This window comes from Ochrobactrum sp. Q0168 (genome assembly GCF_016427605.1).
Classification (GTDB): Bacteria; Pseudomonadota; Alphaproteobacteria; order Rhizobiales; family Rhizobiaceae; genus Brucella.
The window spans coordinates 1-57671 of record NZ_JAELXQ010000007.1; the positions used below are offsets into that span (position 1 = coordinate 1).

Sequence of the window (57671 nt, forward strand, 5' to 3'; positions counted from 1 at the left end):
GGCTGGGTTCAATCTCCTGACGGGAAACATTGTCAGCGGTGAGGACACCGATGATTTTCTGACAGCCCAACAAGCGTTGATCGACCGGTTTCGTCAGGAATGGTTGCATGAACGCGCGCCGCGTGTCGCGCTTGGCCGGGTGATCCTGCCCACCGATAGTGCAAGTCCTGATGCGCGCCGCCGTTATACCGAATTTGCTGCCGAGCGCGATAAGCGAACGGGTTTCGCCCATGGTCCGCGCCGTACGTTGTTCCTGCCCGACATTGTGGGTACGACAGAAGAAATTTTGGAAACACTCGCAGCCGATCCTGTCCTGCCGCTGGTGTCTGAATTTCGGCTGGAGCTGCCATACGAATTTCACGCGGAGGACTATGCGCAGATCCTCACAGACTTTGCGCGACTTCTTCATGCTTCGGGCGCGAGGAAGCCAGAGCTCAGCGTCGTTCGGGCGGGTTAGCCACCCATTTCTACATTTAGATCGAAATACGCTCATGGCGAAGTCCAGAGTGGCATGTTTCTAATTTTCTATAAATTTAGTAGAATATAGAATGTGCATTCTCGGCCTATCGGTCGATTGCTGCTAGCATGAAGACAATGACTGTCGTCGGTGAGCCGCTTTCTAACCACGTGGTGCTGGGCTTCCGGCGCGTCGTGCTTAGAGCGCATCTCCAAAAGCGTGAAGCGGTTGACGCAAGATGCGGGTTAAAACAAAGAATGAGAGCGCCATACGATCAGGCGATCTAAGCCTTTCCGTTACAAGTATAATTCTGTCGATAATCATTTACACCCCTCATTATATGTTCAACGAAAAGATAATCAAATTTATTAAAGCAATATCTATAAAGCAAGTTTGCAAATAGAAATAAAAAAGAAATAATTTTTAATTCTATATATTATTTTAAATAGCAGTTTCTGACATTATTACGATTATATAAATAAGTTCAATCATCTTTATTTACAAGCAGGGTGATCGTATGACTTCCGAGAATAAGAAATCTTATCTATCACGGCGTGCTTTTCTGGAGGCATCCGCTCTTGGTCTTGGTGTGGCAGCCGTTGGCGGTTCCGGCGGTTTTGTACGCAAGGCATTTGCACAGAGCACATCGTCGTCTCCTAGAGTGATCAAGCTCGCCTGGGGGCAGACGGCTGTGTGCCAGTCGCCCATTTCTGTCGCATTGAAAAAGGGGCTGTTCGAGAAATATGGCCTGACTGTCGAGCCGGTCAATTTCTCCGGCCCAACCGATCAGCTGCTTCAGGCAATTGCCACAGGCAAGGCGGATGGCGGCATCGGTATGGCTCTGCGGTGGTTGAAGCCACTGGAGCAGGGGTTCGACGTATCGCTGACGGTCGGCACGCATGGCGGTTGTATGCGCCTGCTCGCTGCGCCGGATTCCGGTATCAATTCGGTCGCGGATCTGAAGGGCAAGAAGGTTGCCGTCAGCGATCAGGCAAGCCCGATCCGCAATTTCTTTGCTATTCAGGCTGCAAAACAGGGCATCAATCCAGATACGGAAATCGCGTGGCTGCAATATCCGGCCGATCTCTTTGCGGAAGCCTTGAAGAAGGGTGAAGTGCAGGCCGTGGCTGGCGATGATCCTCACGCCTTCCTCCAGCGCGAGCGTGATGGTCTCAAGGAAGTCGCGACCAATCTTGACGGTCAATACGTCAATTCCGCCTGCTGTGTGTTGGGCCTGCGCGGTAGTCTGGTCCGTGATGAGCCCGAAGTTGCTGGCGCGCTCTCGCGTGCAATCGTGGAAGCACAATCATGGACCGCGGCGCATCCCGATGAAAGCGCTGAAATCTTCGCACCGTTTGTTCCGGGCAATGTCTCGGCAACTGATGTGGCGCGTATCCTGCGCAGTCACACGCATGATCACCATTCCACCGGTGACGCCTTGCGCAAGGATGTCGCTTTGTTCGCGGACGAACTCAAGATCATCAATGTCATCCGGCCCAATACCAACACGGATGCGTTTGCCGAAAAGATCGTAGCCAATGTCATCTCCTGACACAGTCTATATCTCATCAAAGGGCGAAGCGGGGAAGACGTTACCTTCCGCGCTTCGCCGCTCGCTGTGGCCACTTGTGGCGGTGATCGCCTGGGCCATCGTCAGCGCGATTTCGATCTTCCTACCCAATGTTGTGGTAGGATTTGCCGAGCCGCTTTACGTTCGTGAAACCAATGGCCTGTTCATTGGCTGGTCGATCTTTTTGGCAATCGGCGCAGCACTGGTCGCGGTCTATCCTGCCTTTGGCAAACGGCTGATTTACTGGTCGCCGTGGCTAACGGCTCTGGCTGTTTTTTTTGGCATATGGGAATTGTTGACGGCAAAGTTTGCGTTGCTTCCAGTGCCGTTTTTCCAGCCGCCTTCATCTCTGCTCGAAGTCTATCTGGATGACTGGCCGCGTCTGCTGGACAGTCTTTATAACTCGTTCAAGCTGCTGGCTTCCGGCTTTGTGCTTGGCGCAATTGCTGGTTTTGTCACCGGTGTTTCCATCGGCTGGGTGCGAGCAATCGGTTATTGGGTCCATCCGGTGTTGCGGTTTCTGGGCCCCATTCCATCGACCGCACTATTGCCGATGGCTTTCTATTTCTTTCCGTCAGGCTTTTCCGCTGCCGTCTTTCTCATTGCACTGGCAACATGGTTCCCGCTTACGGTGCTGACATGGTCGGGCGTGGCAAGTGTCGACAAGGCATATTACGACGTCGCACGCACTTTGGGCGCCAGTCAGTTGTTTCTGATCTTACGCGTGGCTATCCCCGCAGCATTGCCGCATGTTTTTGTCGGTCTTTTCATGGGGTTGGGGGCATCGTTTTCGGTACTGGTCGCCGCGGAAATGATGGGTGTCAAATCCGGCCTCGGTTGGTATCTGCAATGGGCACAAGGCTGGGCCGCCTATAATAATCTCTATGGTGCGCTCATCATTATGGCGATTGTGTTTTCCGGGTTGATTACCCTGCTCTTTACCGTGCGCGATCATGTTCTGACCTGGCAGAAGGGGGATGTGAAATGGTGAATGCTGCCCTCAAACAAACGCCTGCCGCCTCCGTTGATGAAAGCCGTGGCTTTCATATTCAGGTTGAGAATGTAAGCCATCGCTTTGGTCTTGAAGGCAAGTTATTGCCGGTTCTCAACCACATTGAACTTGATGTGAAACCCGGTGAATTTGTAGCCATTCTGGGGCCATCTGGTTGTGGCAAGAGCACGCTCTTGCGGCTCGCTGCCGGGTTGGAGCCGCCAAGCGAAGGGCGAATTCTGGCTGATGGCGAGGAAATCCTTGGACCCAATCCGTCCCGCGTGGTGGTCTTTCAAGACCCCACACTTTATCCGTGGCGCACGGTGCGGGATAATGTTGCTTTGGGTCTTCAGACGCGTGGCGTGCTGAAAACTCAGGGACACCGCATCGATGAAGCGATTGAGCTGGTTGGACTGTCGGCTTTTGCCAATGCCTATCCGCGCCAGCTTTCGGGCGGCATGGCGCAGCGTGCGGCCTTGGCGCGTGCACTCGTCAATGATCCGAAATTGCTCATTCTGGACGAGCCATTGGGGAAACTCGACTCCTTGACGCGGCTTGCCATGCAGGCGGAGCTTCTGGATCTGTGGCAGCGCGACGGCTTCACCACATTGCTCGTCACACATGATGTCGAGGAAGCGATTTTCCTTGCTCAACGGGTCATCATCTTCGGCAACCGTCCGGCAAGCATCGAAGCCGAGCTGAAAGTCGATCTCAGTTATCCGCGTCATCGCGGCGATCCGCGACTGACGGAACTGCGCAGGCAGGCGCTTGCGCATCTTGGACTTGATGCAGACTGGTAAAATCAGGAAAGAAAATGCTCAAAAAGGCAATTTGTACAACGGCGATTTTATTGGGATCGATGACCCAACTTTACGCACATGCTCATCTCGCACAATCCGAGCCAGCTGAAGACGCCGTGCTCAATAAAACGCCTCGGGTTGTTTCCATCGAATATACCGAGGCGCTGGAACTCGGTCTTAGCAAACTTGTTCTCAAGGATGAGAAGGGGACGCCAATCAAGACCAGTAAGCCTGAGCATATTGACGGCAACACCAAGACGCTTTCGGTCACACCGCCGACCTTGAAACCCGGTACTTATACGGTTGAGTGGGGCGCTGCGTCGGTCGATACGCATCGCACCGAGGGCGCGTTCAAATTCAAAATTGCTAATTAAGGTTGCCGGGCGCAATGACTGGAATTGATATCGTCATTGCGCTTGTGCGATGCCTCAATTTCGCTGGCCTCGCAGCGCTCGCTGGCGCTCTGTTTTTTCGCATATCGCTTGTTCCGAGCACGATAAGTGAAGGCAAATTGACGGCTTTTGTGGGATTCTGGTGGCGACTTTGTGGCTATTCGGTGGCAATTAGTGCCGCTGGTCTTGTCCTATGGGTGCCGCTACAGCTCTCATTGCTGTCAGGTGCGACCAGCTTTTCCGACGCATACGCTTTTCTCCCAAAGGGACTTTTTGGAACTGCCTTTGGCATTGCTTCGTGCCTGCGCGCCTTGGCAATCGTGCTTGCCGCTTTGCTTCTGCCTTATGCAGTAAAGTCTCAAGCCATATGCATCCTGTTGTTTTTGATCGCTGTTTTGGCGCTTGGTCTCCAAATCCGCATGGGACATGCCGCAGCATCTGATGATACCTGGCTGCCATTGGCCGTTTCAGCGCATGTTATTGCCGGGGCGCTATGGTTCGGTTCGCTCCCGCCGCTTTATCTTCTTTTACGTGTTTCGCGTGGTTCGGGACTTCACGCTGCGCGTCGTTTCTCCCTGTTTGGCATTGTTTTCGTTACAGTTCTTGTTGTTGGCGCTACAATTGCCGGATGGTTTTTGGTCGGCGGTTTGCCTGGTCTGGCTGGTACGACTTACGGCAGGATCATGATCGTAAAAACCGTGCTTCTGGCTGCCATGCTGACACTTGCAGCACTTAATCGTTTCTGGTTGAGCCGCGATGGCACCAGCGGGCAGGGGCTCCGTTATGCACTGATTCTTGAGGTTACGGTCGGCTTTGCGGTGCTTCTCGCCGCATCTCTTCTAGCGACACAACCACCAGGCGTGCATGAGGATGTCATCTGGCCGTTTGCCTATCGTTTGCGCGACAATATCCTGGGCGATGCATTTCTGGTCGATGCCGCATGGCGCAGCCTCAAACCACTTCTGCTGGTGTTTCTGATCGGTATTGGCTGTCTGTTTCTGCCCAGATGGCGATGGCAAGCTATCGTTTTCGTTGCGATTTTTGGCTTTGCATTATTCCAGCCACTACGTATCGGATTGTTCGTTCAGGATGCCAATGAGGCAAGCTTTTTGCGTTCGCCTACATCCTACACAACGATTGCAATTTCCCGCGGGGCTGCGGCTTTCGATGCATATTGTTCCTCCTGTCATGGCAATGATGGGCGCGGGCGCGGTGAAAAGGCAACTGGCGATCCGGTATGGCCGCCCGATCTGACGGCACCCATGTTTGCTGATCGCAGCGACGGCGAAATGTTCTGGACGATTATGCATGGCAGGGAGCTGGAAAACGGTCGGCAATCCATGCCCGGTTTTGAAGCGGTGCTGGATGCGAAAACTGCGTGGTCCCTTGTGGACTATATCCGCACGATTGCTTCTGCCCGGACAATCAATCTGCCTGCGCCTGATGGTGCGGTTTATCCGACTTCCAGCCCGTGGGTTGCTGTCTATTGCAATGAAAAGCGTCATGAAGTCGGTCGGCAATCCGATAGTTTCTGGCTGCTTGAACTTCAGAACGAACATCTCAAAGCCTTTGCTGTCGATCGCAACGGCTCCGCAACACAATGCGATGTTTCCGACCAGACTGCGGCTGTGGCCATGCAGCTTCTGACGCCGACTTCCGATGGGGCAAGCTTTCTCGTAGATCAGAATGGCTGGATACGGTTTCGATGGTCAGGGTATGAAAAGATGGAGCCTTCGGTCCTTAAGACCGCTATCGGGAAAGCCCAAGCGAATCCGGTCAATCTATCGAATAGGGGGCATCATTCATCATGATCCGAACAGCGTCGACACGTGAATATAGATGCCAACTGGTCGCATTCAATGGATTGCCAAACTATGCACCAGGTGAACTAAGCGAATAATTTCCTTAATAAAATTCAGCGGCTGCTGAAAATTACACGTTGAATATTGATGCCGGTTGGCAAAAGGGAGCAGATTATGGGTAAAATACGCAATGGCTTTTCAGAGCTTGTCGGCAATACGCCTCTGGTTTCTTTCTCACGCCTGCAGAAGAGCAATGACGTTTCTGCGCGGCTTCTCGCAAAGATCGAATATCTCAATCCCGCTGGAAGTATCAAAGACCGTACGGCGTGGGGGATTATTCGCGATGCAGAGCGCGCCGGTAAAATCAAGCCGGGTGATCTCTTGGTGGATCTGACGAGCGGAAATACCGGCATCGGTATCGCGGCCGTTGCTGCTGCGAACGGCTATCGGACCAAGTTTTATCTGCGTGATACGATCAGCGAAGACAAGATCAACATTCTGCGACAATTCGGGTCTGAAATCGTACTAATCGACAATGACGAATTGCTCGAACCAGGCGCGCTGCAAAAGGTGCTTGATCGTATTCGCGGCGAAAATCCGGGTGCTTATTACACGGGCCAGCGGTCAAATCCCGCCAATCCGGCAATCCATTTTGAAACGACAGGTCCGGAAATCTGGCGCGACACGGATGGTGAAGTCGATATTCTGGTCAGCACCGTGGGCACTGGCGGGACCATTTCAGGCGCGGGAAAATACCTCAAGCAAAAGAAGCCATCCCTTCGTGTCATTCTGGTGGAGCCCACGGCTGACTCTGTACCGTCCGTCGAAAATCCGAGAGCCGAAACCATCGAAGGCGTTCATAAAGTCACCGATATCGATGAGACCATTCTGCCTGAGAACTACGACAAGGCTATCGTCGATGAAATTGTCGCCGTGACAACGCAGCAGGCTCGTCGTGCTGCACTGTCAGTGGCACGGGAAGAGGGCTTTCTGGTGGGGACATCTTCCGGGGCGGCGATTGCTGCGGCCCTTCAAATTGCAGAGCGTCAGGAAAACGCTGGAAAGACCATCGTTGCCGTGCTGCCGGATAGCGGAGAACGCTATTTGTCGTTATTTCAAGAATTGGTCATAGCGGAGTAGCGGGGTCAGGTCGTTCATAGCTATGCCGCCGTCCGAGATGGAATAAACGCACATATTGCGCGTTCGCGGCCAGTTCGAGCGTTGCTTATCATCTGTTTCTGACTTGCCCCTTCTACCCTGAGACGGATGGAACAACGCGAGCCTTAAAGGTCGGGGCGGATTTTCCTGTCATCTTATTCATCAGGGGCTGAATTTTTACAGAGTCGCGGTCAATTAGCTTGGAGTGCCTCGTTTGGGACCCTTGAGATCGACTAGAATGATGTTTAACCCCGTTATTCATAAACGCTATTGATAGGAGATGTGATTATGATGCAAGCTCAGTCAAACTATCAGCATTCTTCCTCATCAGCTCATTGCGAAAATGCAAAGGAACAAGGGACAATCGCGTCATTACTGGCCGCTGTTGAAATGGCTAAACAGACAGCAAATGAAAGCCTGCGCCGCGCTCAGTCCGCACCTCTGCCGCATATTGCCGATAATACAACGTTCATCGCATTGTTCGAGCGCCATCTGTCTGATCGCGAAACCCTCTTTTCCAGAATCCGCCAGCTCGACGATGCAAAGGCATTATTCAAGGCTTGAGCAGACTGCCAATTCACTCCATGATTGATGTGGTTGAGCGAAGATTGGTAAACAGGCAGAAGCGTAGTGGCTGACTTTGTATCCAGAATGACGCTGACAGAGGAGTTGGTTTCACTGAGTATTCGGCCAGAAGTGGATCGCGGCCCGGAACCGAACAGGACTCCAATGTCCGATGAGGATGTGCAAGCACTTTCTGAAAAGCTCTATCTTGAAAGCGGCTCCGATCCATTATGGGTGTTTGCTTATGGTTCGCTCATATGGAAGCCAGATTTTGATGCTGTAGATTGGCGTTACGGTGGCGTGAAGGGATGGCACCGCTCATTCTGCCTAAGACTTACCCGTTGGCGTGGTACTCGAAGCCAGCCCGGCCTTATGTTGGCGCTGCGACGCGGCGGAAGTTGCAATGGTATCGTGTTTCGCTTGTCTGAAGTTGAAAGGCTTGCACAGATTCAACGCTTGATCCGCCGCGAAATCAGCTCGATAAGCGACGCTTCCACTATCCGCTGGGTATCTGCCGATACACCGGACGGGCCTGTGCGTGCTTTAACTTTCTGGGCTGGCCCCCGTGGAGACCGCGTTTTGAATGGTCTGCCGCTGGAATCGGTAGCAAGCACTCTCGCAAGAGCCTGCGGACATATTGGCTCCTGCGCGGAATATCTTTATTTGACCGTCAAACATCTGGAAGAAAAAGGCATTCACGACCGCAATCTGTGGAAGCTTCAGGAGCTCGTGGCAGCTGAAATTGCGGCGCTCTACGAGGTCAACGCCAATATATTCGCATAGATGGTCCCCTCCGAGGCGAGCGTTGAATTCAACGTGAGAACAGCTGAGATAATTGATATGGATGGACGAGCGCCGAAGCCTTCGGCTTGCCGCCGGCTATCCTGGAGAGCTAATGCCAGCGCTGCAACACGGGCCGTTCCCGGCTCCCACTGCGATACGCGACTTGAGGGCAGACCTCATTAACCGTACTTGGATCGAGATATTTTTACCTTAGGTCTGATTTTTAGATCCGGTTGATCCGCCGGTATCTGCGCCTGACTACAATTAGCGTAACACATGCCGTGCGCGAAGCGTCCAAAACATTCCTTATACCCCCAGCTGTCAATCCCGCTCCTGCGCCGACAGCTACAACAACGCCCTCGCCGAAACGATCAACGATCCAGATAGGGCCGAGGTCATCCATCGGCGTGGGCCTCGGAGGAACTCCGAAGTGGTGGAATTCGCTACCCTCCAGCGGGTCGATTGGTTCAACAACCCCGCCTGCCGGAGCCAATCGGAAACATTCCGACAGCCGAAGTGGAGGAGAAGTATAACGCTAGGCTGGACGAACCAGCCATGGCCGAATAACTTAAACGAAATGGCCTCCGGTAAACCCCGTGCGGTTCAGATTCTTACGCAGAAACGATTAGAAGTTCATAGAGATAGGAGCTTCAAAGTGACGTTGAACTTTGAGCCATTCAGGTGGGCTCTCCGATATTGCGGATGGCCATTGGTGTTCTTTTCCGGGCTGGTTGGTGCCAAGTTCGCCTTCGACAGCGATTACCCTATGGCATTGTTCACCATTGTCTACGCCATTGCTGTCGCCACGCTGTTTATCATGGAACGCATCATTCCATATGAGGATCGCTGGCTCGAGGCAGATGGCGAAGCCTTCAACGACATCGCCCATACGTTGTTGACCAAGGGGCTCGTTCAAGTCGCAGCACTTTCCGCGGCGCTGTTCCCCATGATAGCCGCGAGCTTCCTGCAGCCGTTGGCCGGACTTCAGTTCAGTTTTTGGCCATCGACATTGCCTTTCGTACTCCAGGTGACGCTGGCGGTTATCATTGCAGAGTTCGGCCTGTATTGGTCGCATCGCATTGCGCACGAACGTTTATTCTTCTGGCGTTTCCACGCATTGCATCATTCTGTGACCCGGCTTTGGGTGGTCAATACCGGACGGTTTCATGTCATGGACTCCCTGTTCAAGATAGCGCTGAGCCAAGCTCCGCTTTATTTCTTGGGTGCACCGCTGCATATTTTCTGGTGGCTGGGCGCCGTCACTGCCTTTGCAGGCATTCTTACCCATTGCAATGTCGACATGCGAACGGGGATATTTGACTATGTGTTTAGTACGCCCCGGCTCCATCGCTGGCATCATTCAAAGGATATTCGTGAAGGAAATACAAATTACGGCGAGAACATCGTCTTGTTCGACCTGATTTTCCGGACCTATCTCAATCCGGATCGATCCTCATCTACAGACATCGGCATCAAGGGGCAGGTCGCAAAGGGTTTTCTTGCACAATTGGCCCAACCTTTCTCGAAGGACGGTGTTCGTCAAATCCTTGGCTTGCCTTCCAAAAACTGATGGCGTCGCATTACCAAGCCGGGTGGGGAAGCATCACTTCGATCAGCCCCGCCAGGTCAGGAAGCGCTTCTCGATCTGCCCGATGATGAAATTGACGATCAGCCCCATCGCCGACAGGATCGTCACCCCTGCAAACAGCTTTTCAAGATCGTAGAGCGATCCCGCTTCAAGAATATAGGAACCGACGCCGAACTGGGCGCCGAGCATTTCAGCCGCGACCAGAAGAATAATGGCGATGGAGATTGACACCCGCAATCCCGACAGGATCGCCGGAAAGGCACCAGGCAGGATGATCTTGCGCACGATGGACCACCATCCGAGACCGAAGCTCTGACCCATGCGCACAAGCGAACGATCCACATTATCGACCGCGCCATAAGTGGCGACGACGGTGGGTGTAAAGGTGCCGAAGGCAATGAGCATATATTTCGACATTTCGTCGATGCCAAACCAGATTACGAAGAGTGGCAGAAGCGCAATCTTAGGGATCGGGAAGAGGGCTGCGATGAGCGGCACCAGACCGGCGCGTACATAGCTGAACAAGCCGATCATTACGCCGAGACTGACACCGACCGCGATACCAAGGCTGGCGCCGATAACAAGCCGCCGCAGCGATGGCAGTAGATGCTGCCACAACAAGCCGGTCTGCCACAGCTGGACGAAGGTTTCGAGCACAGCAGACGGGCGCGGCAATGTCAGGTTGGAAATGAAGCCGCTGCGGGTTCCGATTTCCGCGAGAGCCAGCAGCGCTACGAACAGGATCAAGGCCATATGGCGCACCGGCTGGGGTGCGAAGCCACCACCCCGGAAGGGCACCGGGCGAACATCCTGGCCGGGCTGCTTCATCTCTGAGATATCAACCATTGATCAACTCCTGGTCCGCCGCCTGCGCTTCCGCCCGCATCAGCTCCCAAAGCTGTTTCTGCTTATCTTCAAGAACGGGATCGCCAAGATGACGCTCGGAAAGGGGGATATTGATATCGACAATTTCCCTGATACGGCCCGGCCTTCGCGAAAGCACTACCACCCGATGACCGAGCCGCACTGCCTCGTTGAGATTGTGCGTAACATAGACGGATGTGAATGGCTGGCGTGTCCACAGCGCAATCAGATCGTCCATCAGCAGTTCCCTTGTCTGGCTATCGAGCGCTGACAGAGGTTCGTCCATCAGCATGACAGCGGGACGCACCGACAAGGCGCGCGCAATCGCCACACGCTGACGCATACCGCCCGACAATTGCTTCGGTAGAGCCTGCCGGAAATCTAAAAGCCGGGTGCGTTCCAGTACATTGGTGACGATCCGGTTCATCTCTGTCTGGCCGAGGCCATGGCCCTCCAGCACAAGCTTGATGTTTCCCTCCACGGTGCGCCACGGCAGCAGCGCAAAATGCTGGAAAACATAGGTGAGAGGATTGAGCGAGTCTTTCGGCGGAGAACCGATCTGCAGCACCTCGCCTGAAGATGGCCGTTCAAGGCCGCCCAGAAAACGCAGGAGCGTGGATTTTCCGCAACCCGAAGGACCGATCAGGCAGACAATCTGCCCTTGTGGGATGGTGAGCGAGATATCTTTCAGAACTTCGACCGTACCATAAGCATGGCAGACGTTCTTAAGCTGCAAATCCATTTCAACTCCAGTCGGAAGTCCATCTTCCGACAATGACAACTCGGTTTGAGATGATTGTCCAAAGGGTTAGATACCCGGAAAACCGCCCCGGATACTGAATGTTCGAACTTGGTCAGTTCCAGCCAGTGTTAGATCGTCTTGACGTAGGATGTGTCGAACAGCTTTTCCTGCGTGACAGCTTCCTTGACCATGCCTTCAGATCGAAACCAATCGAGCTGTTCGACGCAACTGCCGAGTGACAGAGCCAACCCCTTGTTGATGCGCATCGCGCCATCAATCAGGTTTTGCTTGGCCGTCTCGAATGGGCTGTCGCTTTCGACATATTTGTGCACGATCTTTGCAATGTCGTCGCGCGCCGTGTCGTCTGCGGTATTTTCCACAAAGGCTGCATTATAATCATCGATTGCCCTGGAATAGGCTTTGACAAAAGCTTCCGTCATGGCGCGCTCGTCACGCGCATTCTTGGTAGACGTAAATGCCGTTGTGACCTGATAATCCGGCGCGTAATCGGAAACGAGGCCGATTTGCTTTGCAGCGCCTTCGCGGATGAGCTTTTTGGCGATATTGGGCTGGATCGCCCAGGAATCGATCTGACCGGTCGACAGAGCGCCAACAACAGCGCCGAGTTTCTGCAATGGGCGGAGCTGGATTTCAGAAAGCGGGATATTGTTGGCCTTGGCGATCTTGTGCGCCATGAAATGAAATGACGATCCCGCCATGGTGATGCCGAAGCTGTGTCCTGCCAGCTTAGACGGATCAGTCAGCCCACCTTCATAGGCCTTGTTGGAGGCCAGAATGACATTGCCGACAATGCCTTTTTCTTCTGCGAGCGCGCCGCCGATCACCTTGATCGCGCCTTTGTCGGCCAAACTGATCAGACCGCCGCTCATTGCGGTCACACCGAAATCGGCATCGCCTGATGCGATGGCGACAGCCATAGGCTGAGCGGCTTCGAAGAACTTCAACTCGATATCGAGACCAGCCTCTTTGAAATAGCCACGCTCATGCGCGATATAGCTTGGCGCATGGCTTGCCAGATGGAGCACAGCCAGGTTTCGCGTCGCAGCGCGGGCAGGGGAGCCGAAAGCCGTACTGATGCCAATTGCACCAAGTCCCATCAATGTTTGACGGCGTGTCAGCGTGAAATCCATTCTGGCTCTCCTCCGATGCGGGTGTCGGCCCGGCGCAATAGATTTCCTCTGATGCCTGGCAAACAAAATTTCATTACGTCTCTGCCATGGAAAAATATGGAAGATTGCTTCCGCATAAAGCCATGGGGCGGGATTTTCAATAAGATTAACGACTAATTTCCTTCTCAACATTCGATGTACCGGCATCGATTTTACAGAGAAAGGGGGCTAGTCGTGCCAGTATGGGACCGGCTGCTGTTTCGGGCAGCAGATGACCGCCCGCTAGTCCTTCCCCCTCAATATCGCTTGCCCAATCCGCCCAGATACTGAGTGGTTCACGCCCGCCGCCATAGCGTCGGCCCTCTTCCCAGAAGATCAGAACCGGCACATGAATCCGCCGTCCTGTCGCCCGATCCGCAAGATCGTCGGTTTCGTCTAAGCCAGCGCCGGCACGGTAATCCTCGCATATCCAATGCCTGACTTCGGCGCTGTCAAAGGCTTCCCGATAGTCTGCAAGTGCAAGCGGATGCAATTTGTCGAGACCAAGCGCCATCTTCTGCAAGGTCGTATCGATCATGAAGCGTGGATTGCCGGACAAGAGCATTTCCGGCAGCGGCTCTGGCTGGGCCAGCATGAACCAGTGCCAGGCGCCCATACCGAAGGCCTTGCTGGCGCCTTCCCACATTTCCGGTGTCGGTACGACCGTAACGGAGACGAGCCCAAGCACCTTGTCTGGATGATCCAGCGCCATACGATAAGCGACCCGGCCACCGCGATCGTGCCCGATCACCACAAACCGGTCGTGGCCAAGCGCTTGCATCAGCTCCACGAGACTTGCGGCCATACGTCGCTTGGATCCTGCGCCAGCGCGATTGGAAGTGATGCGACTGCGTCCATAGCCTGGTAAATCGGGCACAATGACAGCACAGGATTGCGCGAGTTCCGGCGCGATCCGATGCCAGGCTGCCATGGTTTCTGGATAACCATGCAACAGCAGAACAGGCATGCCTTTACCGCCCGCCATGACGGCGAACCGAACATCGTTCGTTTCCACATAGTGCATTTCGAAACCAGGAAAGAGTTGCTCGATTGCTGCTTTCATCACTACCGTCTTGAACTTGTCTGAAGCGAATTCAGCCGAACATATAGACGCTTTATCAAGTTTCGGACAATCGGCCCTGTCGTGATTACACAATGGAAACCAACGTCTGGAAGGTTATCTGCAGGCGCGACCCTGCGTCGCGATTCAGGCCGCAGGGGCGAAATGAGGTACGTAAATCAAAAAATGCTTGCTATTCATTTTTCTTCACGTATCAATTGTTCCTGAGGATAGGGCGGTATGGCTTTTGCATATTGTCCCGATGGGGTGATCTTGGCGCAAAACGCCTGTGGGAGGATCAGCCATTCAAGAATAAGCAGCTCCAAAGTGGGCTGTTTTGTCGTGCCGAACTCCGGGGGCGGAATACGTTCGGGGGCGCGGTTTGGTATCAACCGGTTAGCAGCCGGTGTTGTTTGGAGGAGATTAGCATGAAACGTCGTAATTTTCTGACCGGCGCGCTGGTTGCCGCAGCTTTGGGCATCGGCGCCATGGCGGCCACGCCGGTCTATGCTTCACCGGAAAATCCGGTCATCGGCTTTTCTATTGACGATCTTCGCGTTGAGCGCTGGGCGCGTGATCGCGACTATTTCATTGAGGCGGCGGAAAAGCTGGGCGCCAAGGTCAATGTGCAGTCGGCTGACGGTAACGAAGAAAAGCAGGTCAAGCAGGTTGAAAACCTGATTGCACAGGGCGTTGACGCCATTGTCATCGTGCCGATGAACTCAAAGGTTTTTGATGCGGTCGTCGCCGATGCCAAGGCATCCGGTATCAAGGTTTTGTCCTATGACCGCCTGATCCTCAATGCCGATATCGATGCCTACATCTCGTTCGACAATGAGCGCGTCGGCTTCATGCAGGCGGAAGCAGTCCTGAAGGCCAAGCCGGAAGGCAATTATTATCTCCTCGGCGGCTCGCCAACGGACAACAACGCCAAGCTTCTCCGTGCCGGCCAGGAAAAGGCTCTCAAGGAGGCCGTCGATTCCGGCAAAGTGAAGATCATTGGTTCGCAGTGGGTTAAGGAATGGAGCCCGACTGAAGCGCTCTCCATCATGGAAAACGCTCTGACGGCCGCGCAGAACAAGATTGATGCGGTTGTTGCTTCAAACGACGGCACCGCCGGTGGCGCCATCCAGGCGCTTGCCGCGCAGGGGCTGGCCGGGAAGACTGCTGTTTCCGGACAGGACAGCGACCTTGCTGCCGTCAAGCGCCTGATCGACGGGACGCAGACCGTAACCGTCTATAAGCCGCTGAAACTCATTGCTTCGGAAGCTGCCAAGCTTACCGTGCAGATGGTGAAGGGTAAAAAGCCTGAGTTCAATTCCAAGCTCGATAATGGCGGCAAGCAGGTCGATACGCTTCTACTGACGCCGACTGCCGTGACCAAGGATAATATCGACATTTACGTCCAGGACGGCTTCTATACCAAGGAGCAGATCTCCGGGAAGTAAGTTCTCCTGATGGGCTCACCGGGACTAGTCCCGGCGAATAGCCCGAGAGAATAGTGGGGCCGGAAGTCTGAAAATCACAGTTCAGCTTCTGGCCTCGCCAACGTGTCGATGCTGGCTATGACAGCGTTGTCTGAATCAATTCCGCCATGAAAGATGGCGTGGCCGTTTTCGGACGGCTTATTCTGCTGCAATGTTGCAAGGTCGAATGCGATGTCCGAATATCTTCTAGAGATGCGCAATATCGGTAAGGACTTCAACGGCGTGAAAGCGCTCGACGGTATTTACCTGAAGGTGCGCGCGGGCGAGTGTGTCGGCCTTTGCGGTGAGAACGGCGCGGGTAAATCGACGCTGATGAAAGTGCTTTCAGGCGTTTACCCTTATGGAACCTGGACAGGCGAGATTTTCTGGGAAGGTCAGGAGCTGAAAGCCGCAGGTATTCGCGATACGGAAGCAGCGGGTATCGTTATCATCCATCAGGAACTGATGATGGTGCCGCATCTGTCGGTTGCCGAGAACATCTTTCTGGGGTCAGAGCCCACGAGCGGGGGCTTTATCGATTATGACCAGATGAATGCGCGCGCGACGGAACTTCTGGCGCGTCTCAAGATTCACGACATCAATGTCGCGCTTCCGGTCTATCATTATCCAGGCGGCAAGCAGCAACTGATCGAGATCGCAAAGGCGATCAACAAGAACGCGAAACTGCTCATTCTCGACGAGCCGACATCGGCATTGACCGCATCCGAAACGCGCGTTCTTCTCGATCTGATCAAGGACTTCAAGGCGCAAGGCATGGCCTGCGTCTACATTTCCCACAAGCTGGATGAAGTGGCCGAAATTTCCGACACGGTGACGGTCATCCGCGACGGGACACATATCGCCACCAGGCCGATGGCGGAACTCACCACGCCAGCCATCATCACCATGATGGTGGGGCGCGAGATGAAAAACCTGTTTCCGCGCGAGCCGCACGATATTGGCGACGTTGTTTTCGAGGCGCGGAATGTCAGTTGCTGGGATGTGACAAACCCGAATCGCAAGGTCGTTGACAGTGTTTCGTTTGCACTTCGGCGCGGAGAAATTCTTGGCATCGCCGGGCTGGTGGGTGCGGGGCGGACGGAACTGGTGTCCAGCCTGTTCGGCGTCTGGCCCGGAGCGCATGAGGGGCAGGTCTTTCTTGAAGGCAGGGAGCTGAAAATCCGCACGCCCCGCGATGCGGTTCGACAGGGTATCTGCATGGTGCCAGAAGACCGAAAGAAGGATGGCATCCTGCCCATTATGCCGGTGGGCTATAATATGACGGTCTCGGTGCTGGATCGGTTTTCCTTGCGTGGATTGCTGGACAAGGAAGCGGAACTGGCCACGATCCAGCGCGAAATCCTGCGTCTGAAAGTAAAAACCGCTGATCCGATGCTGGAAATTGCTTCCTTGTCCGGGGGTAACCAGCAAAAGGCCGTATTGTCAAAAATGATGCTGCCAGATCCCAAAGTACTCATTCTCGACGAACCGACGAGGGGCGTCGATGTTGGCGCGAAATATGAAATCTACAAACTGATCTTCGCGCTCGCGAAACAGGGGGTTGCAGTGCTTATGGTCTCTTCCGAAATGCCGGAGGTTCTCGGCATTAGCGATCGTGTTCTGGTGATCGGCGAGGGTAGACTGCGCGGCGATTTCCTTAATGAAAATCTAACTCAGGAGCAGGTGCTTGCTGCCGCAATAGGCAAGCCCATTAGCAATGCTGCCTGATCTTCTAGTAACGGTGTGTTTTCACGCTTTTCTGAACGCAAATCGTTTCACCCCTTTTCTGGAAATACTCAAGTTTGACCGGTGCATGATATGACATTGACGGGCAAAAGCCTTCGAAAATTTCTGGCGGAATACAAGATCGTAGCCCTTTTGATCGTGGTTGCGCTCATCTGGGCGTTGTTTGCGGTCCTAACCTACGATCCCGAGATGGGGCGTTCGCAGTTTCTGACAGCGCGCAACTTTTCCAATCTCCTGCGCCAGATGGCCATCACGGGAATGCTCGCATCCGCGATGGTGTTCGTCATCGTTGCCGGTGAAATTGATCTTTCGGTTGGCGCGTTATTAGGGCTTTTGGGCGGCATCGCCGCCGTTCTCGACGTGATTTACGGCTGGCCGCTATGGGCGACGATCAGCACGGTTCTTGTATTAGGTGTGGCGCTTGGCGCTTTCAACGGATGGCTGACCGCCTATCTTGGCATACCCTCCTTCATCGTCACACTGGGCGGGCAGCTCGTCTTTCGCGGCATTGTGCTCGGGATCATGGGCGGTGTCACAATCGCGCCGATTTCGCCAGAATTCAAATATATCGGGCAGGGTTACCTGCCGGGATGGCTTGGCAATCTCTGCGCCGTTGCGCTGTTCGGCGTGCTTATTCTTATGACGTTGCGCACGCGGGCCAGCAAGCGCAAGCATAACCTCCAGACACTTTCGTCTGGTATGGAAATTGCGCGGCTTCTCGGCATTGGTATCCTGATATTAGGCTTCATCCTGATCCTCAACAGCTATCAGGGCGTGCCGGTTCCGGTCCTGATCCTGCTGGTGATCCTTGGCGTCTTCACCGTTATCGCAAAACAAACTGTGTTCGGCCGCCACATCTATGCGGTTGGCTCCAATACCGAAGCAACCCGCTTTTCAGGCGTCAACGTCAATTTCGTCAAGATGGCGGTATTCGCCTTGATGGGATTGATGGCGGCGGTGGCGGGGCTGACGACAACCTCGCGCCTCGCCGCAGGCACACCATCGGCGGGCTTGGGCGGCGAGCTTGACGCCATTGCATCATGCTTCATCGGTGGCACCTCCATGCGCGGGGGTGTGGGTTCTGTACTCGGTGCGTTGGTCGGCGCGCTCATCATGTCGAGTCTCGACAACGGCATGTCCATGCTCGGCGTCGATACCTTCTGGCAGCAGATCATCAAGGGCAGCATTCTTGTTCTGGCTGTCTATCTCGATATCGTATCTTCCGGTACGCGGCGCGGATGAATATCCTTCGATATATTCGTTGTTTGGACCCAGTACGTGATTGTTGGGTTTGAAGATTTCGATTTTTCTTTCGCTGGGATGCGGGCGTGCCTCAAAAGGCGGTTTGAAGCGCAATGCTTTGAGTTGCCCTCATTGGAGTTGGTTGATGAAATCTTCTATTCTGTCGCAAGCTCGCGCAACCTGTTCGAGGGAAGCCGCATAGGAAATACGGAAATTCGGACCGAAGCCGAATGCGCCGCCATGTACAACAGCGACTTTGGAATGTGACAGGAGTTCCAGTGCAAAATCCTGGTCGCTTTCAATGAGTTTTCCTGACGGCGCTCGTTTTCCGATGAGCTCTTCGCACGACGGATAAGCATAGAATGCGCCCTGCGGCATTGTGCACTCGATGCCGGACATCTGTTTCAACCGTTCAATCAAAAAATTTCGGCGGTCTTGGAACGCGGCGCGACTTTCTGCAATGTAATCTTGCGGGCCTTCGAGCGCGGCAACCGCAGCCCATTGGGCAACGGAACAGGCCCCGGATGTGGTTTGTGTTTGCAGCTTTACCATCGCGTCAATCAGTTGACGGGGTCCTCCACCATAACCGATGCGCCACCCCGTCATAGCATAGGATTTGGACACGCCGTTCATGGTCAGAGTGCGGTCACGCAAAGCGGGTTCGACTTGCACAAAAGTTACAAATTCCACATCGTCATAGCGCAGATGCTCATACATATCATCCGTGAGGATCATGACCTGCGGATGCCGCAAGAGGACATCGCATAGCGCTGCCATTTCGGGACGACTATAGACCACACCTGTGGGATTGCATGGATTGTTGAAAATGATCCAGCGCGTTTTGTCGGTGATAGCCGCATCAAGCGCTTCCGGCGTCAGTTTATAGTCCGTGTTGGCACCTGTCGGCACGAGAACCGGCTTGGCGCCGCAAAACTCAGTCAGCTGGGCATAGGAAACCCAGCCTGGCACCGGGATGATGACCTCATCACCGGGATTGAGTGTTGCCATGAGTGCGTTTGCGATTACCTGTTTGCCGCCGGTGCAGACAATCGTTTCCTCAGGCCAATAATCGAGCTGGTTCTCGCGTTTGAATTTGGCGGCGATGGCCTGACGCAGTTCCGGAATGCCCGCGACCGGAGGGTAGCGGGTTTCGCCGCGCTGCATGGCGGCAAAGGCCGCTTCCCGAATGTGGAGCGGGGTATCAAAGTCCGGTTGTCCCGCAGAAAGAGCGATAACATCCTCGCCGCGCGCCTTCATGTCCCGCGCGAGCTGGGTCATGGCGATTGTTGCGGATGTGCCCACGCGCTGAAGAGCAGCTGATTGCTGGAAAGTCATGTTCAGTTCCGTTCATTTGATGGGCTGTAGGTCAACGGGCTTCGATTTTCAGGCGGTTTTCAAGCCAGGCTCCGGCCATCGCCACTAGACATAGAAGCAGGATCAGAATGATCGCCACGGTCGTATAGGCTTCGAGTGGCCGGAACTCCTGATCTGCCACCAGCTTGCCCGCATAAAGAAGTTCGGCGTAGGAGATGGAGGAGGCAACGGTCGTCAGTTTGATTAACTCGATGACCTGGGTTGTCAGCGGCGGCAGCACGCGGCGCACGGCCTGTGGGACGATCACTTGGTTCAAGGTGCTTGCATAGCCAAGACCGATGGCTTTTGCGGCCTCCCATTGTCCCTTTTCGACGCCTTGCAAGCCTGCCCGGAAGATTTCCGTAAAATAGGCGCCACCATAGAGGCTGAGCGCGATATAGGCGGCGAGAAACGGCTTTGCCTGCATACCTGTGAGGATTGGAAGCGCATAGAATAGCCAGAACAGCTGGACGATAAACGGGATGTTGCGAAAGAAGTTCACGAATATCGTGGCTGGGGCCCGTGCAATGCGCGATGACGATGTGCGCATGAGACACATCAGCAGACCGATCCCCATCGCGGTCAAGACTGACACGATGGATAGTAGCAGCGTGCCGCCCAGCCCTTCATAGAGAATATGGCGATACGTGATGATCGAGGAAAAGTCCCAAGTGTAGTTCATCGTGCATTACCTTCCTGCTGCGAGCCGCTTTTCGAGCAGTTTCGACAAGCTGGTGATGCCGAAAATGAGAATGAAGAAAAGAAGGGCGATTGCTGTGAAGGTCTCCAGCGGACGATAGGTCTGGGTCGCAATTTCGTTCGCCATATAGACGGTTTCTCCATAGGCAATGACACCGGCAAGCGTCGTGCCTTTTACGAGTTCGGCAAAGCGGATCAGAAAAACCGGGATCATCTGCCGGACCGCCTGGGGCAGAATAACGAAGCGTAGCGTGTCAACCTTGCCAAGGCCGATTGCACTTGCAGCCTCCCACTGTCCCTTGCGCACGGCCTGCATTCCCCCCCGAAATACCTCGGCCATATAGGCCGAAGATTGCAGCCCGATGGCGAGAACCGCTGCTTCAAAGGCGGTCATCTCCACGTTCATTAGAACTGGGAAGGCGAAATAGAACCAGACGATCAACACCAGCGCGGGGGCCGCGCGAAAGAAGTTGACATAGGCAAGTCCCGCCAGCCGCAATGTGCGACGATGTGATAGCCGCATCAAGGCCAGTACAAGGCCGAAAGGCAGTGCAATGGCAAGACAGGTCGCCGTCAGCAATGCGGTATTGGCAAAGCCGTCGAGAAACATGCCCCAGTTGCGCAAGACAGCGGAGAAGTCCCAAGTGTAATTCATGGCGGAATCCGTTTGTATTTTGTGGTCGAGACCGACCTCGGCTTGACTGCCTTTCGCTATGGAGAGAGGGAGGCAATCAGGCCCGATATGAGACGCGATGAGTTCGCGTCTCATGTATTTGTGCGGGATCGTAACGGCTATTTGGCTCGGTGGATTCCGCTCGATTATCGTATGAGGTCTTCCTTGCGGGTCGATGCCGCCGTCTTGGGATCTAGTCCACGGAAGGCGAGGAAGTCCTGGTATAGCTGCTGGGTGCGGCCTGTATCGTAGGAGAATGTTACCGCAACCTGCAGGAAATCGCGCCAGCGCTTGTCGGTTTCCTGACGGACGCCTGCACTGGAAGGCCGCGCTTCAACAGGGGTTGGAACAAGGGTTTTGCCGCTTTTCAGACGCAGACGGGTGACGTCGGCCATCGGCCCAGTCGATGCCGAACCATCAACGCGTCCGGACTGAAACGCCGCAATCGATTCATTCGATTGTTGGAACGTGGCCAGCGTTGCATTGGGCGCATTCTTTTTAATGACATCCACAAAGGTGGTGCCGGAAGGCGCTGCAAGGCGATATTTGGGGTCGTTCAGTTCGGCCCAGGTGGACGGCGCGAAATCATTCTTGACCAGCAGCGCGACCGGATACCACATCACAGGGCCTGCAAAGTCGATAGACAGGGCGCGTTGGGGTGTCGGATCGAGTTGGAACATGAAGTCATACTGGTTCGCCTGCAGGCCGGCGACTGCATTACCCCATGTGGTGTCCACGATCTGCAACTTGACGCCGAGCGCGTCGGCAACATCCTTGGCGATTGATACGGCGACGCCACGATAGACGGTTCCGCCGGACTCCACGCCGCCTGGCTCATTGCTTCCGGTGAGATCCTTGAAGCACCATGGCTCGGACTGTGCACAGCCCAGTCTCACGGTCTTGGTAGACTGGATAAGTTCCCAGGTTGAAGTATTTTGTGCCCAGGCGGACGTGGCAGCCACAGTGAAGGCGGTTGCCATTGCGAGTTTGCGAATAAACGAAAAAGACATCCTTGTTCCCCTTTTTTCGTTGGTTATGGTGGAGGTGTCGTCAGCTTATTGCTGAAGCACCTCAAATATTTTTTGCGCGGTAAATGGCATATGCAGGTTCGATGTGTCGTAGCCTTGCAGAGCATCCATTACCGCGTTGGCGATTGTCGGTGGCGCGGCAATCGTTCCGGCTTCGCCGCATCCCTTCACCCCCAGTGGATTGGACAGGCACGGGATTTCAACGAAATCCAGTTCGAAGTCGAGAAAGTCGTCCGCTTTCGGATAACAGTAATCCATCAGCGAGCCGGTGAGGATCTGACCCGATTCCGGGTCGTAGACGACTTCCTCCAGCAAAGCCTGCCCGATGCCCTGCGCGAGCCCGCCATGGAATTGTCCTTCGACCAAACGACGGTCGAGAATACGACCGACATCATTCACGCTGGTGTAGCGCTTTAGATCGACTGCGCCGGTCTCCATATCGATTTCGAGATGGCAGATATGACATCCATTTGGGAAGGTTGGATTGTCGGGCGTGAAATGGGCGCTCAGGCTCATACCTGCTTCCAGCCCTTCCGGCAGAGCGCGGGGGTTGAAGGCGAGTTTCACAACGTCGAGCAAGGGCATTGTCTCATTGGTGCCGCGCTTTCGAAAAAGACCTTCGGCAAAATCGATGTTCTCAAGGTCCGATTTCATGGCAAAGGCGGCGATGCGTCTTGTGCGCTCCAGCACCTTGTCGGCCGCGAGGTGAACGGCGTTGCCGCCAACCGCCAGTGCCCGTGATCCGCCGGTTCCTCGCCCGAACGCCACCTGATCGGTATCCCCCTGAACGACGCGAATTGCGTCTCGCTCGATGCCGAGCCTGTTGGCAACCACTTGCGCATAGGCGGTTTCGTGACCCTGACCATTGGTCTGCGAGCCAACGTAAAGAATAGCGGAACCGGTCGGGTCGAAACGGATTTCGGCAAATTCATCCAGACCCCGCCCACAGCGGTCGATAAAATAGGCCATACCGATCCCGGCCAGTTTGCCGCGGGCGCGCGCTTCTGCTTTGATTTTCTCACGGTCACGATAAGCCGATTTCGCAATAGCTCTCTCGATCAGCGCGGCAAAGTCGCCGTCGTCGTAAAGCTGGCCCGTGATGGTGCAAAAAGGCATTTTTGCGCGTGCGATGAGGTTCTTTCGGCGCAGCTCAGCCGGGTCCACTCCCAGACATTCCGCAGCCTTCTGGACCAGGCGCTCGACAGCGTAGATTACCTCCGGTCTGCCCGCACCGCGAAGAGAATCGATGGGCACGGTATTTGTGAATATGCCGCGCACCCGAACGAAAACGGCCTCAATGTCGTAGATCGCGGGATGCAGGCCGTCACCCGCAACTGTCGCGATATTGGGGCCGTGCTGGGCGGGGTAGGCGCCGGCATCGGCCAATCCGTCGAAGCGCATGGCGAGAAAGCGCCCATCACTGTCGAGCGCGAGTTCCGCTGTGCAGCGCTGGCCGCGTCCCTGCGTGTCGCTTTGCAGGGATTCAATGCGCTCACTTACCCATTTGACGGGGCGTCCGATGATGCGAGCAGCGTGCAGGGCCAGCACATATTCCCCATAGGAAAAGATTTTTGGGCCAAAACCACCCCCGACATCGGGCGTGATGACACGCATCTGGTTTTCTGGAATGTGGAGCGCATGCTGGCAGATGACGCGTCGGATCGAGTGTCCGCCCTGCGAGGACACATAGAGCGTGAAACGGTCGTCGCGAGCATCATAATCACCGATTGCGCCGCGTGGTTCCAGCGACAATCCGGCGATGCGGTTATTCTCAACATTTATAGAGACGACATGCGCCGCAGACTGAAAAAGCGCTTCCGTCTTGTCGCGGTCTCCTGAGTGCCAGTCGAAGCAGATATTATCCTTGGCCTCGTCCCAAATATGCGCTTCGGCAGCAACAGCGGCGTCGGCACCCACAACGACCGGAAGGTCTTCATACTCGACGAGAATATACTCGAGCGCTTCCCGTGCCGCTTCGATGGTTTCCGCGATAACAGCCACCACCGGCTCGCCAGCATAGCGCACGGTATCTTGGGCAAGAATAGGTCTTTCGGGCAGAAAGGATCGAAACTGGGAGCGACTTTTGATGTCGGCGAGACAAGGTAGGCCGGTGATCCCAGCCGCTGTGAGGTCATCAGCGGTGATGATCGCCAGGAGGCCTTCAACCGCATCGGCACCGCTGGTATCGATTGAGGCGATGCGCGCATGGGCATAGGGCGAGCGCAGGACGGCCATCGCAGCCATTCCCGGCAATGTCACATCGTCGAGATAACGACCGGCGCCCAAGAGAAACCGACGATCTTCCAGTCTATGCGCGCTTTGTGCGATACCTTGCATGATCGGACCTCCTCCCGTCTTGCCCTGTTACTCTGCTGCAACCGGTTCGGGGATGCGGAAGAGAGAATGGCTGGCGAGAAATTCTTTCATGCGGTCGGTCTTGGGATTCACAAGCACCTCCTGCGGAGCGCCCTTCTCGTGAACGCGCCCCTCGTGAAGGAACACAACGCAATGCGCAACATTATAGGCAAATCCCAGCTCGTGCGTGACGATAATCATGGTCGTCCCGTCCTCTGCGAGCTGTCGCATCGAATTGAGAACTTCTCCCACGAGTTCCGGGTCGAGCGCCGAGGTGGGTTCGTCAAAAAGCACCACGGAAGGCTGCATGGCGATGGCGCGGGCAATGGCCACGCGCTGCTGTTGCCCGCCGGAAAGCGATAGCGGATGCATCCGTGCCTTGTCGGCCAGACCAACACGGTCGAGGCATTCAAGCGCCCGCTTGCGCGCAGCTTCCTGGTTCATTTTCCGCACGCGCGTTAGTCCCAGCATAACATTGCCTTCAACGGTCAGATGCGGGAACAGGTTGAATTGCTGGAAAACCATGCCAACTTGCGAGCGGACTTCCTTCAGTTCAGATGCGCTGTAAATCGTCTTATCTTGAGATTTGCGTCCAATCGTCTTGCCATTATGAATGATCGTGCCTTCATCCGGCGTTTCGAGAAAATTGGCACAGCGCAGCAATGTGGATTTGCCTGACCCCGAAGATCCGAGCAAAACAACGGTTTCACCTTTCTTGACGGTGAGGTCGATGCCCTTGAGTACTTCGACGGAGCCGAAACTTTTGCGCAAGCCTTCTATTTTCAGAACGTCCACGACACTTCTCCAGAATATGTTGCGATGAGGTTGCGGCAAAGTTTCGTTGCTGTCAATCAAAATTCGCACCATTGTGCGAAAATGTAATTTGGGTTATCAGGATAAGATCGACGATGCGGGGTTAACCCGTTGGCAAACCAACGAACTACAGTCTTGACTTGTGAGAGTGCTGATAAGATGTGGATAAAGCGGACAAGACTGGCATCGCCATTGGACCAGAACGCAAGGACCGGGAAGATGGCAAATTGCGGAAAGCAGGGGTGATCAAGTATGGCCAAGACAGTCAAGGCAAAAAAGCCGAAGGAAACACGTGTCAGTAACGGCGCACCTTCCATGATGGGGGGAATCAAACGGGCGGATTTCGTTTCCGCGCTGGCGCGCGGGCTGGACGTGTTGAAGCTTTTTTCCGAGACCCGTCCGAAACTTTCTACAAGCGATGTTGCGACTTTGACCGATCTCAGTCGGGCTGCGGCGCGCCGGTTTCTGCTCACATTGACCGAGCTTGGCTATTTGCAGAACGAGGGCGATATGTTCGAGCCCCGTCCGAAAATTCTCGAACTGGGTTATACATATCTTTCGACCTGGCGATTTCCTGAGCTGGTTCGCCCCTATCTTCAAGACGTCGTGGATACCCTGCACGAAAATTGTTCCTTCGCCGTTCTCGACAGTAGCGATGTAGTCTATCTGGCCCGTGCCGAAGCGCGCCGCATCGTGCAGAGCATAACCGTTTCGGTCGGCACACGAATTCCCGCTGGCGTCTCGTCGCTCGGACGTGTGCTGCTCGCCTACCAGACGCCGGAAAAGATCAATGCGTTTCTGGAGCATCATCCCCTGAAGGCTTCCACGTCCATGACCATCACCGATCCGGTGCTTTTCCGTGAAAAGCTTGCCTCGATCAGGGAGCAGGGGTGGACGCTAATCAATGGCGAATTCGAGGAGCAACTGCTTTCAATAGCAGTTCCAATTCTGATGCCGGACGGAACGCCTGTTGGCGCCATTAATGTCGGCGCGCCATCGTCCCGCGCGAGCGTGGAGCAGATGGAAACAGAGTATCTGCCGGTTCTCAAGCAGGCAGCCAGCAATATTGCGAAGGCTTTTGCATCGAGCGGGCGGGACGTTTCAAAGATCCAGACGGTTCGCCTGACCGGCGAAATTCCCTGAGCGTGAATAGCAATAAGCGGACAGCACATCGTAGCGCTGTCCAATTCTTCAATCGGATAAAATCGTCGCGACCGCGCGTTTTGTCATGGCGCGGATCAGCGCTGCCCTATATTCGGCGGTTGCGTGAATTTCGCTGTTCAGCAATTCCGCATCCGGCATGATCGAATTGATGGCATCCGGCAGGAAACTTGCCTTAAGAATTTCTTCAGCGGCTTCCCACCGGAAAACCCCATCCGATCCGGCACCCGTTACCGCAACGCGAACGGTCTCATCACTCTTTGCCACGCCGACGCCAACGATTGCATAGCGCGATGCAGGGTTGGAAAACTTCGCATAGGCAAAACGGGCTCCGGTTGGAATCCGAATACCGGTAACGATTTCTGTTTCTTCGAGCGCGGTGGTGAACAGGCCCAGGAAGAACGCGTCGGCTGCGATTTCACGCTGATCAGTGATCACCATGGCGCCCAGTGCCAGCAGAGCCGCCGGATAATCGGCGGACGGATCGCAATTGGCTATCGACCCTCCAAGCGTGCCGCGATTGCGGACATGGCGGTCGCCAATGCCTGCGGCCAACGTGGCTAGACCGGGCAAATGTTCCGCCACGAGTGCATTTCCCGCGACATCGGCGTGACAGGTCATGGCGCCGATTTCTATCGCGCCATCGTCCGTCATGCCGATATTCTGCAATTCGGGCAATCTTTGCAACGAGATGAGGGCGGACGGCATGGCCAGTCCCTGCTTCATCGTCGGCACCAGCGTTTGTCCGCCTGCCAAAAGTTTGGCACCGTCGTCCTCGGCCAACAGGGCTGATACTTCGGCGAGGCTGGTGGGCTGGTAAAGTTCGAAATTCTGCATCGGATTTCTTTCAAGCGCTTTGCTTCATCGCCTTTGAACCGGCAATCACGGCTTTGACGATGTTCTGATAGCCGGTGCAGCGGCATAGATTGCCGTGCAATTCTTCGCGAATCCCTTCCGGTGAAAGGGTTTTGTTCTCATTCGCTATGCTTATGGCCGTCATGATCATGCCGGGCGTGCAATAGCCGCATTGCAGGCCGTGATGATCTGCAAAGGCTTTTTGCATGGGATGCAACTCGCCGGAGGGCGATGCAAGCCCTTCAATGGTGGTGATTTCATCGCCGTCGCATGTTGCGGCCAGAACGCTACAGGATTTGACCGAGCGCCCGTTCAGATGCACGACGCAAGCGCCGCATTGTGAGGTGTCGCAGCCGACATGCGTGCCGGTGAGGCCTAGATGCTTGCGTATCAGGTCAACGAGCAATGTGCGCGGCTCCACTTCGACCTGTACAGCTCTTCCATTGATGGTGAGTGAGAGCGGCCTCATGTCTACCTCCCGTTTATTCCATGCGAAATCTCGCGCCCACACTCGGGCGGCGCCGATCAACATTAGTCTATATTATTTTTCGCGCAAGTGTGCGATAAGTGAAATCGACTGAATTTATCATGCGGTTTTATCCGTAAAGGACAAGTTGGGAATTGTAATGGCTGAGTTACAAGCGGGAGCATTGCGTCAATATCCCTGGTGGTGGGAGAATACCAATCTGATACACCATGAAGGTGCTGAAGAAGCGCCATCGCTGCCGGCGCGGGCCGATGTGGTGGTCGTGGGCGGCGGTTTGACGGGGCTGACAGCCGCGCAAATTCTTGCGGATGCCGGTCGATCTGTGGTCCTATGCGACGCCGGTAAGCCGGGCGGCGGCGCGAGCTCTCGCAACGGGGCCATGCTTGGGCGTTACTTCAAGCATTCATTCGGGCAGTTGAAGGATTCAGCAGGGCTCGACACGGCTGTCGCCTATTTTCGTGAGCTTTGTGCCGTATATGACTTCGCGATCGATCGTATCAATGCACTTGGCCTTGATGCCGGGTTTCGCAACTGCGGGCGCGTTGTCGGTGCAATTACGCAGGGTCACCGCGATCGCCTGTTTCGCGAATGGGAGTTGCGGGCGCGTCACATTGGCGAAAGCGTGAATTTTCTCGAGTATTCGGATCACCCCGAATTGCCGACCGAGCGTTATGTTGGCGGTATTCATATTGTCGAGAACGCTGCGGTTCATCCTGGACGCTACTCGATGGCGCATGTGAAGGCAGCAAAAGAAGCCGGTGCGCTTGTGTCCGGCTTCACCCGTGTTGAAGCGGTCGCAAAAGAAAAAGATGGTTTTAGCGTCCGCACAACGCGCGGCACGGTCATGGCCCGCGATGTTCTGGTTGCCACCAACGGCTATACCGGCAAAAGCCTGTCGTGGTTTCATCGCAGGCTCAGCCCCATTAACGCTTTCATGATTGCGACCCGCCCGCTTGAACGAACGAAACTCGCCCGTCTGCGTGCTGGAAACCGTACCTATCACGACAATCGCAAGAATTCGAATTACTATCAGTTGAGTGATGACGGTCGCCTTATCTTCGGTGGCCGGACAGGGCTTTATCATCGCTCCCTTCCCCAAATGGCGGTAAAACTGCGGGAAGAAATGGTGCGTTTCTTCCCCGAACTCGAAGACGTAGAGGTTTCCCACGCCTGGACCGGCAGCTGTGCCGCGACAGGAGATATGTTTCCGCATGTCGGGCAACATGACGGCATCTATTTTGCCACGGGGTACTGTTTCTCCGGCCTCGCTATGGCGCCCTATCTCGGGCACAAGGCGGCGATGCGCCTGCTTGGCAATGTCGAGGCGGCTGAGACGCTCTTTACGCAGGACGATCTGCGCTACGTGCCCTGGCCGAAGCGACAATCGTTTCTCATTCCCCTCGTCATGCAGTATTACCGCATGCGCGAACCATTGCCAAAATTATAAAATCGCACAGTTGCGCGAAAATTGATTAGTGCTATGCTGGCCACCTACCGCAATTATGGGGAGGCCATATTGACCCTTCGCACTATCATTCAGGAAAGAGCGGCAGCCGGGCGAATTTTGACGGGTACATTCGTCAAGACACCATCGGCTGACGTCGTGGAAATTCTGGCATTGGCAGGGCTGGATTTTATCTGCCTTGATGCGGAGCACTCAGCTTATGGTCGCCGCGATCTCGATTGGTGTCTCGCGTTGGCGCGCGCACTTGGTCTGCCTGCACTGGTGCGTCTGTCTCATGCCAGCAGTGATACAATCTTGCAGGCGCTGGATGCGGGTGCCGCAGGTTTGGTTGTCCCGCATGTCGATTCGCGTCTGTCCGCCCAGCAGATTGCGCGGCGGTCGAGGTTTGGCGCGGGAGGCCGGGGCTATTCCGGCACCACGCGTTATGGCGGGTTTGGCACGCGAGGCATGGCGCAGATTCTCGATGAAGAAGAGCGGGATGTTTTCGTCATTGCCCAGATCGAAGATCCTTCGGCTCTCGACGAGATCGATGAGATCGCCGCAGTCCCCGGTATCGACGCGCTGTTTTTCGGTGCAGCTGATATGGGTGTCGGCATGGGCCTTCGCAGTTCGACGGCACCCGACGTTAAGGCCGCTTTCCAGAAAGTTGCTGCTGCGGCGAAGGCCGCCGGAAAACCTCTAGCTGCCCATTGCGCTGGTGCTGGTAGTGTTGCCGCACTCGCAGAAGATGGGGTGGCGCTGGCATTCGTAGGGTCTGACCAGGGGCTGGTGCTGAATGGCGCGCGCGCTATCGCCGAGGCCGCTAGGGGCTGACCGGCTTCTCACATTTCAATCAGTCGCCCAATGTCAGGCGCTCAAAATTTGGAAAGCAGTTATGACCGGAACACCCATCAGAAAACCCGGATATGTCGAGTTCGACGGCGCTTTGGCTCCCGCGGAAGGCTGGCGAACAGCCCGCGCACGCGGCAAGACATTTCTCGTAGAATGGCTGGATGCCATTGCCGATGAGGCAAAGGTACAGCGTTCAACGGACGATGAAACAATAGCCGTTTTTCCTTCGAACAGCGGCGGTGTCATTACCATTGCCGGTGTGACGACGATGGTTTCCGGCCGCTCGATTGTAATCGTTCCTGCCGGACAATATGTCCTGCGCGCCGAAAAGGGCGGCACGATTATTCTTCTCTCTCCATTGCGGCGTGGTGTGGTGCATAGTCCCGCGCTCAATGAAGATGATTACGATGACAATTCATGCGAGGGCATGGTGTCTGTCGCCGAGACAGGTGCGTCGTCGGCCCAGTTGCAGGTGATCCCGGTTGATGACATCGTGCCGCCCGCAGACAAACCGCGCCTGAAAATTATTCGAAGCCGGACAATGAGCGTCAGCTGGATCGAATATGAGGGGCTTCGTGACCGCACCAAACTGAGCCCTCATGATCACACCAATTTTGAGCAAGGCTCGCTGGCAATAGAAGGCGCTTTTATTCACCATCTTCGGGTTCCGTGGGGGCCTGATGCGACGATCTGGCGTGATGACATGCACCTGCACGCCGCGCCGCGAAGCCTTTGTGTCATTCCTCCCCGGATGATCCATACGACCGAAGGTGAGGGCGGTGGAAAGCACATCCTGCTCGATATTTTTGCGCCTGCGCGCGAAGATTTCGTTTCAAAAGGTTGGGTCTTCAATCAGCACTCCTATCAGCATTAGAACACCGATCTAAATCAATCAGATCGAAACGCGCTTTAAGAGCAATGGCGATTCGCGAAATCGCACGATTAAACTGCAAAAAATTAAATTCGCACACTTGTGCGAAATTAAAATCGAAGCTAACAATTGATGAGACGGTCGGACTCGGAGGTTCGAGACGGCTGCGGGAACAACAGCCCAACTGAGATCCTAGAAGGGACTCAAGCGGTTCGGGTTTTGAGTGGAGAGCGACATGCCATATTCATTGGGTATCGATATCGGCGGCACGTTCACCGATCTGGTTCTGTTTGATCCAGATCGCGGTGTGCAACACAACATGAAGACCCTGACGACGCCAGAGGAGCCGGAAAAGGCTGTTATCGAAGGCACGCGTCAGATGATCGCCAAGGTTGGTATCAATTCCGCCGATATCAATCGCGTGGTCCATGCAACGACGCTTTTCACCAACGCCATGATCGAGCGAAAAGGCGCGTTGACGGGGCTGATCACCACCGCCGGTTTCCGCGATGTTCTGGAAGTCGGTCGCGAGCGCAAATTCGAGCTCTATGACATCTTCATCGAAATGCCGGAAGCACTGGTGCCGCGCACCCTTCGATTTGAAGCGATTGAGCGCATTTCTCCGACCGGTGCGGTGGAAACACCACTCGACAAGACCAGCCTCAAGGTCGCTTGCGACAAGCTCGTGGCGGAAGGTGTGACTTCGGTAGCCATCTCTTTCCTGCATTCCTACGCCAATCCGGCGCACGAGCTGGAAGCTGCGGAATTCATTCAGGAGAACTATCCGGACATCTTTGTGACGACTTCCTTTGAAGTTGCGCCGGAAATTCGAGAATATGAAAGAAGCTCCACGACTGTCGCGAATGCTTATGTCAAGCCGCTGGCGGTCGCCTATCTAGGGCGTCTCGAAGCACAGCTTGGCGAGATGGGTGTCAACGCGCCGCTTTTCCTCATGGTATCTTCCGGTGGGCTTACCCATATTGGCGAGGCGCGCCGCACCCCGATCCAGCTTCTGGAATCAGGCCCCGCCGCAGGCACGCTTTCCGCCGCGTTTTTCGGGGAGCGCAGCGATGTAAATCACGTGCTTGCCTTCGATATGGGGGGTACAACGGCGAAGCTCAGTGTTGTCGACAATGGTGAGCCTCTCGTTGCCTACAAATTCGAAGCCGCACGCACCCGCCGTTTCAAGGAAGGCAGCGGGCTGCCGATTAAGATTTCCACGATTGATCTGATCGAGATTGGTGCAGGCGGCGGCAGCATTGCGCATGTGGACAATATGGGCCTGATGAAAGTCGGACCAGAAAGTGCAAGCTCGCGTCCCGGCCCGGCCTGCTATGGACTGGGCGGTACGATGCCGACCGTCACCGACGCCAATCTGGCCCTTGGCTATCTCAATCCCGATTTCTTCGCGGGCGGCACGATGGTGGTCGATACCGATAAGGCCAGAGATGCGATCGGCGGCTTGACGAAGGAAACCGGTCTGTCGGTCAGTGAGCTCGCCTGGGGCGTTCATGATATCGTGAATGAGAACATGGCCAGTGCCGCTCGCGTTCACATCGCCGAGCGCGGCAAGGACCTGCGCAAATATGTCATGGTTACCACCGGCGGCGGCGGACCGCTGCATGGCTATCAGGTTGCGCGCAAACTCGGCCTCAAGCGCCTTGTCTGTCCGCCAGCGGCGGGGGTCGCGGCCGCGCTCGGGCTGTTGATTGCTCCGGCACGGGTCGACCGCGTGGCGACCATTGCACGCCCGGTGGCAGATCTCGACTGGAACGAGCTCGAAGCGACCTATGCAAAGCTCGAAAGTGATGCACGCCAGACGGTCGCGGAAACCGTACCGGATGCGCGCGAGGTGACCGTGCGTCGCCTGGCCGACATGCGCTATATCGGTCAGGGCTTTGAACTGGTGGTCAGCCTGCCGGAAGGTCCATATGACGCTAAGAGCCGCGAAGCGATCCTCGAAAACTTCCGTGCGGCGTATCGCGATGTATTCACGCTCAATCCTCCGACCGACCGCATCGAGATCGTGAATATCCGCGTCACCGTTTCGGCTCCGACCGGCATGGCCGGTACGGGTGCCGTTATTGCCAATGGAACGACCGACCAGGCCGTGAAGCAGACGCGAAAGGTTTATTTCCCGGAGATCAGGGATTTCGTGGAAACGCGGGTATTCGAGCGCGCAAAGCTGCCCATTGGCGCGAAAATTCAGGGCCCGGCTGTGGTCGAAGAGCCTGAATCAACGCTTATCGTCGGCCCTGAAGGGACGCTGACCGTTGAACAGGGTGGCAATATTCTGGTCGATATCGCGGCATAGGGCGGTTTTGCTCTGGCTCATCAATGAGAGCACATCCCGAAAAGTGTGAAACGGTTTTCGGATAAGATGTGCGTTAAAACAAACGGTTAGAGCGCTGATCTGATCCAATCATATCGAAACGCGCTCTAACGCGCATCTTGTTGAAACCTCCTCAGGATGCGCTTTGATCCCGGTCAAAAACAGGAACATGATCATGTCTGCTCAAACTGCCCGCCTTGACGCCGTTGTACCTGCCCCGCAATCCGTTCGCTTCGATGCCGTGACGTTGGAAGTTATCTGGACGCGTCTCGTCTCGGTGGTCGATGAAGCCGCTGCAGCGCTCGTCCGCAGCTCCTTTTCGACGCTCGTCCGCGAATCCTATGATTTCTCATGCATCATCACCGATACGCAGGGACGGTGTCTCGGCCAGGCGACGGATTCAATTCCGTCCTTTATCGGCACATTGCCGAAGACCGTACGTCATTTTCTCGATCACTTTCCGGTCGACAGCCTGAAGCCGGGCGACGTTCTCATCACGAATGATCCTTGGATGGGCACAGGCCACCTTCCAGACCTGACAGTTGCCAAGCCGCTGTTCCGCAATGGCAAGCACGTGGGCTTTGCAGCCAGCACGACGCATTCGCCCGATATGGGCGGCCGCACCGGCACCGCCGATATTCGCGACGTCTTCGAGGAAGGCTTTCAGGTTCCGATGCTGAAGCTGATGGATGAAGGTCGGGTGGACCAGACCTTCATCACCTTGCTGCGCAAGAATGTCCGCGTGCCTGATCAGGTTGTCGGTGATCTGTGGGCGCAGGTGTCTGCTCTTGAGCTGATGGAACGCCGCCTCTTCGACCTCATGAGCGATTATCAGCTTGATGAGCTGGAAGGGCTGGCCGACGAAATTCTCGATCGTTCGGAAGCAGCGATGCGCGATGCCATCCGCAACTTCCCCGATGGCACCTATACATACGAACTTCAGACTGACGGCGTCGTTGAACCCGTCACCATCCAGATCGCGGTGAAGGTTGAGGGCGATGGGATTCTGGTGGATTATGCTGGCACGTCGGCGCAGGTCGACCGGGCCATCAATGTGGCGCTGTGCTATACCTATGCCCAGACGGTCTATGGTCTCAAATGCATTCTCGCGCCGGAAATGCTCAATAATGACGGTGCGTTGCGCCCGATTGAAGTGATTGCGCCTGAGGGTTCCATTCTCAATCACACTTATCCGACTTCCGGGCAGACCCGTACGCTTGTCGGTCACTTCCTGCCATTCGCAGTCTTTGGAGCCCTGAGCAAGGCGGTGCCTGAGCGCGTGGCAGCGGGTCCGGGGTCGCCGCTCTGGAGCATTCAGGCATCGGGCGTCAACGAAAAGGGCGAAACCTATGTCAATAAGTTCTTCTTCAATGGCGGTACGGGTGGCACGGCGCAACGCGATGGCTATAATGTGCTGAGCTGGCCATCGAATATTTCCTGCGTCCCGGTGGAAATGATGGAGCAGCAGTCCAATTTCCGCGTCATGCACAAACGGCTGCGGGAAGGATCAGGCGGTCAGGGCCAGCACCGTGGCGGCCTCGGGCAGGAAACACTTCTGGAGTATCGTTCCGAACGCCCCGTCGTGGTCGGCTTCCATGCCGAGCGTACCCTGATCGCGCCGCCCGGTATCAATGGCGGTGAGGACGGCAAAACCGGCATTCTTGAAATCAACGGCAAGCCGCTGACACCGTCGCAGCAGAAGGTGCAGCATGTCATCCGCGCCGGTGATCAGATCCATCTCAAGACGCCGGGCGGCGCCGGTTTCGGAACGCCTGCCAGCCGGGATGAGAAGCTCATCGCTAGGGATCGTTCCGCCGGTTACGCTTAAAGCGGTTTGGTGCTGTCAAAGAGACACATTTGAAATCAAATGAATGATCGTTAAACACCCGGAGCGCATCGTGACAAACGATGAAGCTCCGGGCTATAAGGAATAGGGGACTCTCATGAAGCTGAATGGCGAACAGATTTTGCCTTGCGCGCCCGACAAGGCCTGGGAACTTTTGATGAATCCGGAAACACTTCAAGCTTGCATCCCCGGATGTGAGAGCCTTTCGCAGGATGCAGACGACAAGTTCTCGGCGGTCGTTTCCATCAAGATCGGCCCGGTCAAGGCGAAATTCAAGGGTGAGGTCGAACTGAGCGATTTGAATCCACCCCATACCTGCCGGATTTCAGGCAAGGGAACGGGCGGTCTGGCCGGCTTCGCACAGGGTGGCGCTGCTATCCAGCTTTCGGAGCACGAAGAAGGCACATTGTTGGTCTATGATGTCGATGCGCAAGTTGGCGGAAAGCTGGCCCAGCTTGGCGCGCGCCTGATCGATTCCACGGCAAAAAAGCTGGCGCTGGAATTCTTCGATCAACTGCAGGAACAGATCACAGAAAGAGCTTGAGCGATCGAGCGAGGCTCGGGGAAGGGCAGTGCGATGATTTTCGGGGAAATACCGCTCGACAAGGCATTGAACGCCATTCTCGCGCATCGCTTGGTTGTGGGCGGAACGAGTTTCCCCAAAGGGCATGTTCTCAACGCGCATGATATCGAATTTCTTCGAAAGGAAGGGTATGACAGCGTGGCGTCGGCCCAACTGGAAGAAGGCGATGTTGCGGAGAATGACGCTGCAGGTCAGATTGCCTCTGCACTCTTGGCAAATGGCACCGTTTCCTCCGCAGCGACGACCGGGCGGGTGAATTTTCTGGCGCGGGAAGCTGGTGTCTTCACGGTCAACCGGTCGCTTGTTGATGCCGTGAATTCTGTTGATCCGTCGATAACGCTGGCGACCTTGCGTGAGTTTGACCGCGTACGCGCCGGGCAGGTCGTTGCGACAATCAAGATTATTCCCTATGCCGTACTCGAAAGTTCCGTCGCTATGGTGCTTGCGCTGTGCGGCGACCAGAATATGCTGAGTGTCGAGCCCTTTAGCGGTCGCACTGTCGGACTTGTTCAGGGAACAAACCCGACGTTGAGAACCAGTGTTCTCGACAAAACCCGCCAGGCGCTCGAGGCGCGTTTGACGATGAATCTCGGCGCTGTCGCAACAGAACTTCGGGTTTCGCATGCGGTTCAGCCAATGGCGCGCGCCATAGAAAATGCAGCTGCTGTTTCAGACATTGTCGTGGTGTTCGGCGCATCGGCTGTTGCGGACAGAAACGATGTTCTCCCCACTGCCATTCGCAACGCAGGTGGCACGGTTACTTATGTCGGGATGCCCGTCGATCCCGGCAATCTGCTGGTCCTTGGTGAAATCGACGGTAAGCCGGTGATCGGCGCTCCCGGCTGTGCCAGGAGCATCAAGGAGAACGGGTTCGACTGGGTTCTGGATCGCCTGATGGCTGGTATGAGCGTCACACCAAAAGATATTGCGACAATGGGGGTTGGTGGTCTTTTGCTCGACAGTCCGGCACGCATCGCGCCGCGCGATGGCAGAACCCGAAGAAAGCGCGATCTTGTGGTCACGATCGCTGTTTTGGCCGCTGGTCAGTCCTCACGCATGAGCGGCGCAAACAAGCTGCTCGCCATTTTCGATGGCAAGCCATTGGTGCGCCGTTCTGTTGAAAATGCCATGCAAGCCGACAGTGGCCGGGTTATCGCCGTCACCGGTCATATGGCAGGCGACATTGCAGCTTCGCTTGACGGACTCGACGTCGCTATCGTGCACAATCCGGCTTATGCCCTTGGTCTTGCGAGCTCGATCAAAGCAGCCCTTGTTGCAGCACCGGCGGATTGCGATGGATTGATGATCCATCTGGGAGACATGCCTGCGGTCAGTGCAAGGCACATTCGTAGGATGGTCGACTGTTTTCGCCAGCACGATGGAAACGCCGTCATTCGCGCGGTTACGGACGAGGGTGAGCGTGGCAATCCCGTGATTATACCGCGCCAGCTTTTTGAATCTGTTTCGGCTCTGTCCGGTGACGTGGGGGCAAGGCATATCATCGAGGCGAGCGAACTTCCTATCATTGATGTGCCGATTGGTGTCGCCGCCAGAATAGACGTCGATACAAGAGACGCTGTTGTGAATGCCGGGGGACGAATTGTCTGAGTGTCGTTCCCGTTTTGCCAGTGATCCATTGGCCGTGGCGCTGAATTGGCGCCAGGGCGGCAAAGGTGTTGCAATCGCCACGGTGATTGAAACATGGGGATCGGCGCCACGCGCCACTGGTAGCCACCTTGTTATCGACGAGAGGGGCCATTTTGAAGGCTCGGTTTCTGGTGGTTGTGTCGAAGGTACAGTCATTGAAGAGGCTCTGGAAACGATTGCCTCCGGTAGGTCAAAACTGCTGGAGTTCAGTGTTGCCGATGAAACAGCATGGCGCGTGGGGTTGTCTTGTGGAGGCAAGATCAGTGTCTATGTGGAGAGGGTCGATTGATGCAAAGCTCTCTTCTTGCGGAACTGAATGAGATACGCGCCAGACGTTTGCTGGCAGCGACATTGACCGATCTGGACAATGGACGCACCGAGCTTGTGCGGGATGCTGAGGATGTTTCTAGTGCGTTGCAACCTCATGTTCGCCAAGCGTTTGAGACGGGCAAGCCGCTCTCTTTTGTGTCCGAAAATCGGCGGTATTTCATCAATATATATCGCCCGGCATTGCGGTTGAAGTTGGTGGGGGCAGTCCATATCGCTCAGCATCTAGCGCAGATGGCCACTATGACAGATTTCGATGTGGAGATCATCGACCCACGAGCTGCCTTTGCAACGCCGTTACGGTTTCAGGAAACTGCGTTGAAAGCAAGGTGGCCGGAAGAGGCGTTTCGTGACAGTCCGCTGGACCGGTATACTGCGGTCGCCACGCTCACCCATGATCCCAAAATTGACGAGCCGGCGCTCTCGCTAGCAATGCGGTCGGATTGCTTTTACATTGGAGCGCTAGGCAGTCGTCGCACCCATGCACAACGCACTGAAAACCTGCTGAAACTTGGGCACGACGCCACCGATCTGGCGAGGATTTCATCGCCAATAGGGCTTGATATTGGCGCACAAACTCCAGCGGAAATAGCGGTGGCGATCCTCGCGGAGCTCGTACAAAAATCCAAGATTTTCTCCAGAAACCGGTCCCCACTTTCGGGAGACATGCTTTAGGGGGTCAGTACGATCTTGCCCATGTTGGCGTTGCTCTCCATCCAAATGTGCGCATCTATCGCTCGCTCCAGTGGGAAGGTTTGATTGACGTGCGGGCGGAAGATACCTTGTGCGACAAGTGGCAGGACGGTGGATGCCACGTTTGTGGCGATGCGGCTTTTCTCGGATTTTGGCAAAGGTCGCAACGTTGAGCCAACCAGAGTGAGGCGGCGACGCAGAAGCGGTTCGAAATCTGCAGATATGTGGCGACCGTCCTGCAACGAGATGATAGCACAACGACCATCGACGGCCATGGCCTTGAGATTGCGATCGACATAGCTGCCGCCGACCATATCGAGCACAACATTGACCCCCTGTCCACCGGTCGCTGCGAGCACCACGTCAACGAAATCCGTTTCCCGGTAGTTGATCGCCACGTCTGCGCCGAGGCTGCGGCAATAATCGCATTTTGCAGCCGATCCGGCGGTGACGATCACGCTCGCGCCCACCGTCTTTGCGCGTTGGATAGCATGGCTGCCAATACCGCTCGATCCGCCATGGATGAGAACCCATTCCCCTGCATTCAAGGCGGCACGCTCGATGAGATTGTATTCTACCGTCATGGCGACCTCGGGAAGCGCAGCGGCGGTCACGAAATCGATTTCATCCGAAAGGGGAATGAGCTGGTCCGCTTCGGCAATCGCGAAATCCGCATAACCGCCGCCATGTACCAGGGAGCACACCCGCTTTGCGATACCCAACGGAACATCATCGCCGACGGCTTCAATCGTGCCTGCGACTTCCAGCCCCAATGTTGGATCGGCGTCAGCGGGAACAGGGTAGGTGCCGCGCCTTTGAGATATGTCCGGCCGGTTTACGCCAGCCGCATGAACCCGGATAAGCACCTGTCCTCTTCCAGGGCGGGGGATGGGCACCGTCTGGAGTTCCAAGGCCTCCGGGCCGCCCGGAACAGGGCAACGTATCGCTCGCATGGTGGTGGCGCTGAAAGCAAATGTCACGTTGTTATCCTTGCGTATGAACCGCGGCGGTCGGCGCTTTGCGGTAGGTCAGGTGCAGTCCGATTGTCGCAACTGCGGAAAGTCCCATGACGATTGCAAAGAAGCGGTAGGCATCGACCGGGGTCCAGTAATGCGTGAACATATAGCCGGTCAGCAGGGGCGCGAGGATCGCGATACCCCGCCCGAAGCCGATCATCAGGCCGACCCCGGTGCCGCGCAGCACTGTTGGATAGATGGATGGGCTTATGGCGTAAAAGGCTGCAACCGCTCCGTTTGCGCAAACGCCGATAGCGAAGGCGAGCACCATGGCGAACGACAGGATTCCGGAGAATTGCGCGTAGAGCGAGAAGGCTATGCCGCCCAGCACCAGCAGCAAGATGGTTGCCAGCCTGCCGTGGACCCAGAGCGTCAGAACGCCAAAAAGGACTGCCCCAAGAACGCCGCCGAATTGAATGAGCATCGCAATACGAATACCGAGATAGGCGTCCCCGGTCGCGTCGGAAATGATCTTGGCGGTCCAGGTGTTGGCGAAATAAAAGGACGAGATCAGCAGAGCATAGCCCATCCAGAGAAATATCGAGCGTAGAAGCAGCGGAGCTTGCAGAAGCTCCGGGAGTCCTTGTTTCGTCCTTGCAGTTTCCGGTGAACTGCTTGACACAGGAATAACGTCAACAGGTGCATGCCCCATTCTCATTGCAATGCGATTATAGGTATCGATCGCGTTTTTTGGCCGACGCTGAACAAGATACTCGATCGACTCCGGCAGGTAGAAAACCACGACGACTAACAGTATGGCGGAGAGACCAGCCCCAAAGAAGAACGGTGCCTGCCAGCCAAACGCCTTCAGCAGGGGCGAGATCGCGAAGCCTGCGAGAGCCGAGCCGAGAGGAAGCCCTGCACCATAAAGCCCCATGACGAGGCCGCGACGTTTTTCCGAAGCATATTCCGAAACGATGATGTTAAGGCTTGAGATCATCGCGCCGATGAACAGACCGGCTGCGGCGCGCACGAAAACAAGCTGCCACAGGGAGCGGCACAGCCCGGAAAGCGCCATCAATAGGGTAATGGCTGTGAGACAAAGCACAATATGTCTGCGACGTCCGATCTTGTCCGCAAGCGGCGATATGAACACCGCGCCGAGCGCCATACCAAAGATGCCGGCGCTCAGAAGATACCCTACCTGAGAGTTTGGGAGATCCCACGCTTTGGCGATTGCCGGCATGGAAAAGGGCATTGCCACGACTTCATAGCCGTCGATCATAGCAAGCAGGACGCAGATAACGCAGATCCAGATCTGGGTGGGGCGCATCGGCCCCTTCTTGATTGTTTCGTCAAGTGTCATTGAGCCCTGGTCCTCCCTATGGGCAAGCAAACTATTCGAACCGCGTACAGGCACACCAAATCATTTATCACCTCATGAAAAGCGATGGCGTTGGGATAGTCTTTTCGCGGTTCCCTCCACGCGCCACAGACCATGATTATCGCTATCGCGATGACTGGTCTCGTCGGCGGGCTCCGACACCACTGATTGTGAAAATCGGATCATTTGAAAAGAGGCAAATGCAGAACCGTCCGCCTGACGGACACATCGCACCCAACCTATGTGTCCGCCTGGTGGACGAAAGGCACATTGTCAATTGTCATAGATCGTTGCGGGACATTTATATCGCTCAACTCAAATGCTAAACTGGAGCTACCAAATGCGCCTGATATCTTTCGAAATTGATGGTCGCCCGTCTTACGGCCTGATGCGCGACACATTTATTCATGAAGCGACCGCTGCTTTTCGTGCCATTTATCCGGATTTGCGTTCAGCGTTGGCTGCCGGAAAGGCCAGCGCCATTGAAACGGAATCCGATGGAATGGATCCGTCCGCCGTTAAATTGTTTTCCCCAATTCCAAACCCGGACAAGATTATCTGTATCGGCCTGAATTACGCCAATCACATCAAGGAAACAGGCCGCGAGAAACCCAAATATCCCTCCATCTTCACGCGTTATCCGTCTTCGGTGCTGGGCAGCGGCGTGCCGTTGCTGAAGCCGATCTGCTCGGATGAATTCGACTATGAGGGCGAACTCGCCGTCATAATCGGCAAGGAAGGCCGTAATATTCCAGCCGCCTCGGCCAAGGATTACATTCTAGGCTATTCCTGCTTCAATGATGGCTCGATCCGCGATTTTCAGCGTCATACGACCCAATTCTGGTCAGGCAAAAGCTTTGACGATTCCGGTTCGATGGGGCCATGGATCGTCACCACAGATGAGCTTCCCAATCCAGAAGAGCAGCATCTGCGGACTATTTTGAATGGTCAGGAAGTTCAGACCACGCCAATTTCGGATCTGGCTTTCTCCATCGGGGAAATCATCGAATATGTCTCTAAGGTGACGAGACTTCTCCCCGGCGACATCATCGCGACGGGCACTCCGGGTGGGGTGGGACGCTTTCGCACACCACCGCTCTACATGTTCGAAGGAGACAGGATCGAGGTCGAGATCAGTGGCATTGGCACCCTGTCGAACCCTGTCGCGAACGCGCAGTAAGGGCTGACAGCTGTCTCCGAAATCGGAGACAGCCCCGCATAGGGAGGATAAGATGGCAATCAACGCATTGGGATATATCGGAATCCGTTCTGATAAGCTGTCGGACTGGAATGACTTTGCCGGGAGCTTGCTCGGCATGCAGTGCATCGAGCGGGCGTCAAATGAATTGGCATTCCGTATGGATGATCGGATGCAGCGGCTCTTCGTCATGAACGAACCGGGCGAGACGTTATCCTGCATGGGCTGGGAGGTCGAATTTGAAAGCGATCTCGATCTGTATGCCGCGCGATTGCAGAACGCCGGGACACGCGTCAGGCATGGGACACGGGCCGAGTGCGACCGGAGGTTCTGTGCCTCCATGGTTATTTTCGACGACCCTGTGGGAAATCGGGTGGAGCTTATCTGGAAGCCGATGCTTTCTTCCGATCCGTTCGTTCCCGGGCGCCCGATTTCGGGTTTTATGACCGGTCCCTACGGCATGGGGCACGCAGTGCTTCATGTGAGGAATATAGAAATCATGATGCCCTTCTATCGGGACAATCTCGATTTCCATGTCACCGATTACGGACTGCAACCCTATGGGCTTTACTTCTTCCACGTCAACAACCGTCACCATAGCTTTGCGATGGTCGGTTCGGGTGGACAGGGCTTTCATCATTTCATGATAGAGTTCCGCAACCTAGACGATGTCGGGCAGGGTTACGATATTGCCATGCAACGCGAAGACAGCATTGCCTATACGCTTGGTCGGCACACCAATGATTACATGACCTCGTTCTACGCGAATTCACCCTCTGGATTTTTTGTCGAGAACGGCTGGGGCGGGCGGGTCATCGATCCGGCGACGTGGGAGCCTCATCAGACGACCGACGGGCCATCCTTCTGGGGGCACGAGCGTCTTTATCTGACCGAAGAGGGGGGCAGGAAACGCTTGCGCGACATGCGTATGGATGCCGCCGCGCGAGGGATACAGGCTCCTCTGGTCGCCGACTGCCCCTGGCTATTCAACGAACTTGCCCGTACCGGCCATTGATCGGCCCAAACAAAACCACCAAGGGACGACTATGAAAAACGAGAGCATGCAGTACGATGTTGTCATCGTCGGCTGCGGACCCGTGGGTGCAACGCTGGCGCATATTCTGGGACAGGCCGATATCAAGGTCCTTGTGCTGGATCGGGAAAGTGCTGCCTATCATCTTCCCCGCGCCGTGCATTTTGACGACGAGGTCATGCGCACCTTTCAACAAATCGGGATTGCTCAAGAACTCGAAGCTGTATGCCGGCTGAATGTCGGCATGCGTTTCGTCGATCCTGACGGCAGCATCCTACTGGACTGGCCTCGACCCGACGCAATCACTGCTTTGGGCTGGCACTCGAGTTACCGTGTGCATCAGCCGGACCTCGAAGCTATTCTGCGGGAGCGGCTTAAAGCCCACCACAACGTAACAGTGCATACGCGATGCGAGGCATTTTTTATCGAGCAGGATGAAGATGGCGTCGATCTGCGATACGAGGACATGAGTTGTGGTCGTATTCGACGGGTACGCGCCCGTTATGTGATCGGTTGCGATGGTGCGCGTTCATTCGTGCGCCGTTTTATCGAGACCGATATGGAGGATCTCGGCTTCCACGAGCGGTGGTTGGTCGTCGATTTGCTGCTGAAGCGCGAAAAACCGGAGCTTGGTGACTGGTCTCTGCAACATTGCGACCCCGCCCGCCCGGCCACATATGTTCGCGGCCCAAACAACCGGCGCCGCTGGGAGTTGACGGTTTTACCGTCTGAAGACAGTACCGAAATTGCCCGCCCGGAGAATGTCTGGCCGCTGCTTGCTAAGTGGCTGACACCGAACGAAGCGGATATTGAACGCACGGCGGTCTACTGGTTTCACTCTCTGGTGGCGAACGAATGGTTGCGGGGCCGGCTATTCATCGCCGGGGATTCAGCCCATCAAACGCCACCTTTCATGGGGCAGGGCATGTGTGCCGGTATACGTGACGTTGCCAATCTGGGCTGGAAGCTGATCCACTGCTTGCGTTACGGGCATGATCCTAAACTTCTGGAAACCTATACAACGGAGCGTAGGGAAAATGCCCGAACCTTTATCGCAACGGCAGTCAGGCTTGGGGGGCTGATCAATACCAAAGACGTGCGATCAGCCCTCAGCAATGCTTTTCCGCGACCGGATGGCGGTGCAAAGATGGAATCGCTTTACCCTCCCATCGGCCCGGGCCTCGTCCATACAACGTCCCCGCTTTTCGGACAGCCGATCATGCAGGATGGGACACGTTTCGACGATGCCATCGGCTATGATTTCTCGTTCCTGGTCGATGATGTTTTTCTGGCGGGACTGGAGACGACACTGATGGAAAGACTCCACCTTGAAGGGAAGATAGTGCGGGTATCGCAAACGAGGGATGGGGAAAAGCATCTCGCTGGCGCGAAAGCTGCTCTTATCCGTCCTGATCGTTATATTCTGGCGAAGGTCCGCTCCGAGGAGGAACTGGGTCGTGTTCTGCAACACATCCCGCCCCGGTTGAGTTCTGCTGCGAAAAAACAGGTGCGTAACATCGCCTAAGAAGACAACCCCTACGCTGGAAAGAGGACGAAAACTTCGCTCTCGACCCATTCATATGGTATCGCTTTGTTACGGTTGATCACGAACGACCGGCGGGACGAAGTCGGCTGATCGGTGTTCATCTCGGATATACGGAGGTCATTGTCCGACGCGCTGTCTGACAGGAGGAGAATATGGAAACAGCACCATGATGAAGGCTCCGAGCCATGGAAGGGACGGTGCTGTTCGTGCATTGGTGCGAGGACTTGCCGTGCTCCGGCAGATCAATCTGCTTGGAGAGGCGCGCCCTGGAGAGATAGCGGCGGCGCTCGATCTTCCTCGCCCGACGGTTTATCGTTTGCTGCAAACCCTCGAGGAAGAGGGGTATGTTGTCTTTTCTTCGACGAATAATCGTGTCCGGGTTACGAGACTGGCCGCCAGCCTGGGCGACGGTTCGGCACGGACTTCGGTGTTGTGTCAGGCCGCGGGCCCGCTATTTTCTGAGTACATGCCTAAGATCGTCTGGCCCCTCGATCTCAGTGTCTATGAGAGCGCCGCGATGGTGATCCAGGAGACTACGCACGGGCGTAGCCCGCTGTCGGTAGATAAAGGCATGGTGGGTTATCGTATGCCGGTTCTTCGCACCTCCGCCGGTCGGGCCTATCTCGCCTTCATATCCGATGAGGAAAGACGGTTGATTATCGAGCACATTCTGCGGCTCGGACATCCAAAAGACTTGGCATTCTTCGAAAGCACGGCCCTCGACGGGTTCTTCGAGGATATACGAAGGAAAGGCTATGCGACCCGCGAGGCGGGCGAGTTCCGACCGAACACGTCGTCAATCGCGGTGCCGGTGATGCTTGATGGTGCAACGATTGCCTGTGTCTCGATCATCTGGATACGATCCGCACTGACCATCAAGGAAGCCATTGAAAGCTATGTGAGCCCTATGTTGGAAATTGCCGGGAGGATTGCCGATACTGTGAGATCCGCCTGACGAAACTTTGAGTCGCTGCCATTCGATCTCAGTGGTGGCAGAACGACATATCTATAGCCCTATACCCATCCTCGTTCTTTTCGTTCGAGCTTGAGCAGTTGCCCATCCACGTAACAAGCCAAATCACTGCTTTAGCGAAAACGTCATCGGGCCTCGGGCAGTGGCTCACGCTCCAGCCATTCCGGATCGATTTCGGGCAGCGGAATCGCGTCGAGCAGCGCGCGCGTATAGGCTGACTTCGGGTTAGCAAAGACCTGGTCGCAGGCTCCCGCCTCGACGACCTTGCCGAACCGAAGTACATAGACGCGGTCGCAGATGGCCCGGATGACGCTGAGGTCGTGACTGATGAAGGCCATGGATAGGCCCATGTCGTGCGAAAGGTCTTTCAACAGGTTGAGAACCTGCGCCTGGGTGGAGACATCGAGGCCAGAGACGATCTCGTCCGCCAGAACGAAGTCTGGTTCGAGAAGGGCGGCGCGGGCGATACCCACCCGCTGGCGCTGTCCGCCCGATAGTTCGTGCGCATTGCGGTCCAGTATGACCTTGGGCAGGGTGAAGCGATCGAGAATTCTTAGGACCTTCGCCTCAGCCTCTGCCGCGTTGGAAACCAAGCCGTGCAGCAGCATCGGCTCCACCAGGATACGGCGAATGGAATGGCGTGGATTGAGCGACGCCATCGGATCCTGGAAGATCATCTGCATGCGCCGACGCAAAGGTCGCATCCTGTCATCTGTCAGGTGAGTGATATCCTGTCCGTCGAACCAAATCTCGCCGGCGGAGGTATTTACGAGACGCAGCAGCGCCCGACCCAGCGTCGTCTTTCCCGAGCCGGATTCGCCTACAATGCCGATCGTCTCACCGCGTGCGATGTCGATATCGATACCATGCAGCACCTTGTGGCCAGCGGACTTGCTGAAAAATCCGCCCGCGCCATAGGCGACTTCTATGCCGTGCGCTGTGAGAAGCATATTGCTCATCAATTTATTCCGATCTCGGCGCGCAGTTGCTCGAACACCGACTGTGGCACTGGCTCCAGACCACTATCAGGGCGGTCGTAGCGCGGGCCCGCTGCCATCAGGGCTTTGGTGTAGATATGTTGGGGGCGCTGCAGGACGTCGGCAGTACTGCCCTGCTCAATCACTTTACCGGAGTAGAGCAACGTCACACTGTCACAGATCTGGGCGACGACGCCGAGATCATGAGTCACGAATATGACGCCCGTGCCATGAGCGCGCTGCATGCCGCGAATAAGGCGCAGGATCTGCTTTTGAACGGTTACGTCGAGCGCAGTTGTCGGCTCGTCGGCAACCACGAGTTTGGGTTCGAGCGCGAAGGCAGAGGCAATCAGCACACGCTGGCGCATACCGCCCGACAGTTCATGGGGATAAGCACGCAGAACGCGCTCAGGGTCGCGAATATGCACTTCCTCCAGCAAGCCAAGCGCGCGCTCACGGGCTGCCTTGCTGGACAATCCGCGTTTGAGCCGCAAGCCATCCGTTAACTGAGCCTCGATGCGACGGCCTGGATTGAGCGCCGTCTGCGGGTCCTGCGGGATGAGTGAAATCTCGCTGCCCATGATCTCGCGCATTTGCGGTGCGGGCATGGTCAGCAGGTCCCGGCCTTCAAAATCAATGGTGCCGCCGGTAATGCGGACCGTGCGCGGCAGGATGCCAAGCAGTGCTTTGGCGATGGTCGATTTGCCCGCGCCGCTCTCACCAACAAGGCCGCGCACCTCGCCACGCTCGAGCGTCAATGCGACGTCGCGGAGAACGGGCGCGCCGCCGTCCCGATCCGAGACTGCTGACAGGTTGGTGATGGAAAGAAGGGGTTCGGTCATCGGCGCATCATCGGGTCAAGGGCACGGCGCAGGCCGTCGCCGAGCTGGTTGAAGGCAAGAACTGTCAGGAACAGCATTGTGAGAGGCGCTACCAGCACCCACCATCCCTGATAGATGATCTGTCGGCCCTGCGCGATCATACCACCCCAGGTCGGCGTGTCGGAGGAGACGGAAAGACCAACGAAAGAAAGAATAGCTTCGACGATGACGGCGATACCCATTTCCAGACTGATGAGCGCGATCAGGACCGGGGCAACATTCGGCAGGATTTGGCCGATCAGAATCTTGAAGCGGGAGAAGCCGAGAACTTGCGCTGCAGTCACGTAGTCCATCTGCGCTTGTGCCATGGTTTCCGACCGGACGACCCGACAGAAACGTGTCCAGTCGATGATGACGATGGCCGCGATGACCGAATGCACGCCAGCGCCGAAGACTGCTACCAACAGGATCGATAGCAGCACCGGCGGGAAAGCCATCCAGATGGCAACGAGACGCGAGATGACGGCATCCACCCAGCCGCGATACCAGCCGGCGAGCAGCCCAAGTGCGGTGCCGACCAATGCCGCTAGACCCGCGGCGATGAAGGCAACGAGCAAGGCAATGCGCGTGCCGTGGATCAGGCGCGAAAGCACGTCGCGGCCAAGATCGTCTGTGCCGAGCCAGTAGCCGGGTTCTGCGCCAGCATAGCCTGAAGGCGGCAGCGTGGCGAGCATCAGGTCCTGTTCGAGCGGGTTTTTGGGAGCGAGCCAGGGCGCGAAAATGGCGATTAGCAACAGACAGAGGATAAAACCGCCGCCAAGAATGACTTTGGGTTCGGAAAGCGCTGCGCGCATTGACTTAACCATGGCGCAGCCTCGGATTAAATGCGGCGACAAGGGCATCCACCAGGATATTGATAGTGATGAACAGCGCACCGAAGACCAGAACAAGGCCTTGAATGAGCGGCAGGTCGCGGTTGATAACAGCGTCGATGGCCATATTGCCGATGCCAGGATAGGCGAAAATTCGCTCGACAATGACTGTACCGCCAATCAGGAAGGTAAACTGAACTCCTGTTAGCGCGATGGTTGGGCCGACGGCATTGCGCAGCGCTTCCTGCAAAACCAGCCTTAGCGATGACATGCCTTTGAGCTTGGCGAGCAGGACATAGTCCTGCACCATGGCTTCGAGCAGCGCCTCCTTGAGCACGCGGGCAATAATCGCCGCGAGCGGCAAGCCAAGTGCCAGAACTGGCATGGCCATATGGGAGGCTATGTCGGCGAACTGCGTGAAGCGCAGGCGTAGCAGGCTTTCGAACAGATAGAAGGGGGTTGCAAAATCGCTCTGCACGCTCGGATCGATCCGCCCGGACAAAGGCAATATGGGGAAGACCACACCCAGCAAAAGCACAAGCGCCAGTGCCCAGACGAAATCCGGTACGGCCAACACCACGCCGTTGACGGTATCGATGACAGGTTCGGCTGGTGTGCGGCGCACGAGGGTGCCGACAACCGCTACCGTAGTGCCGAGCAGAATAGCGAAGAACAGTGCGACGAAAGCGAGCTCAAGGGTCGCCGGCAGGCGTTCTGAAAGCAGCTCCAAAACATTGCGGCGCAACGAGATGGATGTGCCGAAATCGCCTGATAGCAGGGATTTTAGCCAAATTATGAATTGGCTGAAGATGCTGCCATCGAGTCCATAGTTCGCGCGAAGCTGCGCGATCTGTTCGGGAGTAGCGCCCGGCGAAATCATCATAGCGATAGGGTCGCCAGGAACGACGCGCAGGAGGACAAAAACCACAACCGCGACACCAAACAGGGTCACTGCCGCGAGAACCACACGGTTCAGGATTGAAAGAGCAAGCAGTTGCATTGCTATGGAGCCTCATGCGGGCATACGAAGACGCTATGCGAGTGTGTCCGGCTGAATAAGCCGGACATCAACCAAGCGATGGAAGGCCGGGAAACTTGATCTCCGGCCAACATGCAATCAGGCCCTCGATATGAGGGTCGGCTGCAACGCGCCCGAAACGTTTGGAATGGCCTTGAGGGTCGACTTGTAGATGATTGGCTGTGCATATTGCAGCAACGGCAGCACGTAACCCTGCTCCGCAATATACTTGCATACGGCTTTCCAACCAGCGATACGCTTGGCCTCGTCTTTCTCACCCCATAGCGGCGCGATCATGTTATCAAGGTCATCCGTGTTCCACACCGAGTGCGGGGATGGGCCGAACATGGCAAAGCCCGTCGAGGTGGTCGGATCGCCGATTGCATTACCCCAATTGTAGAAGGCAGCGGGCGCAAGCTGGTCGGCGGCCCGCAACTCATAATGCTTGGCGATCTCGTAGACCTCGATCTCTGCCTCTATGCCGACTTTGCGCCACATGCCGACAATGGCCTGAACCATTTCGTAGTCCTTCGGCTTAAGGCCACGCGTGGTCTGAATCTTGAACTTCACGGGCTTGTCGGTCGAATAGCCGGAGTCGGCCAGCAGCTTCTTGGCGAGATCCGGATCGTAAGGAACCTTGATCGATGGATCATAGGCCGAATATTCCGGCGCCTCGAGCGTATCGATCGGTACGCCATAGCCGCGCAGAAGGCGCTTGACGATGGCTTGCTTGTCAATGGCGTGACAGGCGGCCAAGCGCACATTCTTGTCGTTCATCACCTCGATATTGTTGATGAAGATCATGCCGATATCGGAAATCGGGGTGGCAACGCCCGCCAGGCCTGGCTTTTCCTTCAGGCGATCAAACTCTTCATAGGGGATTTCCAGCGTGACGTCAGACGAGCCGGATTCGATCTCGGCGACTCGGCTGGTGCCATCAGGCACGAATTTGAAGATCACGGTTTCGAAGGCCGGCTTGCCGCCCCAGTAGTTGGGGTTGGCCTTGAGCCGCAGAAACGCGTTGCCCTCATAGGCGTCAACCATATAGGGGCCGGTGCCAATGGGCTTCTTCTCAAAACCTTCCGCGCCAACCTTTTCGTAATAGGCTTTGGGCAGAATGTAGCCGGTGAGGAAGGCCATCCACATGAAATAGGTGGGTTCGAAGCGCAGCACATCACCGGTGATCTTGTTGCCTTCTATCTTGTAGTTATCGGCTGTGGACCAGACAAACTGGATCGGGTTGCCGGTCTTGTCGTTGGCGGCGCGTTCCAGCGCCCACACCACGTCTTCCGGAGTAAAAGGCGAGCCGTCATGCCAGGTCACGCCCTCTCTCACATCCATCCAGACCTTGGTCTTGTCATCGTTCCAGCCCCAAGCGGTCAGCAGTCCCGGAACGAATTTGAGATTGGGGTCCTGGCCGATATACTGATCGAAGATCGAGCGGTAGATCGCCTGGATCGTCGGGTTGACCGCCGACGGACCGACGGTCGGATCGAAGGACGGAAGATTGACGTTGAAAGCGATGGTTAGCGTGTCGGTTTCTGCCGCCTGCACCGGCACACGCCCTGCCAGAATGCTCGTCAAAAAGGCAGCAGCGCCCATACCCAACGTCTGGCGACGGGTGAATTCAGTCATGTTTTGCTCCGCGTTCCCCTGATCCCGGCTTTTTTGAGCGTTCCCGCGCTCGCCAAGGTTATTTATTGGTCGGAATATTTTAATCTTAAAATAGTGCCGTTTGGCTGGCAAGCGAATTGTACATTTTTGACATTAATTTAGGTGGAACTATATGCCTATGCATATGATGTCTTCCACGCCTTAACCCGCAGATCGGCGCAAGTGCCAATTCACATCGCCCTTATTCGTAATTTCGCGAATATGCTGATTAAGAAATATGATTCTGCATGGGTTCACGGATGCAGTCGCAGACCAACCGCATCCGCCTCAATGCAATCCTATTTCAGCGAGGACGCGAGCAACATGCCGGAGCCGCCTCCCAATCCTGGACCCGGATGGGTCGACGCGCCAATATGATAAAGACCGGGCACGTGGGTGCGGTGATTGACCGACGACTTGAAGGGACGCCAGATGAAAAACTGATCGACGCCGCAGAACCCTCCATAGGGGTCGCCACCGACGAGGTTCATATTCATTGCCTCAAGATCTGGTGGTGAATAAGACTTGCGGGCGATGATGGTCTCGGCAAAGCCCTCGATATGCTGAGCGAGGATACGCTCGACACGGTCGGCATAGTGTTCGCGCAGTTCGTCGGTCCAGCGGCCATCGGCAGGCGTGGCGAGTTCTCCGGCAGCGTCGCCTTCGATATGTCGCGGGGCTTCCGGCAATTGCAGCCAGAGGATCGCCTGGCCTTCCGGCGCGCGCGACGGGTCGAGTGCGGTCGGCTGGCCGACACAGACGGTCGGGACCGCTGGCAACATGCCACGGTCGCACTCGTTGGCCGCGCGAGAAACACCGTTAAGGCCCGGCGTGAGGTGCAAAAGCGCCACTTTCGACAGATTCTCGCCGCCCTTCCAGCGCGGCGGCGACTTGAGCGCGTAGTGTATCTGCATGTCGCCCTTGCCATAGCGATAGGTCCGCAGCCCATCCGCTACGGCTGAGGGCAATGGCCTGCTAGAATTTTTCAGAAGGCGGCCATAAAGCTGGTTGGGCGTGACCGAGGCGATGACGCCTTTGCTCGCCTGCAGCACTTCGCCATCGGCAAGCTGAACACCTGTGGCCTGTCCGTTGGGGCCTTCTATTATAGCCTCCACATCCGCTCCGGTGCGGATGGTGCCGCCCTGATCCGTAATGAGTTGCGCAAACGCCTTGACCAGATTTTCGGCGCCGCCTTTGACAATCGGGCAACCCGCCAGTTCGATGGCAAAACCGATGACCCGGAGCATTGCCGCAGAATAAGTGCTCTCGGGATTGAGTCCGCAATGGAGCACCCAAGGGGCAAAGAGCCCGCGCATCACATCGGACCGATAGGTGGTTTCGAGATGATGGCGACCGTTGACAAGTGCCTCGCCGAACCACGCGGCGAGATTGCGGAGCCCACGATTCCATGCCTCCTTCAGCACGGTTTTTAAAATGCCACCGGACCAGAGCGAACCGCCGAGCAGGGAGAACATGAAGGGAGCGTCGGCACCCATCCGGTCCATCTCGCGGGCGAAGGCCTGACCGTCGCCCTCGGCGAGCGCGTCGAAGGCTGCAATGTTGGCTTTACGGTCTTTGGACAGAATTGCATGTCGCCCGTCGGCCAGTACGACGCCGGTGGGCAGGTCTGCATGGGCGAATTCGAGGCCGCGCGCCTCGAGATCCTTGCCGAGTGCGCCATAGGCGGGCGAGGTCAGGAATAGAACCATGGTCGTTGCCATGACGTCATGGCGGAAGCCCGGTGCAGTGATCTCTTCCGTGCGCAGGCAGCCGCCAAGCCGATCACTGCGTTCGAGCAGCAAGACCTTTTTGCCCTTTTTGCCAAGCATGGCAGCCGCTACCAGTGCGTTTATGCCGCTGCCAACCACGATATAGTCGTGTGCCGTCATCGTGTCGTCGCTCCCCTTATAATTGGCCGATGGGCAGTCCTGCGCTGGCCCTATGCCGATTACTTTGTCTCCAGTGCTAGCACGCGCTTCGGCGAGCCTGTTCTACCAAGGCCAACAGAGAATCTTGCGACATCATATCCCCCCTCATCTGCTTCTTAAAAAAGCTTGATATGAATTTTCTTGAAGCTTAAAAGATATCATATGTGATTGCAATGAAATGCCTTTCTTAAGGGTGAACTTTCTAACGTATCGGGCCTTCAATAGTTGCGGTGAATCTTGGTCTGATTTTGTGAGATCAGAAGCTCCGCCAACGTCGACCTGCGCCGTTATATGCATTCGAAAATAATGGGGGCCTGAATGAGTGGACATGACAATGAGTTCGATGCTGTCGTCGTCGGTGCGGGGCATAATGGCCTTGCTGCCGCAGTGCATCTGGCGGCAAAAGGCTGGCGGGTTGCTATTGTCGAAGCGGCATCGTCTCCCGGCGGCGCAGTCAAGACCCTGGAGTTGACGGAGCCGGGCTTCCGTCATGACTGGGCTGCCATGAACCTGTCCATGTTTGCGGGATCAGCTTTTCACGCAACCTATGCCGCCGAACTTGCTGCCCAGGGTCTCGAATTCGTACCGGCACAAAATTGCTTTGCGAGTGTCTTTCGCGACGGCACTCATCTTGGCGTATCCAGCGACGTGACGGTAACCAAAGTAGGGATTGCAGAACTGTCGCCGGTCGACGCCGAAGCGTGGGCAACGATGCTGTCTGATTTCGAGCGCAATGCGCCACATATCTTCGGCCTGCTGGGCTCGCCGATGCCTTCATTTGCCGCAGCAAAGACGGCGTGGAAGGCTTATCGTGCGCTCGGCGTGGATAATCTCTGGCGCATCGCGCAGCTTCTGCTGGCGACGCCACGTGATTTTCTTGACGCCAATTTCGAAAGTCCCAAACTCAAAGCTATGATGGCCGCTTGGGGTCTGCATCTTGATTTTGCGCCTGACGTTGCAGGCGGAGCGCTGTTTCCCTATCTCGAATCCATGGCCAATCAGGCGTTCGGCATGGTTATTGGCAAGGGAGGCGCAGATACGATCATTCGCGCGATGGTGGAACTCCTGCGGGAGAAGGGTGGACAACTCATTCTTGGCCAGCGTGTCGAAAAGATCAATCTCGATAACGCCGGAAGGGCAACGGGCGTGGTTCTGTCCGATGGACGCACGTTGAACGCGAAACGGGCGGTGATCGCCAATCTCAATCCCAAAGTGCTGTTTGGCACGGACATGCTTCCTCAGTCGGTTATCCCGTCAAAAGTTCAGAAGGCAACAAAGGCTTTTCGTGCCGGACCTGGCACGATGATGATCCATCTAGCTCTGGATGAGTTGCCGAACTGGACTGCGGGCGCAGAACTCAAGCGTTTCGCTTATGTCCATATTGCCCCGGACCTTGCCATGATGGCGCGGGTTTACGCGGAAGCGATGGATGGATTGTTGCCCGAAGAACCGGCGCTTGTGGTTGGCCAGCCCACAGCTATTGATCCATCGCGTGCACCGGAAGGCAAGCATGTTCTATGGGTACAGGTGCGTGTCCTCCCGGCAGAGATCAAGGGCGACGCGGCCAATGAGATTGCGGGGAGGGATTGGAACCGTGTGAAGGATGCCTATGCCGATAGGGTCATCGGCATTCTCGAGCGCTATGCACCCGGGATTGGCGGTATGATCCGGGCTCGCTCGGTCTATTCTCCCGCAGACCTTGAGCATGAGAATGCCAACCTTATCGGTGGTGATAATCTCAGCGGCTCACATCATCTTGACCAAAACTTCCTGTTCCGCCCCATCGCAGGCTATTCGCGCTATAAAACACCTGTCCGCTCCCTTTATATGTGCGGCGCCTCCACTTGGCCCGGTGCCGGCACCGGTGCCGGCTCGGGCTTCATGCTTGCAAAGATGCTCGCCGGAAACTGATAGGTGGAGGGAGTTAGGTTCCAACTCCCAATGCGACTATTTGGAGTATCGCGCCAATGCGAACTGTTTTATTGGCCAGGATGGCTGGCGCAATTCTACCAAATCCGCGACGATGCGAGCCATGCCTGGGCCTATGCCAAAGCCATGACCGCTCATTCCTGTGGCAATCGTAAGCCCGCTGATGTTGGCTTGATCTACGACGGGCAACACGTCGGGCATGGTGTCGATCATGCCAGCCCAACTTCGTATAATGCGCGGCGTTCCGATTTTCGGGAATGCCGCGGCGAATTGCTTGAGAACCCGGCCAAGTTCTTTCTGATTAGGCTTCGGATCTAGCATGCGGCACCTTTCGAACGGTGTTTCGTCGGTTTTCGACCAGCGCCGGGGCGTTCGCCATGCATCTGGATAATTCTGCGGAGCGGAAAGCCGGAAACGTGTGCTTGTGAAATCTTCACGCAGCTGCGGAATGTAAGCTGAAAAGTTTTTGAAGGCATCCGGGCCGATGAAGAAATCATGTGTAGACCACGGTGTTAGTGTGTAGCCCGCGTCCGCGCGTCGGCGCAAGGCGATACGATCATCGGCGGCAGCGGCATCATGCGGCGAGTGTGCTAGTTCTATTTGCAGGGCCGAAGATAGAACAGACAGTTGGGGAATGTGAATATCATGCCGTTTCAGAAACAGGGCGCTCCAAACGCCTGCCGCAACGACCACTCGTTCGCATTTCACATAACCGCTCTCAGTGGCGACACCTTGAATGTGATTGCCTGTAATCTCCAATGTGCGAATGGCACAGTTTTCGCGAATGATGACACCGTCTTCTGCGGCTGCCCGAGCGAGTGTCGGAACCGCAATGAACGGTTCAGCCATGGCGTCGGACGGTGTGGTCATACCGCCAATCCAGCCTCTACCTTGAGGTATCATCGCCCCAATTTCGCGTTGAGATAACATGCGCGTATCGACGCCGTATTGGCGTGCACCGTCAAGCCATTGCGCGAATTTTTCGAGCTTGGCTTTGTTGCGTGCGAGATAAGTAATGCCTTGCTGGCGAAAGCCGATTTTTTCCAGAATCTTTTCGTTCAAGCCTTTCCAGAGATGGATTGTGTCCATCATAATGGGCAGTTCCGCATAATCGCGGCCTTGCTGACGGATCCATCCCCAGTTCCGGCTCGATTGCTCGCCAGCGATACGGCCTTTCTCGCAGACGAGGACCTTCAGTCCACGTTTATGCAGTTCCCAGGCCGTCAGAACTCCGATGATACCACCGCCGATGATCGTTACGTCAACAACATCCGGAAGAGGGCCATCGAATTGTGGAGTATTATCAAGATTAATAGGAAATGCAGACATCGGATTTCAGAATCTCGTGGGACTATAAGGTGCTAAATTGATAGGAGGCGTACGTTCGCCGACCAGATCAGCAACAAGCTGGGCGGTTATAGCGGAGAGGGTTACCCCCAGATGCCCATGTCCGAACGCATAGATTACATCGCGGCATTTATGCGCTCGGCCAATCACTGGCAATGTGTCAGGCGTTGAGGGTCTGTGTCCCATCCATTCGGATGTCGGGCTCCAGTCCTTGAGCGCTGGTACGACTTGAACAGCCTTTGGTAGTAGAGCACGAATGCGCTTGTAATTTGGTGGTGCTTTCAGCCCTGCCAGTTCGTCGCCACTTATCAGGCGCAAACCGTCATGCATTGGAGACAAAACAAAGCCTTTGCCAGGAATGACGACTGGACCACGTAACAATGACTGAGACCCTTCACCGAAGCTGATGTGGTATCCGCGTTCGCTTTCAAGAGAAATCCTGTCTCCCAGCTGCTTTGTGAACATGATGGACCATGCCCCCGTTGCGATAACGAGACGGTCATAGCGTCGTTCTCCATACAGAGAATAGAGCGCGACACCACCCTTTTCTAAAGGTCCTACAGAGCTGATATGCTCGCGAACGAAGTTCGCACCATAGGTTTGTGCAGCGTCTAGGTAGATGCGAGCCAGTTTCTTCGGAAAGCGGACATTTCCTGCTTTTGGCTGATAGAGGCCCTTAAAACACGAAGTGGGATTGAGCGCCGGTTCAAGATCCAGAAGCGAGGACTGGCTGAGGATTTCGTGGCATACGCCATGACGTGCCATAAGCTGGCGTTCAAGCGCGGAGCTTTGAAAGTCTCTGGCACTGTCATAGACTTTCAGCCACCCTTCTTGCGTGATCATGTCCTTGGCTGTAGCAATCGCGGTGAGCTCTTGATGGGCTATCAGCGCTTGCGAAACGAGTGGATGCATTGCTGCAGCTATGCGGTCAACCGCTGCTGTTGTGCCTGCCGCGATGAAGCGCTTTATCCAAGCCAGCGCTTTTGGGGTATGATGAAGACGCAAGACCGCCGGAGAGTTGCGGTTGAATATATAGGTTGGAAGAGACCTGACCACGGTAGGTGTCGCGGTTGGGGTGATCGAACCTGTGACGATAGCGCCTGCATTGCCATAGGAGGTTCCCGCGCCTGGTTCCTCATCGCCAAAGACTGTGACGCTATGACCTTCTTTGGCAAGAGTGAGCGCGGCGCTACAACCGACAATTCCTGCACCGATAATGGCAACAGAAAGTCGTTCACCGTTTTGCTGACGATGCTGCATGAGTATCGATCGATCCCAATTGTGCGATTAGAGCGCATCCCGAAAAGTGTGAAACGGTTTTCGGAAAAGATGCGCGTTAAAACAATGGATTAGAGCGCCGATCTGATCCAATCAGATCGAAACGCGCTCTGGAGCCGCGTCAGTGGTGGAGAACTTTGCTCAGAAAATCGCGCGTACGTTCGTTCTTCGGGTTTTTGAAGAAGCTTTCCGGTTCGCCGCTTTCAATAATCGAGCCACGATCCATGAACACGACGCGGTCGGCAACGCTTCGCGCGAAACCCATTTCATGGGTGACGACCATCATTGTCATGCCTTCTTTGGCAAGGCTGACCATGACATCCAGCACTTCATTGATCATTTCGG

At 55.8% G+C, this 57671-nt stretch carries 50 protein-coding genes and 2 pseudogenes (1 of these 52 running past the window's edge); 29 read left to right on the top strand and 23 right to left on the bottom strand.

Going from position 1 to position 57671, the window contains the following annotated elements; translation table 11 throughout:
* From JAU75_RS13735 to JAU75_RS13785, 11 genes and pseudogenes are all read left to right on the top strand, one after another.
* Positions 1 to 457 (top strand): annotated as a pseudogene (locus tag JAU75_RS13735) (LLM class flavin-dependent oxidoreductase); the annotation flags it as partial.
* 517 nt (positions 458 to 974) lie between these two features.
* Positions 975 to 2009, top strand: coding sequence for an ABC transporter substrate-binding protein (locus tag JAU75_RS13740; RefSeq protein ID WP_210339309.1), 1035 nt, complete (start codon positions 975 to 977; stop codon positions 2007 to 2009).
* The gene (locus JAU75_RS13745; RefSeq protein ID WP_199057077.1) at positions 1996 to 3018 is read left to right on the top strand and encodes an ABC transporter permease subunit; all 1023 of its coding nucleotides are present in this window, start codon (positions 1996 to 1998) and stop codon (positions 3016 to 3018) included. Before JAU75_RS13740 ends, JAU75_RS13745 begins: the two co-directional genes overlap by 14 nt.
* Complete coding sequence (locus JAU75_RS13750; protein ID WP_199057078.1) at positions 3012 to 3818, top strand: ABC transporter ATP-binding protein; 807 nt, start codon at positions 3012 to 3014, stop codon at positions 3816 to 3818. Before JAU75_RS13745 ends, JAU75_RS13750 begins: the two co-directional genes overlap by 7 nt.
* 14 nt (positions 3819 to 3832) lie before the next feature.
* On the top strand, positions 3833 to 4192 hold the full coding sequence (locus tag JAU75_RS13755; RefSeq protein WP_199057079.1) for a copper resistance protein CopC: 360 nt from the start codon (positions 3833 to 3835) through the stop codon (positions 4190 to 4192).
* A gap of 14 nt (positions 4193 to 4206) precedes the next feature.
* Positions 4207 to 6021, top strand: coding sequence for a CopD family protein (locus JAU75_RS13760; protein WP_199057080.1), 1815 nt, complete (start codon positions 4207 to 4209; stop codon positions 6019 to 6021).
* Between the two features lie 165 nt (positions 6022 to 6186).
* Positions 6187 to 7152: a cysteine synthase family protein gene (locus JAU75_RS13765; protein ID WP_199057081.1), complete on the top strand. Its 966-nt coding sequence runs from the start codon at positions 6187 to 6189 to the stop codon at positions 7150 to 7152.
* 306 nt (positions 7153 to 7458) lie between these two features.
* Positions 7459 to 7734, top strand: coding sequence for a hypothetical protein (locus JAU75_RS13770; RefSeq protein ID WP_199057082.1), 276 nt, complete (start codon positions 7459 to 7461; stop codon positions 7732 to 7734).
* Positions 7735 to 7821: 87 nt separating this feature from the next.
* Positions 7822 to 8517 (top strand): gamma-glutamylcyclotransferase, encoded by a 696-nt coding sequence (locus JAU75_RS13775; RefSeq protein ID WP_199057270.1) that lies wholly within the window; start codon positions 7822 to 7824, stop codon positions 8515 to 8517.
* Positions 8518 to 8848: 331 nt separating this feature from the next.
* Positions 8849 to 9084, top strand: a pseudogene (locus JAU75_RS13780) (IS3 family transposase); the annotation flags it as partial.
* Between the two features lie 142 nt (positions 9085 to 9226).
* Positions 9227 to 10087 (top strand): sterol desaturase family protein, encoded by an 861-nt coding sequence (locus tag JAU75_RS13785; RefSeq protein ID WP_247880497.1) that lies wholly within the window; start codon positions 9227 to 9229, stop codon positions 10085 to 10087.
* Positions 10088 to 10129: 42 nt separating this feature from the next.
* On the opposite strand, the gene JAU75_RS13790 is transcribed toward JAU75_RS13785, so the two are convergent.
* The 4 genes from JAU75_RS13790 to JAU75_RS13805 form a co-directional block, all read right to left on the bottom strand.
* Positions 10130 to 10951, bottom strand: a complete 822-nt coding sequence (locus tag JAU75_RS13790; RefSeq protein WP_199057084.1) for an ABC transporter permease — start codon at positions 10949 to 10951, stop codon at positions 10130 to 10132.
* Entirely contained in the window at positions 10944 to 11711 is a 768-nt protein-coding gene (locus tag JAU75_RS13795; RefSeq protein ID WP_199057085.1) for an ABC transporter ATP-binding protein, read from the bottom strand. Before JAU75_RS13795 ends, JAU75_RS13790 begins: the two co-directional genes overlap by 8 nt.
* Positions 11712 to 11839: 128 nt before the next feature.
* The gene (locus JAU75_RS13800) at positions 11840 to 12862 is read right to left on the bottom strand and encodes an ABC transporter substrate-binding protein (protein WP_199057086.1); all 1023 of its coding nucleotides are present in this window, start codon (positions 12860 to 12862) and stop codon (positions 11840 to 11842) included.
* A gap of 145 nt (positions 12863 to 13007) precedes the next feature.
* Positions 13008 to 13943 (bottom strand): alpha/beta fold hydrolase, encoded by a 936-nt coding sequence (locus tag JAU75_RS13805; RefSeq protein WP_199057087.1) that lies wholly within the window; start codon positions 13941 to 13943, stop codon positions 13008 to 13010.
* A 425-nt stretch (positions 13944 to 14368) separates the two neighbouring features.
* On the opposite strand from JAU75_RS13805, the gene xylF reads away from it, so the two are divergent.
* From xylF to JAU75_RS13820, 3 genes are all read left to right on the top strand, one after another.
* Positions 14369 to 15388, top strand: a complete 1020-nt coding sequence (gene xylF, locus JAU75_RS13810; RefSeq protein WP_199057088.1) for a D-xylose ABC transporter substrate-binding protein — start codon at positions 14369 to 14371, stop codon at positions 15386 to 15388.
* A 210-nt stretch (positions 15389 to 15598) separates the two neighbouring features.
* On the top strand, positions 15599 to 17134 hold the full coding sequence (locus JAU75_RS13815; RefSeq protein ID WP_199057089.1) for a xylose ABC transporter ATP-binding protein: 1536 nt from the start codon (positions 15599 to 15601) through the stop codon (positions 17132 to 17134).
* 90 nt (positions 17135 to 17224) lie between these two features.
* Positions 17225 to 18394 carry a sugar ABC transporter permease gene (locus JAU75_RS13820; RefSeq protein ID WP_199057090.1) on the top strand — a complete coding sequence of 390 codons (1170 nt, stop codon included), beginning with the start codon at positions 17225 to 17227 and terminating at the stop codon, positions 18392 to 18394.
* A gap of 129 nt (positions 18395 to 18523) precedes the next feature.
* Here JAU75_RS13820 and JAU75_RS13825 read toward each other — a convergent pair whose 3' ends face one another.
* The 6 genes from JAU75_RS13825 to JAU75_RS13850 form a co-directional block, all read right to left on the bottom strand.
* A complete protein-coding gene (locus JAU75_RS13825; protein WP_199057091.1) occupies positions 18524 to 19729 on the bottom strand; it encodes a pyridoxal phosphate-dependent aminotransferase in 1206 nt (401 codons plus the stop codon).
* Positions 19730 to 19760: 31 nt separating this feature from the next.
* On the bottom strand, positions 19761 to 20429 hold the full coding sequence (locus tag JAU75_RS13830) for an amino acid ABC transporter permease (protein ID WP_199057092.1): 669 nt from the start codon (positions 20427 to 20429) through the stop codon (positions 19761 to 19763).
* 6 nt (positions 20430 to 20435) lie between these two features.
* Positions 20436 to 21101 (bottom strand): amino acid ABC transporter permease, encoded by a 666-nt coding sequence (locus JAU75_RS13835; protein WP_199057093.1) that lies wholly within the window; start codon positions 21099 to 21101, stop codon positions 20436 to 20438.
* A 164-nt stretch (positions 21102 to 21265) separates the two neighbouring features.
* Positions 21266 to 22129: a transporter substrate-binding domain-containing protein gene (locus JAU75_RS13840; protein WP_199057094.1), complete on the bottom strand. Its 864-nt coding sequence runs from the start codon at positions 22127 to 22129 to the stop codon at positions 21266 to 21268.
* Between the two features lie 45 nt (positions 22130 to 22174).
* Complete coding sequence (locus tag JAU75_RS13845; RefSeq protein ID WP_199057095.1) at positions 22175 to 24484, bottom strand: xanthine dehydrogenase family protein molybdopterin-binding subunit; 2310 nt, start codon at positions 24482 to 24484, stop codon at positions 22175 to 22177.
* Between the two features lie 27 nt (positions 24485 to 24511).
* Entirely contained in the window at positions 24512 to 25297 is a 786-nt protein-coding gene (locus JAU75_RS13850; RefSeq protein ID WP_371836176.1) for an amino acid ABC transporter ATP-binding protein, read from the bottom strand.
* A gap of 270 nt (positions 25298 to 25567) precedes the next feature.
* Between JAU75_RS13850 and JAU75_RS13855 the strand changes: the two genes are divergently transcribed.
* Positions 25568 to 26458 (top strand): IclR family transcriptional regulator C-terminal domain-containing protein, encoded by an 891-nt coding sequence (locus JAU75_RS13855; RefSeq protein WP_199057097.1) that lies wholly within the window; start codon positions 25568 to 25570, stop codon positions 26456 to 26458.
* Between the two features lie 48 nt (positions 26459 to 26506).
* Here the strand turns inward: JAU75_RS13855 and JAU75_RS13860 are convergent, their stop codons facing one another.
* Both JAU75_RS13860 and JAU75_RS13865 read right to left on the bottom strand, forming a co-directional pair.
* Positions 26507 to 27313 (bottom strand): xanthine dehydrogenase family protein subunit M, encoded by an 807-nt coding sequence (locus JAU75_RS13860; RefSeq protein WP_199057098.1) that lies wholly within the window; start codon positions 27311 to 27313, stop codon positions 26507 to 26509.
* 10 nt (positions 27314 to 27323) lie between these two features.
* Positions 27324 to 27800 (bottom strand): (2Fe-2S)-binding protein, encoded by a 477-nt coding sequence (locus JAU75_RS13865; RefSeq protein WP_199057099.1) that lies wholly within the window; start codon positions 27798 to 27800, stop codon positions 27324 to 27326.
* A 157-nt stretch (positions 27801 to 27957) separates the two neighbouring features.
* On the opposite strand from JAU75_RS13865, the gene JAU75_RS13870 reads away from it, so the two are divergent.
* From JAU75_RS13870 to JAU75_RS13910, 9 genes are all read left to right on the top strand, one after another.
* Entirely contained in the window at positions 27958 to 29265 is a 1308-nt protein-coding gene (locus JAU75_RS13870) for an FAD-binding oxidoreductase (RefSeq protein ID WP_199057100.1), read from the top strand.
* A gap of 69 nt (positions 29266 to 29334) precedes the next feature.
* Positions 29335 to 30096, top strand: coding sequence for an aldolase/citrate lyase family protein (locus JAU75_RS13875; protein ID WP_199057101.1), 762 nt, complete (start codon positions 29335 to 29337; stop codon positions 30094 to 30096).
* A 61-nt stretch (positions 30097 to 30157) separates the two neighbouring features.
* On the top strand, positions 30158 to 30988 hold the full coding sequence (locus JAU75_RS13880) for a hypothetical protein (RefSeq protein WP_199057102.1): 831 nt from the start codon (positions 30158 to 30160) through the stop codon (positions 30986 to 30988).
* Between the two features lie 232 nt (positions 30989 to 31220).
* On the top strand, positions 31221 to 33299 hold the full coding sequence (locus JAU75_RS13885) for a hydantoinase/oxoprolinase family protein (protein WP_199057103.1): 2079 nt from the start codon (positions 31221 to 31223) through the stop codon (positions 33297 to 33299).
* Positions 33300 to 33492: 193 nt separating this feature from the next.
* Complete coding sequence (locus tag JAU75_RS13890) at positions 33493 to 35145, top strand: hydantoinase B/oxoprolinase family protein (RefSeq protein ID WP_199057104.1); 1653 nt, start codon at positions 33493 to 33495, stop codon at positions 35143 to 35145.
* 115 nt (positions 35146 to 35260) lie between these two features.
* On the top strand, positions 35261 to 35707 hold the full coding sequence (locus tag JAU75_RS13895) for a carbon monoxide dehydrogenase subunit G (RefSeq protein ID WP_199057105.1): 447 nt from the start codon (positions 35261 to 35263) through the stop codon (positions 35705 to 35707).
* A 33-nt stretch (positions 35708 to 35740) separates the two neighbouring features.
* Positions 35741 to 37354 carry a molybdopterin-binding/glycosyltransferase family 2 protein gene (locus tag JAU75_RS13900; protein ID WP_199057106.1) on the top strand — a complete coding sequence of 538 codons (1614 nt, stop codon included), beginning with the start codon at positions 35741 to 35743 and terminating at the stop codon, positions 37352 to 37354.
* Positions 37332 to 37682, top strand: coding sequence for an XdhC family protein (locus tag JAU75_RS13905; protein ID WP_199057107.1), 351 nt, complete (start codon positions 37332 to 37334; stop codon positions 37680 to 37682). The genes JAU75_RS13900 and JAU75_RS13905 overlap by 23 nt, the downstream gene beginning before the upstream one ends.
* Positions 37682 to 38395 (top strand): XdhC family protein, encoded by a 714-nt coding sequence (locus tag JAU75_RS13910; RefSeq protein WP_199057108.1) that lies wholly within the window; start codon positions 37682 to 37684, stop codon positions 38393 to 38395. The genes JAU75_RS13905 and JAU75_RS13910 overlap by 1 nt, the downstream gene beginning before the upstream one ends.
* Here the strand turns inward: JAU75_RS13910 and JAU75_RS13915 are convergent.
* Both JAU75_RS13915 and JAU75_RS13920 read right to left on the bottom strand, forming a co-directional pair.
* On the bottom strand, positions 38392 to 39393 hold the full coding sequence (locus JAU75_RS13915; protein WP_371836177.1) for an NAD(P)H-quinone oxidoreductase: 1002 nt from the start codon (positions 39391 to 39393) through the stop codon (positions 38392 to 38394). The two genes, JAU75_RS13910 and JAU75_RS13915, sit on opposite strands and share 4 nt — an antisense overlap.
* Positions 39394 to 39397: 4 nt before the next feature.
* Complete coding sequence (locus JAU75_RS13920) at positions 39398 to 40735, bottom strand: MFS transporter (protein WP_199057109.1); 1338 nt, start codon at positions 40733 to 40735, stop codon at positions 39398 to 39400.
* A 358-nt stretch (positions 40736 to 41093) separates the two neighbouring features.
* On the opposite strand from JAU75_RS13920, the gene JAU75_RS13925 reads away from it, so the two are divergent.
* The 4 genes from JAU75_RS13925 (at position 41094) to JAU75_RS13940 (ending at position 45485) form a co-directional block, all read left to right on the top strand.
* Positions 41094 to 41933 carry a fumarylacetoacetate hydrolase family protein gene (locus JAU75_RS13925; RefSeq protein WP_199057110.1) on the top strand — a complete coding sequence of 280 codons (840 nt, stop codon included), beginning with the start codon at positions 41094 to 41096 and terminating at the stop codon, positions 41931 to 41933.
* Positions 41934 to 41985: 52 nt separating this feature from the next.
* Complete coding sequence (locus JAU75_RS13930) at positions 41986 to 42966, top strand: VOC family protein (RefSeq protein WP_199057111.1); 981 nt, start codon at positions 41986 to 41988, stop codon at positions 42964 to 42966.
* A 31-nt stretch (positions 42967 to 42997) separates the two neighbouring features.
* A complete protein-coding gene (locus JAU75_RS13935) occupies positions 42998 to 44509 on the top strand; it encodes a bifunctional 3-(3-hydroxy-phenyl)propionate/3-hydroxycinnamic acid hydroxylase (protein ID WP_199057112.1) in 1512 nt (503 codons plus the stop codon).
* 187 nt (positions 44510 to 44696) lie between these two features.
* Entirely contained in the window at positions 44697 to 45485 is a 789-nt protein-coding gene (locus tag JAU75_RS13940; RefSeq protein WP_199057113.1) for a DNA-binding transcriptional regulator, read from the top strand.
* 143 nt (positions 45486 to 45628) lie between these two features.
* Here JAU75_RS13940 and JAU75_RS13945 read toward each other — a convergent pair whose 3' ends face one another.
* The 6 genes from JAU75_RS13945 to JAU75_RS13970 form a co-directional block, all read right to left on the bottom strand.
* Positions 45629 to 46462, bottom strand: a complete 834-nt coding sequence (locus tag JAU75_RS13945; protein WP_199057114.1) for an ATP-binding cassette domain-containing protein — start codon at positions 46460 to 46462, stop codon at positions 45629 to 45631.
* On the bottom strand, positions 46462 to 47322 hold the full coding sequence (locus JAU75_RS13950) for an ABC transporter ATP-binding protein (protein WP_199057115.1): 861 nt from the start codon (positions 47320 to 47322) through the stop codon (positions 46462 to 46464). The genes JAU75_RS13945 and JAU75_RS13950 overlap by 1 nt, the downstream gene beginning before the upstream one ends.
* Positions 47319 to 48167 carry an ABC transporter permease gene (locus JAU75_RS13955; RefSeq protein WP_247880499.1) on the bottom strand — a complete coding sequence of 283 codons (849 nt, stop codon included), beginning with the start codon at positions 48165 to 48167 and terminating at the stop codon, positions 47319 to 47321. Before JAU75_RS13955 ends, JAU75_RS13950 begins: the two co-directional genes overlap by 4 nt.
* The gene (locus tag JAU75_RS13960) at positions 48160 to 49167 is read right to left on the bottom strand and encodes an ABC transporter permease (RefSeq protein ID WP_371836183.1); all 1008 of its coding nucleotides are present in this window, start codon (positions 49165 to 49167) and stop codon (positions 48160 to 48162) included. Before JAU75_RS13960 ends, JAU75_RS13955 begins: the two co-directional genes overlap by 8 nt.
* A gap of 123 nt (positions 49168 to 49290) precedes the next feature.
* Positions 49291 to 50826, bottom strand: a complete 1536-nt coding sequence (locus JAU75_RS13965; RefSeq protein WP_199057118.1) for an ABC transporter substrate-binding protein — start codon at positions 50824 to 50826, stop codon at positions 49291 to 49293.
* 317 nt (positions 50827 to 51143) lie between these two features.
* On the bottom strand, positions 51144 to 52733 hold the full coding sequence (locus tag JAU75_RS13970; RefSeq protein ID WP_199057119.1) for an NAD(P)/FAD-dependent oxidoreductase: 1590 nt from the start codon (positions 52731 to 52733) through the stop codon (positions 51144 to 51146).
* Positions 52734 to 53090: 357 nt separating this feature from the next.
* Here JAU75_RS13970 and JAU75_RS13975 point away from each other — a divergent pair, with 357 nt between their 5' ends.
* Positions 53091 to 54683 carry an NAD(P)/FAD-dependent oxidoreductase gene (locus JAU75_RS13975; protein ID WP_199057120.1) on the top strand — a complete coding sequence of 531 codons (1593 nt, stop codon included), beginning with the start codon at positions 53091 to 53093 and terminating at the stop codon, positions 54681 to 54683.
* A 36-nt stretch (positions 54684 to 54719) separates the two neighbouring features.
* Here the strand turns inward: JAU75_RS13975 and JAU75_RS13980 are convergent, their stop codons facing one another.
* From JAU75_RS13980 to JAU75_RS13990, 3 genes are all read right to left on the bottom strand, one after another.
* On the bottom strand, positions 54720 to 56030 hold the full coding sequence (locus tag JAU75_RS13980) for an FAD-dependent oxidoreductase (RefSeq protein WP_199057121.1): 1311 nt from the start codon (positions 56028 to 56030) through the stop codon (positions 54720 to 54722).
* Positions 56031 to 56036: 6 nt separating this feature from the next.
* Complete coding sequence (locus JAU75_RS13985; protein WP_199057122.1) at positions 56037 to 57308, bottom strand: FAD-binding oxidoreductase; 1272 nt, start codon at positions 57306 to 57308, stop codon at positions 56037 to 56039.
* 139 nt (positions 57309 to 57447) lie between these two features.
* Positions 57448 to 57671 carry the 3' end of an amino acid ABC transporter ATP-binding protein gene (locus tag JAU75_RS13990; RefSeq protein ID WP_199057123.1) on the bottom strand. It continues 508 nt past the right edge of the window, so only the last 224 of its 732 coding nucleotides appear in the window; its start codon lies off the right edge, out of view; it ends in the stop codon at positions 57448 to 57450.

Bases quoted from the DNA above. Each gene is read 5' to 3' on its own strand.
- JAU75_RS13765 (WP_199057081.1), top strand. From the start codon at position 6,187: ATGGGTAAAATACGCAATGGCTTTTCAGAGCTTGTCGGCAATACGCCT.
- JAU75_RS13900 (WP_199057106.1), top strand. From the start codon at position 35,741: ATGATTTTCGGGGAAATACCGCTCGACAAGGCATTGAACGCCATTCTC.
- JAU75_RS13940 (WP_199057113.1), top strand. From the start codon at position 44,697: ATGATGAAGGCTCCGAGCCATGGAAGGGACGGTGCTGTTCGTGCATTG.
- JAU75_RS13795 (WP_199057085.1), bottom strand. From the start codon at position 11,711: ATGGATTTGCAGCTTAAGAACGTCTGCCATGCTTATGGTACGGTCGAA.
- JAU75_RS13840 (WP_199057094.1), bottom strand. From the start codon at position 22,129: ATGTCTTTTTCGTTTATTCGCAAACTCGCAATGGCAACCGCCTTCACT.
- JAU75_RS13945 (WP_199057114.1), bottom strand. From the start codon at position 46,462: ATGAGCAATATGCTTCTCACAGCGCACGGCATAGAAGTCGCCTATGGC.
- JAU75_RS13775 (WP_199057270.1), top strand. From the start codon at position 7,822: ATGACGCTGACAGAGGAGTTGGTTTCACTGAGTATTCGGCCAGAAGTG.
- JAU75_RS13935 (WP_199057112.1), top strand. From the start codon at position 42,998: ATGAAAAACGAGAGCATGCAGTACGATGTTGTCATCGTCGGCTGCGGA.
- JAU75_RS13880 (WP_199057102.1), top strand. From the start codon at position 30,158: ATGACCGGAACACCCATCAGAAAACCCGGATATGTCGAGTTCGACGGC.
- JAU75_RS13755 (WP_199057079.1), top strand. From the start codon at position 3,833: ATGCTCAAAAAGGCAATTTGTACAACGGCGATTTTATTGGGATCGATG.
- JAU75_RS13985 (WP_199057122.1), bottom strand. From the start codon at position 57,308: ATGCAGCATCGTCAGCAAAACGGTGAACGACTTTCTGTTGCCATTATC.
- JAU75_RS13790 (WP_199057084.1), bottom strand. From the start codon at position 10,951: ATGGTTGATATCTCAGAGATGAAGCAGCCCGGCCAGGATGTTCGCCCG.
- JAU75_RS13885 (WP_199057103.1), top strand. From the start codon at position 31,221: ATGCCATATTCATTGGGTATCGATATCGGCGGCACGTTCACCGATCTG.
- JAU75_RS13920 (WP_199057109.1), bottom strand. From the start codon at position 40,735: ATGACACTTGACGAAACAATCAAGAAGGGGCCGATGCGCCCCACCCAG.
- JAU75_RS13980 (WP_199057121.1), bottom strand. From the start codon at position 56,030: ATGTCTGCATTTCCTATTAATCTTGATAATACTCCACAATTCGATGGC.
- JAU75_RS13805 (WP_199057087.1), bottom strand. From the start codon at position 13,943: ATGAAAGCAGCAATCGAGCAACTCTTTCCTGGTTTCGAAATGCACTAT.
- JAU75_RS13965 (WP_199057118.1), bottom strand. From the start codon at position 50,826: ATGACTGAATTCACCCGTCGCCAGACGTTGGGTATGGGCGCTGCTGCC.
- JAU75_RS13745 (WP_199057077.1), top strand. From the start codon at position 1,996: ATGTCATCTCCTGACACAGTCTATATCTCATCAAAGGGCGAAGCGGGG.
- JAU75_RS13820 (WP_199057090.1), top strand. From the start codon at position 17,225: ATGACATTGACGGGCAAAAGCCTTCGAAAATTTCTGGCGGAATACAAG.
- JAU75_RS13740 (WP_210339309.1), top strand. From the start codon at position 975: ATGACTTCCGAGAATAAGAAATCTTATCTATCACGGCGTGCTTTTCTG.
- JAU75_RS13865 (WP_199057099.1), bottom strand. From the start codon at position 27,800: ATGAGGCCGCTCTCACTCACCATCAATGGAAGAGCTGTACAGGTCGAA.
- JAU75_RS13930 (WP_199057111.1), top strand. From the start codon at position 41,986: ATGGCAATCAACGCATTGGGATATATCGGAATCCGTTCTGATAAGCTG.
- JAU75_RS13890 (WP_199057104.1), top strand. From the start codon at position 33,493: ATGTCTGCTCAAACTGCCCGCCTTGACGCCGTTGTACCTGCCCCGCAA.
- JAU75_RS13825 (WP_199057091.1), bottom strand. From the start codon at position 19,729: ATGACTTTCCAGCAATCAGCTGCTCTTCAGCGCGTGGGCACATCCGCA.
- JAU75_RS13895 (WP_199057105.1), top strand. From the start codon at position 35,261: ATGAAGCTGAATGGCGAACAGATTTTGCCTTGCGCGCCCGACAAGGCC.
- JAU75_RS13770 (WP_199057082.1), top strand. From the start codon at position 7,459: ATGATGCAAGCTCAGTCAAACTATCAGCATTCTTCCTCATCAGCTCAT.
- JAU75_RS13910 (WP_199057108.1), top strand. From the start codon at position 37,682: ATGCAAAGCTCTCTTCTTGCGGAACTGAATGAGATACGCGCCAGACGT.
- JAU75_RS13750 (WP_199057078.1), top strand. From the start codon at position 3,012: ATGGTGAATGCTGCCCTCAAACAAACGCCTGCCGCCTCCGTTGATGAA.
- JAU75_RS13970 (WP_199057119.1), bottom strand. From the start codon at position 52,733: ATGACGGCACACGACTATATCGTGGTTGGCAGCGGCATAAACGCACTG.
- JAU75_RS13975 (WP_199057120.1), top strand. From the start codon at position 53,091: ATGAGTGGACATGACAATGAGTTCGATGCTGTCGTCGTCGGTGCGGGG.
- JAU75_RS13760 (WP_199057080.1), top strand. From the start codon at position 4,207: ATGACTGGAATTGATATCGTCATTGCGCTTGTGCGATGCCTCAATTTC.
- JAU75_RS13835 (WP_199057093.1), bottom strand. From the start codon at position 21,101: ATGAATTACACTTGGGACTTCTCCGCTGTCTTGCGCAACTGGGGCATG.
- JAU75_RS13845 (WP_199057095.1), bottom strand. From the start codon at position 24,484: ATGCAAGGTATCGCACAAAGCGCGCATAGACTGGAAGATCGTCGGTTT.
- JAU75_RS13800 (WP_199057086.1), bottom strand. From the start codon at position 12,862: ATGGATTTCACGCTGACACGCCGTCAAACATTGATGGGACTTGGTGCA.
- xylF (WP_199057088.1), top strand. From the start codon at position 14,369: ATGAAACGTCGTAATTTTCTGACCGGCGCGCTGGTTGCCGCAGCTTTG.
- JAU75_RS13950 (WP_199057115.1), bottom strand. From the start codon at position 47,322: ATGACCGAACCCCTTCTTTCCATCACCAACCTGTCAGCAGTCTCGGAT.
- JAU75_RS13955 (WP_247880499.1), bottom strand. From the start codon at position 48,167: ATGGTTAAGTCAATGCGCGCAGCGCTTTCCGAACCCAAAGTCATTCTT.
- JAU75_RS13925 (WP_199057110.1), top strand. From the start codon at position 41,094: ATGCGCCTGATATCTTTCGAAATTGATGGTCGCCCGTCTTACGGCCTG.
- JAU75_RS13815 (WP_199057089.1), top strand. From the start codon at position 15,599: ATGTCCGAATATCTTCTAGAGATGCGCAATATCGGTAAGGACTTCAAC.
- JAU75_RS13870 (WP_199057100.1), top strand. From the start codon at position 27,958: ATGGCTGAGTTACAAGCGGGAGCATTGCGTCAATATCCCTGGTGGTGG.
- JAU75_RS13860 (WP_199057098.1), bottom strand. From the start codon at position 27,313: ATGCAGAATTTCGAACTTTACCAGCCCACCAGCCTCGCCGAAGTATCA.
- JAU75_RS13830 (WP_199057092.1), bottom strand. From the start codon at position 20,429: ATGAACTACACTTGGGACTTTTCCTCGATCATCACGTATCGCCATATT.
- JAU75_RS13855 (WP_199057097.1), top strand. From the start codon at position 25,568: ATGGCCAAGACAGTCAAGGCAAAAAAGCCGAAGGAAACACGTGTCAGT.
- JAU75_RS13905 (WP_199057107.1), top strand. From the start codon at position 37,332: ATGCCGGGGGACGAATTGTCTGAGTGTCGTTCCCGTTTTGCCAGTGAT.